This window comes from Roseateles sp. DB2 (assembly GCF_051857535.1).
Taxonomy (GTDB): Bacteria; Pseudomonadota; Gammaproteobacteria; order Burkholderiales; family Burkholderiaceae_C; genus Roseateles_B.
In genome coordinates this window covers 57672-114140 of record NZ_JBPZGY010000007.1, presented here as the reverse complement: position 1 = coordinate 114140, position 56469 = coordinate 57672, and the positions used below count along the sequence as shown (strand labels likewise).

Sequence of the window (56469 nt, the reverse complement as noted above, 5' to 3'; positions counted from 1 at the left end):
TTGCGTCTTCAGGCCGAGCATGCGCCGCTGGCCGGTGTGCGCGGTGTGCTGGGCTGGCAGCTGGAGCAGAGCCGCTTCGAGGTGCAGGGCGAAGAGGCCCTGATGCCCAGCAACCGGAACCGGACTCAGGGGCTCTTCATCCTGGAGCAGTGGAGTGACGGACCTTGGCAGTTGGGCCTGGGTGCTCGGCGGGACCAGGTGCGGGTGCGCTCCGATGGTGATGCTGCGGACGCTGCAGACGCCCGCTTCGGTCCCGCTGCCGAGAGACGCTTCTCGCCGGCCAGCGCTTCGGCCAGTCTCAGCTGGCATCCGGTGCCGGCGGTGGGACTGAGCCTCAATATCAACCATTCTGAGCGTGCGCCGTCGGCGGGGGAGCTTTTTGCCAGCGGCGTGCATGTGGCCACAGGTGCCTTCGAACAGGGCGACTCGACGCTGGGACTAGAACATGCCAGCGGCCTGGACCTGGGCTTGCATTGGAAGCATGGCAACGGCAGCGTGGAGATCAATGCTTACCGGACCCGCTTCAAGGACTACATCGCGCTTCGTGCAACTGGCGCCAGCGTGGCTGCTGAGTCCGGTGAAGTACTGCCTGTTTACGCCTATCAGGCCGTGGGCGCCCGGCTGCAGGGCGTGGAGTTGAGCCTGCAGCAGGACCTGCAGGCGGCTTGGCTGCCCGGCGCGCTGGCCGGCTGGCGCTGGCAAGCGGGGCTGCAGCTCGACTGGGTGCAGGGCAATGACCTCAGCCATGCGGAGCCCTTGCCGCGCATCGCGCCTCGGCGCACCACGCTGAGTCTGGAAGGACAGGGCGGCGCCTGGGGCCTCAGGCTGGAAATTCAGCAGGCGGCGGCCCAGGGCCGGGTGCCGCAGGTCGACCGAGCCACGCCTGGCTATACGCTGGCTCGGCTGTCGCTGAACCGCCAGTTCCGCTGGGACCAGGCCGACGCGTTGTGGTATCTCAAGCTGGACAATCTGGGCAACGCCCTGGGTTATCGAGCCGCGAGCATGTCCACCATCCGCGACTGGGCGCCACTGCCTGGCCGCAGCGTGTCGACGGGCGTTCAAGTGCGCTTCTGACGCGAGCCGGGGCAGCGTCAGGGCGCGAGGCGCTCCTTGACCCAGCCCTGGCCTTCGAGCCGATAGCTGATCCGGTCATGCAGACGGGACCTGCGGCCCTGCCAGAACTCCCAACGTTCGGGCACCAGGCGGAATCCCCCCCAATGCGGGGGGCGGCTGGGACTCAGCCCGTGCTGGGCGGCGGCCCTGGCAGCATTGGCCACCAGCACGGCGCGGGAGCTGATCACCTGGCTTTGCGGCGAGGCCCAGGCGCCCAGGCGCGAGTCCAGGGGGCGCGAGTGGAAGTAGGCGTCCGATTCTTCGGCGCTGACCTTCTCGACACGGCCCTCTATGCGCACCACGCGCTCCAGCTCCACCCAATGGAACTGCAGCGCGGCGAAAGGATGGAGGGCCAGTTCGCGGCCCTTGCGGCTGTCGTAGTTGGTGTACCAGACGATGCCTCGTGCGTCGAAGCCTTTGATCAGCACGATGCGGGTGGAGGGGCGGCCGTCCTCGCCCACGGTGGCCAGAGTCATGGCATTGGGCTCGGGCAGTTCCGCTTTGAGGGCTTCGTCGAGCCACTGGCGGAACTGGATCATGGGCTCGCCCGATGCCTGGGATTCGTCCAGCTCGGCCAGCTCGTAGCTCTTGCGCAGATCGGAAAGCTTGTTCATACCGGGAGTATCACTCAGGCGGGAACTCCTTAAGTGAAGCTCCCTATGGGGCGCCCCAGGGGCAGCAGGCATGCTGCGGGGCAACAGCCGCTAAACAGGCGGCGACATGAAAAGGTGATTCGAATGAATGAACGACGGCCTGTTGTCGTCGTGCTGGCCGCTGGCCAGGGCTGCCGTTTCAAAGGCCCCGGCCACAAGCTCCATCAGGAGCTGAAGGCCGGGGAGACGGTGCTGCAGCGTACCGTCGCCCAGGTGCAGGCAACGGGCCTGCCATGGGTGATTGTCACGACGCAAGCCATGCAGGACCAGGTGCAGAGCCTGGTGCTGCGGCTTGATCAACTGGTGGTGCTGCCTGAGCGTGGCATGCAGGGTCAGGTCTTGCCTTTCGGCATGGGACACAGCATCGCTGCCGGGGTGTCGGCCACTGGCGATGCGCCTGGTTGGGTGCTGATGCCCGGCGACATGCCCAGCGTCAGCCCCGATACCCTGCGTGCCGTCGCCCAAGGGCTTGGCGAGCAGGCGGTGGCCTTTGCCCAGCACAAAGGCCGCAGCGGCCATCCACTGGCTTTCTCGGCCGAACTCTACTCGGACCTGGTTGGGCTGCAGGGCGACGAAGGCGCGCGGCGGCTGGTGGCGCGTTATCCGGCGGTGGGCATCGAGGTGCCTGACCCCGGCGTGCTGGAGAGCGTGGACACCGTGGAAGACCTGCAGCGCCTGCGGGAGCGTGAGCATGTCGGCGTGCCCGGTCCCGTCAACCAGGCCAGTCAGTCCACTGTCATGGGAAGTACCTGGACGTGAAAAAGGCGCCCCGATGACCCATCGCGGGCGCCCTTGCGCTGGCTGGCGGCGGGGGCCGCCAGGGTGTGATCACAGCGGCGCGTCGTCGCTGCTCTTGTCGGTCTTCTTGATGCGTACAGGGCCGCGCTTGCGCTCAGCCGGAACGGCCGCAACCTTCCTGGCTACTTCGGCGCTGGCGTCGGCCGCTGGCTTGGCGGCATCCTCGTCCAGTTCTTCCTGCTTGATCACGCGGGTGTAGGGCGCCAGGATCTGGACCAATTGACCGTAGATGCGCGGATTGCCCGCAACGATCTCACGCTGGTGCAGGAAGTCGGCCTCGCCAGTGAAATTGCCCACCAGGCCACCGGCCTCGGCAATGATCAGCGAACCGGCGGCCACGTCCCAGGGGTTCAGTCCGGTCTCGAAGAAGGCGTCGTAGTAGCCGGCTGCCACATAGCAGAGGTCCAGGGCAGCAGCGCCCGGGCGGCGAAGGCCGGCGCATTCCTGCATCACGGCCTCGAACATCTTCAGGTAGCGCTTGAAGTTGTCCCCGCGGCGGAAAGGGAAGCCGGTGCCGATCAGGGCATCGCTCAGGCGGGTACGACGCGAGACGCGCAGGCGGCGATCGTTCAGGTAGGCGCCGCGGCCCTTGGTGGCGTAGAAGAGGTCGTTGCGGGTCGGGTCGTAAACCACGGCTTGCTGGACCACGCCGCGGTGGGCCAGGGCGATGGACACCGCATAGACAGGAAAGCCGTGGATGAAGTTGGTGGTGCCGTCGAGCGGATCGATGATCCACTGGAATTCGGACGTCTTGTTGCCGTGTTCGCGACCCGACTCTTCGGCCAAGATGCCGTGCTCGGGATAGGCCTGCAGCAGGGTCTCGATGATGAGCTGCTCGGCAGCCTGGTCCACCTCGGTCACGAAGTCATTGGGCGACTTGCTGTTGATCTTGAGGATGTCGAGGTCCAGGGAGGCGCGGTTGATGATGGATCCCGCTGCACGGGCCGCCTTGATGGCGACGTTGAGCATGGGATGGAGTGAAGCTTGCGTCATGCGTGAACCTGCAAACGAAGGAGGTGGACTGGCGAAGGAAAAGAGCGTGGCGCTGTGCGGCCAAGCAGCGGATCTCGAAGGATCTGCGGGCGGCATCCACGGCGCGGATAATCCAGCATTTTAGCCGAGAAGCCCATGTCCGCCAGCGTGGAATCCACACGATTTGTCTTGATTCAGACCAGCCACCCCGGCAATGTGGGCGCTGCCGCCCGCGCCATGAAGGTCATGGGCTTCTCCGAGCTGGTGCTGGTGCGCCCACGCTTCGCCGACGTGCTGAGCCAGGAAGACACCATCGCCATGGCCAGCGGTGCGGCCGACATCCTGGCCCGTGCTCGCATCGTGGACACGCTGGAAGAGGCGCTGGACGGCGTGACCTTCGCCTGTGCCACCGCCATGACCCCGCGCGACTTCGGCCCGCCCACCTCTGCGCCGCGGCCTCTGTTCGCGCAGTTGGCGGCTTCGGGGCACAAGCTGGGCCTGGTCTTCGGCTCCGAACGCTATGGCATGAGCAATGAGGATGTGTACCGCTGCCACGCGGTGCTCTCCATTCCGACCCATCCGGACTACGGCTCGCTGAATCTGTCGCAGGCCGTGCAACTGCTGGCATATGAATGGCGACAGGCACTGGGTGGATTCGAGGTGGCGGCACGCACGGCCGATCCACAGCTCGCCGATGGCCGCGCGGTGCAGGGGCTTCTGAGCCATCTCCAGGAGGCCCTGGAGCACATCGGCTATCTGGATCCGGCGGCGCCCAAGAAGCTGATGCCGCGGCTGAACCAGCTGTTCAATCGAGCCCAACTGACTCAGGAGGAAGTGCACATCCTGCGCGGCATGGCCCGCAGCATGCTGCGCCTGCAGCAGCCGGCCTCGCACAAGGGCGAAGCCACCGAGGACTGAGCAATTTCCCCACGGGCACCAGCGCCGGCCCCCACCGCTACACTGACGCTCCCTTGTTCACGACCCCCTCGGCATCGCCACCATGTTCAAGCGCCTGCGTGAAGACATCCAGCTGATTCTTGAGCGCGATCCCGCGGCTCGCAGCAGCTGGGAGGTGCTGACCTGTTATCCCGGCCTGCATGCCCTGGTGCTCCACCGCCGAGCCAGTTGGTGCTGGCGGCACGGGTTCAAGTGGCTGGGGCGCTTCATCTCGCATCTGTCGCGCTTTCTGACCGGCATCGAAATCCATCCCGGTGCCACGATCGCCCGCCGCGTCTTCATCGACCACGGCATGGGCATCGTGATCGGTGAGATGGCCGAAATCGGCGAGGGCTGCACCATCTACCAGGGCGTGACGCTGGGCGGTACGTCTCTGGTGAAGGGCGCCAAGCGCCACCCGACCCTGGAGCCTGGTGTCATCGTGGGCGCCAATGCCTGTGTGCTGGGCGGCTTCACCGTGGGCGCTGGCGCGCGTATCGGTTCCGGCGCGGTGGTGACCAAGCCGGTGCCTGCGGGTGCGACGGCCGTGGGCAATCCGGCCCGCATCATCGAGGCTCAGGCGGAGGCACAGCGCGAAGCGGCGGCTGCCCGCATGGGCTTCTCGGCCTATGGCGTGACCCAGGGCGACGACCCGGTAGCCCTGGCGATGAAGGGCCTGATCGACAACGCCGCCGGCCACGAGCATCAGATCGCACTGCTGTGGCAGGCCATCGCCAAGCTGTCAGAGACCCAGCGCAGCGACTGCGTGCCGCAGGACGCGCAGCAGGATGAATGCTTTGATGCTGCCTCGCTGAGCCGACTGGTCAAGTAAGGCAGGTCACAGTGGCGTCGCTCAGGCCTGGGGCCTGGCTCGTACCGCATTCTTGGGGCGGAAAGCCTTGATGCGTTCTTCGCGGGTTTCGAGGTAGGGGCCGCCGATCAGGTCGATGCAATAGGGCACTGCGGCAAAGATGCCGCTGACCTGCATCTCACCCGTGGGTGACTTCAGGCCCTCCAGGGTCTCGGCAATGCTCTTGGGCTGGCCGGGCAGGTTCAGGATCAGGGCCTTGCCGCGGATGACGGCCGTCTGGCGCGAGAGGATGGCCGTGGGCACGAAACGCAGGGAGATCTGGCGCATCTGCTCGCCAAAGCCGGGCATCTCGCGGTCGGCCACGTCCAGGGTGGCTTCGGGCGTCACGTCGCGCGGAGCAGGGCCGGTGCCGCCGGTGGTCAGCACCAGGTCGCAGCGGGCCTCGTCGACCAGCTCGCGCAATGTGGCGGCGATCAGCGGGCGTTCGTCGGGGATCAGGCGGGCTTCGAAGTGCAGGGGGTTGTGCAGGGCCTGGCCCAGCCAGTCCTTCAGTGCGGGCAAGCCCTTGTCCTCGTAGACGCCGGTAGAGGCGCGGTCCGAGATGGAGACGATACCGATGCGCACCGGCTCGAAATCAGCCGATCCCGGCATATCACTCATCGCCGTCACCCTCCAGCCTCTCGGCGGATTGATCCTGGGTCATGCGCTTGGCCTCGGCCTTGATGAACTGGAACAGCTCGCGGAACGCGCGCCCGCTGCGCTGCTCGGGGGCCGCCGCAGCGTCCTTGCGCGCAGCGCGAAGGAGACTGCGCAGCTGTTGGACGTCCACGCCCGGATGATCGGCGATGAAGTCTTGCAGCGCCTCGTCCTGGGCCAGCAGGCGCTCGCGCCAGGCCTCGCTTTCATGCAAGGTGAGGCTGTCCTGGGCGCGCCCCAGCTTGAAGTCGGCCACGGCCTGGCGCACGGGTTCGGCATCGATCTTGCGCATCAGCTTGCCGATGTACTGCATCTGCCGCCGACGGCCCTCGAAATTGCTGATCTTCTTGGCGGCCTTTATGGCGTCCAGCAGGATTTCGGGCAGGTTCAGCGGCTCAAGGCGGCTGGCAGGCAGGGTCAGCAGGTCTTCGCCCAGGGACTGCAGGTCGTGCATGTCGCGCTTGAGCTGGCTCTTGCTGGGGCGGCTGAACTCGTCGTCAGCGCCGGTGTCGTCGTAGGAATGGTGCATGGGTGCTCGATACGGCAGGGGCGTTCCACGGTGCCAGCGCTGTGCGGGCGGCGGGGCGCCAAGGCTCGTATGATAGTCGCCCACCCCGGCCATCCGCCGGTCAGACCCTATTCCAGCACATGACCAAGACCACCGAGAACCCCGCTTCGAGCGCTCATGCCGTCCACGGCTTTGCCTACAGCCAGGACCAGTTCCGCCAGTTGGTGGAAGATGCCTTGAACGAGGCGCGCCGCCTGGGTGCCAGCGATGCCGGCGCTGAGGTCTCCGAGGGCTGCGGCCTGTCCGTCTCCGTGCGCCGTGGCGAGCTGGAGAACGTGGAGCGCAACCGCGACAAGACCCTGGGCATCTCCGTCTACCTCGGCCAGCGCCGCGGCAATGCCAGCACCTCTGATTTCTCGCCGCAGGCCCTCAAGGACACGGTGCGTGCGGCCTTCGACATCGCCCGCTTCACCGCCGAGGATGCCTTCGCCGGCCTGCCCGACGAGCAAGACCTGGCCCTCGATCCGAGCCAGCGTCCGGAACTGGATCTCTTCCATCCCTGGGACCTGGACGCCGAAGCCGCCGCCCAGTTGGCCCTGCGGTGTGAAGCGGCCTGCTTTGCGACCGACCCGCGCATCGCCAATTCCGAAGGCGCGGCCGTGTCCGCCCAGCAGTCGCACTTCATCGCCGGCAATACCCGTGGCTTCATGGGCGGCTATGCGAGCTCTCGGCATACGCTGTCAGTGGCGCCCATTGCGGGCCGAGGGGCCGGAATGCAGCGCGATGCCTGGTACAGCTCCATGCGCGCGGCCGAAGACCTGGCTTCGCCCGAGGCCATCGGCCGCTATGCCGCCGAGCGGGCTTTGTCCCGCCTGAAGGCCCGGCGCGTCAAGACGGCCGAGGTGCCGGTGCTGTTCGAATCGACCGTGGCGGCCGGCCTGCTGGGCGCCCTGGTTCAGGCCACCAGCGGCGGTGCGCTGTACCGCAAGGCCAGCTTCCTGCTGGACAGCCTGGGCAAGCCGGTGCTCGCGCCTCACATCGATGTGCAGGAAGACCCGCACCAGCCCAAGGGCAAGGGCAGCACGCCCTTCGACGACGAGGGTGTCATCACTCGGCCGCGCACCGTGGTCGAGGCCGGTGTCCTGCAGGGCTACTTCCTGTCCACCTATTCCGCCCGCAAGCTGGGCCTGCGCACCACGGGCCATGCGGGCGGTTCGCACAACCTGCGCATGAGCAGCCGCAACACCGCACCAGGGGACGATCTGACGACCATGCTGCGCCGCCTGGGCCGCGGCCTTTTCGTGACCGAGCTGATGGGGCAGGGCGTCAACTACGTCACCGGCGACTATTCCCGCGGCGCCAGCGGCTACTGGGTGGAGAACGGCGAGATTGCCTTCCCCGTCCATGAGGTGACCATCGCAGGCAATATGCGCCAGATGTTCCAGGACATCGTTGGCATCGGCAACGATGTCTACACCCTGGGCAGCAAGTCGGTGGGCTCGCTGCTGCTCTCGCGCATGAAGCTCGCTGGAGCCTGAGCAGCGGCCGGACGCCGGCTGCACGACTGAGGGCCCGCTTCATGCGGGCCTTTTTCTTGCCGCAGCCTGGTCCGAGGGGGCAGCAATCAGCTTCGTGAAAGCCTCGTTTCAGCCTGTTTTCAGACAACAGGGGCGATGCACAAAATCGTGCCCCAATCCTGCCCCATTTCACGGGTTTGTACCTGTCAGCACCTAGGAGGGGCACTCCTAGAATCATTTTCAACCTGGGATTCCCCCCGCGTTTGACCACTTTTCTAGGAGTCGTGTATGGAACGTCGTTCCTTCGTGAAGCAGGCCGGCCTGGCAGGTGTTCTGGCTGCTGCTTCGGCACCGGCCATCGTGCATGCGCAAGCGAATATCCGCTGGCGCCTGGCATCCAGTTTCCCCAAGTCCCTGGACACCATTTTTGGCGCTGCCGATGTCTTCGCGAAGAAGGTTTCGGAGATGACCGGCGGCAAGTTCCAGATCTCCGTGCATGCCGGTGGCGAACTGATGCCCCCGTTCGGCGTGGTGGACGGCGTGCAGAACGGCACGGTGGAAATGGCGCATACCGCGCCTTACTATTTCTTCGGCAAGGATGAAACCTTCGCCCTGGGGTGTGCCATTCCCTTCGGCCTCAACAGCCGGCAGATGTCGGCCTGGATGGTGGAAGGCAACGGCCTGAAGCTGATGCGCGAGTTCTATCGCAACTACAACATCATCAACTTCCTGGGCGGCAATACCGGTGCGCAGATGGGCGGCTGGTATCGCAAGGAAATCAAGTCCGTGGCCGACATCAAGGGCATGAAGATGCGCATCGGCGGCTTTGCTGGCCGTGTGCTGGAGCGCATGGGCGGCGTGCCTCAGAACATCCCTGGTGGCGAAATCTACTCGGCCTTGGAAAAGGGCACCATCGACGCCGCCGAGTGGGTCGGTCCCTATGACGACCAGAAGCTGGGCTTCAACAAGGTCGCCCCGAACTACTACTACCCCGGTTGGTGGGAAGGCGGCCCGCAACTGGACTTCTACATCAACACCAAGGCCTATGACGGCCTGAGTGCGGAGTACAAGGCCATTGTGGAGTGCGCTGCTGCGCAGGCCCACATTGACATGCAGGCCAAGTACGACGCCAAGAACCCGCAGGCCCTCAAGAGTCTGGTGGGCTCGGGCACCAAGCTCTTCAAGTTCCCGCGTGATGTGCTGGACCTGGCCTTCAAGGAGTCCATGGCCATCTACAGCGAGCTGTCGGCCAAGAACCCGAACTGGAAGAAGGTCTACGAGGACCTGGCCGCCTTCCGCCGTGACCAGAACCTGTGGTTCCGCTTCGCCGAAGCCGGCTTCGACGACTTCATGCAGGCCCAGAAGCTTTGATGAGACCACTGGCCGGCGCGCCTGGCCGCCCTCAGCAGCCCCCACGCCCTCCGGCCTGGGGGCTTTTTATCGCCAAGGCCTTGCTGTGTGCGAAGCGTGCACTGTTGCCGCGCCGGACGGATATTTGTCATGCCGCTTTCGTCAGCTTCATGCAAGGCGGTGCAGACTTGCCTATCATCCGCGCCGCCTGTCAACGGCTTGCTCAAGCCCTGTCCTCCGTACACCATGCGCGCTCTCGTCCTTGCCCTGACCCTTTGTAGCCTCTGCTGCGCGCCGCAGGCATCGGCGCAAGGGCCGGCCTCGACGGCGAACGAGCCTTTGCGCTTGCTCACCGAGGACTTCCCGCCGGTCAATTTCCAGCAGGATGGGGTGGTCAAGGGGCTCTCCGTAGAGATCGTCCAGGAGATCGAGCGCCGCCTGGGCCTCAAGGACGAAATCACCCTCATGCCCTGGTCCCGCGCCCTGCGTGAGGTGCAGGGGCCTGGACGCGTGGCGCTCTTCGCGATGGCACGCACGCCCGCGCGCGAGAAGCTGTTCAAGTGGGTCGGCCCCATCGTCACCTTCTACAGCTCGCTGTATGCGCCGGCCCGTGGCGGCCTGCGCCTGCGCTCCATGGAAGATGCCAAGCGCGCGGAGTCCGTGCTGGTCGTGAGGGACTGGTACACCTCGGAGCAACTGGCCGCCATGGGCTTCAAGAACCTGGTGCCGGTGGCGGATCCGGTGACGGGCATCCGCATGCTGTTGGCCGGGCGGGCCACGCTGTTTGCCACGGAACGGCTTTCCATGCCCCAGACCATGGCGCAGGCCGGCATCCCTGAGGAGAGCCTGGAGATCGTCTACAGCTACGCCAGCTCCGAAGGCTATATCGCCTTCTCGCATGAGACGCCCGACAGCCTGGTCCAGCTCTGGAACGACAAGCTGCGCGAGATGAAGCGCGACGGCAGCTTCCGCGCCATCTACAAGCGCTGGCTGCCCAACGACGCACCGCCGCAGTGAGCGGCGGGCGAGGGACTGTCTAGTCCAGGGCCAGGGCCATACCGCGCAGGGCAGGCGACTCCTGAGCCGTGATCAGGTAGACCGGCATGGTCTCCAGCAGCGGGCGCATGCGCCCCTTGGCCAGAAAGCGCTCCATGAAGCAGGACTGCTGCAGGGCGTCGGCCATGCGCGGCAGCACGCCGCCGCCCAGGTAAACCCCGCCGCGCGCCCCCAGGGTCAGGGCCAGATTGCCGGCCACGGCGCCCAGGAAGCCGAAGAACAGGGCCAGGGCTTCGCCGGCCTGTGCATCGGCCTGTTCCAGGGCGGCATCGGCCAGCTCGGGCGGCTGCGTGTAGCGCACCGGGCAGCCGTCCAGGGCGCACAGGGCCTCGTAGGTCCAGACCAGGCCGGGGCCAGAGAGCACGCGCTCGGCCGAGGCGTGGCCGAAGCGCTGCTGCAGTTGCACCAGCACCTGCCACTCGCGCTCGGTGCTGGCACACAGGGTGGCATGCCCGCCCTCGCTCTCCAGCGCCCGCCAGCCGCCGCCAGGCTGGGGCAACAGGCCGGACACCCCCAGGCCGGTGCCAGGCCCGATCAGCGCCCGTGCCGCGTCAGGCAAGGCCGGACCACCGCCCAGGTGCAGCCGCTCGTCCTCGCGCAGGCAGGGCAGGGCCAGGGCCAGGGCGGAGAAGTCGTTGTAGATGGCGAGCTTCTGCAGACCCAGTGCCTGGCGCAGCGCCTGGATGGAGAAGGCCCAGTGGTTGTTGGTCATCTGGATCCAGTCGCCGGTGACCGGATTGGCAAGCCCTAGCGCGGCCTGCTGCGGGTGTGGTCGGGCGATGCGGCCCAGGTAATCTTCCACAGCCTGTTGCAGCTGCGGGTAGTCCTGACAGGGCAGGGTCTCCACGCACTCCAGTGGTGCTTGGGCATGGGCCTGCCAGGCGAAGCGGGCATTGGTGCCGCCGATGTCGCCCACCAGCCGGGGCAGGGCCTGAAGCGGATCCCTGGTCATGCGATGCGCCTTTCATCCTGGCCCTGGAACAGATGGACGGCCTGCGGCGCCCATTGCAGATGGACCGTGTCCCCCACCTGGGCATGCAGCGCGCCCGGCACGCGGCTGGTCAGGCGGCCCACCGGCGTCTCGACGGTGGCATAGGTGTCAGGCCCCGTGGGCTCGATCATGTGCAAGCGGCCGGCCAGGCCCTCACCCGCGAGTCGAACGTCCTCCGGCCGCAGGCCGTACAGCAGTTCCTGGCCGGCCAGTGGCTGCAGAGCGAGGCGCTGCGCCTCTGACAGCGGCAGGACCTGCCCCGCGGCCTGCGCGTTGCTGCCATCGAAGCGGGCGCCGACGAAGTTCATGGTCGGCGAGCCGATGAACTCGGCCACGAAGCGGTTGGCCGGGCGGCTGTAGATGTCTTCCGGCGAGCCGAACTGCTGGACCTGGCCATCCTTCATCACCGCGATGCGGTCCCCCAGCGTCATGGCCTCGACCTGGTCATGGGTGACGTAGACCGTGGTGGTGCGGGTGCGCTGGTGCAGCAGCTTGATCTCGGCGCGCATCTCCACGCGCAGCTTGGCGTCGAGGTTGGACAACGGCTCGTCGAAAAGGAAGAGCTTGGGATCACGGGCCAGCGCCCGCCCCATGGCCACGCGCTGGCGCTGGCCGCCGGAGAGCTGCCCGGGCTTGCGCTGCAGCAGGTGCTCGATCTGCAACATCTTGGCCACACGGGCCACGGCCACATCCCGCTCGGCGCGCTTCATGCCGCGCATCTCCAGCGCGAAGGCGATGTTCTGGGCCACGTTCATGTTCGGGTAGAGCGCGTAGCTCTGGAAGACCATGGCGATGTCGCGGTCCTTGGAGGGCAGGTCCGTGACGTCGCGGTCCCCGATGTGGATGCGACCGCTGCTGGGCTGCTCCAGGCCGGCAATCATGGCCAGCAGCGTGGACTTGCCGCAGCCCGAGGGGCCTACGAGGATGAGGAACTCGCCCGCCTCGATCTCCAGGTCTATGCCCTTGAGGATCTCGACGCTGCCGTAGCCCTTGCGAATCTGCTGGAGGTTCAGTGCACCCATGGTGTCATCCTTTCACCGCGCCGGCCGTGAGGCCGCGCACGAAGTACTTGCCCGCCAGCACATAGACCAGCAGGGTCGGCGCGGCGGCAATCAGTGCCGCGGCCATGTCCACGTTGTATTCCTTGACCGAACTGGAGGTGTTGGCCAGGTTGTTGAGGCCCACGGTGATGGGCTTGGCATCGGCGCCGGAGAACACGACGCCGTAGAGGAAGTCGTTCCAGATGGCGGTGAACTGCCAGATCAGCGTCACCACCAGGATGGGGCCGGACAGCGGCAGCACGATGCGCCAGAAGATCTGCCAGAAGCCCGCGCCATCAAGCATGGCGGCCTTCACCAGCTCATCCGGCAGACCCGCGTAGTAGTTGCGGAAGAACAGCGTGGTCGAGGGCAGCCCCGCGAGCACGTGCACCAGCACGAGACCCGCCAGCGAGTTGGCGATGCCCAGCTGGCCCAGCACCTGGCTCATGGGCAGCAGCACTACCTGCATGGGCATGAAGACGCCGAAGAGCATCAGGGCAAAGACCAGCTCGCTGCCCCGGAAGCGCCACTTCGTCAGCACATAGCCGTTGATGGCGCCCAGGGCCGTGGAGATGATCACCGCCGGCACCACCATGGCCACCGAGTTCATGAAGAAGGGCTTGAGGCCGTTGCAGTCCGTGCCGGTGCAGGCGCTGGACCAGGCCTTGGCCCAGGCGCCCAGCTCGGGGGCCGTGGGCAGGGACAGCAGGCTGCCTTGGCGCAGCTCCTCCATGCTCTTGAGTGAGGTGCTCACCATCACGTAGAGCGGGGTCAGGTAGAACAGGGCCAGCAGGCCGAGGGCGGCGAAGAGGGCCAGGCGGCCCAGGCTCAGGCGGGGCGCGGCGGTCAGGGAGCGGCTCATGCGTGCCTCCCGCGTTGACGGAGTTCGGAGTAGAGGTAGGGCACGACGATGGCCGCGATGGTGGCCAGCATCACCGTGGCGCTGGCGGCCCCGAGGCCGATCTGGCCGCGGCTGAAGGCCATGGTGTACATGAACGTGGCCGGTAGGTCGGTCGCGTAGCCGGGGCCGCCGGCGGTGAGCGCCATCACCAGGTCGAAGCTCTTGATGGCCAGGTGGCTCACCACCATCAGCGTTGAGAAGAAGACCGGTCGCAGGCTGGGGATGAGGATGCGCCAGTAGATGCGCGGCAGGCTGGCGCCGTCCACCTGCGCGGCCTTGATGATGCTGTCGTCGATGCCGCGCAGGCCCGCGAGGAACAGGGCCATCACGAAGCCCGAGCTTTGCCAGATGGCGGCGATGACCACGCAGTAGATCGCCATGTCGGCGTCCACCAGCCAGTCGAAGCGCGCGTTCTCGAAGCCCCACTGCTGCAGCAGGTGCTCCAGCCCGAGGCCGGGGTTGAGGATCCATTTCCAGGCCGTGCCCGTCACGATGAAGGACAGCGCCATGGGGTAGAGGTAGACCGTGCGCAGCACGCCTTCGGCGCGAATGCGCTGGTCCAGCAGGATGGCCAGCAGCAGACCCATCACCGTGGCGCCGCCCACGAACAGCGTGCCGAAGACCGCGAGGTTGCGCAGGGCCAGGGTCCAGCGCTCGGACTCGAAGAGCTGCGCATACTGCGCCAGGCCCACGAACTCGTAGTTGGGCAGCAGGCGCGAGGCGGTAAGCGAGAGCACACCGTTCCAGGCCATCAGGCCGTAGATGAAGAACAGCGCCAGCAGGAAGGAGGGCGCCAGGACCAGCTTGGGCAGCCAGGGGCTGCGGGGAGGGGCATTCATGGCAGGCCTTTGGAAGGCGTCGAAGGAATTGGGAGCCGGAGCGGGAGCGGGCTCAAAAAGACCTGCACGCCCGGGCCGCTGCGGCCTGAAAGTGCACCTGCAGACAGGCGCAGGCGTGCAGGCAAGGGGCCACGCAGGGCACCCGAGCTACAAGAGATCCTTGAAGAAGAAGGGGCAGGCGCTCGTCATGACGAACGCGCCTGCCCGCGCGCTCAGCGCTGCTTGGCCGCGGCGATGAGGCGGTCCATGGCCTGGGCCGTGCTCATCTTGTCGCTGTTCCAGAACTGGCTGACCACGTCCTTGATCGCACCTTCGGCGGCCGAGGGTACGGCCATGCCGTGGGCGATGGACGGCACCAGGGTGGCGGCCTTGGCGCTGTCGGCGAAGTCCTTGGACGATGCGCGCGCGCAGTCGTCGAACTTGTCCATCTTCATGTTCATCCGGACGGGGATGGAGCCCTTGTTGAGGTTGAACAGTTCCTGAAAGTCCGGAGACATGACGGCCGAGGCCAGGTCGCGCTGCGCCTTCTGGTTGGCCTCGTTCTTCAGCTTGAAGAAGGCGAAGGAGTCGATGTTGAAGGTGAAGGCCTTGGCCGTGCCCGGGGCGGGCAGGCACAGGAAGTCCTTGCCCGCGGTCTTGCCTGCGGCCACGAACTCGCCCTTGGCCCAGTCCCCCATGATCTGCATGCCGGCCTCGCCCTTGATGACCATGGCCGTGGCCAGGTTCCAGTCGCGGCCGGGGGCGTTCTTGTCGGTGTAGTCCTTGAGGCGGCGGAAGGTGCTCAGGACCTTCTCCATCGTGGGGCTCTTCAGCGTGGCCGGGTCCAGCTGGACCAGGGCCTTGCGGTAGAAGTCCACGCCGCCCAGGCCCAGGGCAACGGCCTCGAAGCTGGTGAAGTCCTGCCAGTTCTGGCCGCCGTGGGCCAGGGGCACGATGCCGGCCTTCTTCAGCGCGTCGGCGGCCACGAAGAACTCGTCCCAGGTGGTCGGCGCCTTGACGCCGGCCTTCTTGAGCGCTTCCGGGTTGACCCACAGCCAGTTCACTCGGTGCACATTGACCGGGGCGGCGATGTAGTGGCCCTGGTACTTCATGATGTCGCTGACGACCTTGGGCAGGCTCTCATCCCACTTCTCGGTCTTGGCGAGCTCGTCCATATTGGCCAGCACGCCCTCCTGCGCCCATTCCTGCAGCGAGGGGCCCTTGATCTGCGCGGCGGCCGGGGCATTGCCCGAGACCACGCGGGACTTCAGCACCGTCATGGCGGAATCGCCGCCGCCACCGGCCACGGCGAAGTCCTTCCAGCTGTGGCCCTTGGCCTGCAGCGTGCCCTTGAGGGCGACGGCGGCCTTGGCCTCGCCACCGCTGGTCCACCAGTGCAGGACCTCCACCTCACCGGCCTGCGCCGCGAAGGCCATGAGGGAGGCGGCCATCGCGACGGCCAGGGGGCGCAGTGCCTTGATGCTTGCGTTGTTCATGTATGTCTCCAGATTCTTGTGTGCACGGGTCGCCAGGCGGGCTGGTGCGATTGTGCGTTCATCTGCGTTCATCGGTCGTTCATCAGCAGCGGCTTGCCGCTCAGAACCACCACTCCACCTGGGCGCCCGCGCTGGTGCCCGAGCTCTTGTCCGCGAAAGCGGCCTGACCGGTAACGTTGCCGGCGGCATCGTTCCAGCGGGCATGCGTCAGGTAGAGGCGGAACTCCGGTCGGCTCCAGAAGTCGTTGGCGATGGACAGCGTCGGGGCAATCGTGAACTTCGTCAAACGCGCGGTGGTGCCGCCATCGGGCTTGTACTGCGAGACGCCAATTTCGCTCACCAGCTTGAAGTGGCGGCTCATGCCATAGGACGCGCGACCGCCGATGGACAGCGACTTGGTGCTCTTGCCGGCTGCGTCCGTCTCCTTGGCCAGGAGCAGCATGGCCTGGCCGCCAAAGACGCCGTCCTGCCAGCCGATGGACTCGACCAGGCGATAGCTCTTGGCTGACGATCCTGCGCCCAAGTCGCCGAAGTTGGAATTCAGCCCGGCCGAACCCTGGGCGTACTGCAGCCACAGAGTGTTGGACAGGCCGGTGCCGAAGAGCTTGGCCTGGTCATGGCGCAGGGCTACGCCGAGGCCCGAGGTGCCGCCGTCGAAGCTGCCCTTGGTGGCCGTGAGGAAGATGTTCAGCTTGCCTTCATCATTGGCGGCGATGTCCACCCATTCCACATTGGCGCGGTGGCCCGGCTTCACGGCGCTGGTCTCGGTCTTGTAGAAGGCCACGCCCAGCTTGCCGGGGCCGCCGTCCAGACCCTTGACGCCTGCGCCCACGCCGGCCATCTCGGTGAAGTAGGTGTCGACGATGTGCACATCACCGCGGCGGCCGCGCTCCTTGCCGATCCAGAAGGTGGCGTTGGGGGCGATGTCGAAGCCCTTGGCCTCGGCGAACATCTGCTCGATGGCCAGGCCCTTGCCATTGGTGTCGGTGGCGCCCGTCCAGTGGTTGGTCATCAGCGTGACGCGGTAGTCGACGCCGTCCTTCTGGAAACCCTGGCTCAGCTGGAACTCGCCGTAAAAGTCGCACTCGTTGCCCAGGCGGTACTTCATGCCGGAGCTGCCGCCGTTCAGGGCGTAGCAGGCGCGAGAGGCGTTGTTGGAGGTGAGGCCGGGGCCGGCCCGGAAGTAGCCGGTCCAGTCCAGGGCCTGTGCGCTGGCGGCACCCAGGCCCAGGCTCAGCAGGAGGGTCAGGCGCGTCAGCGCTTGTGGGGGGAACTTCATCTGCATTGTCTCCGTCGTGGGGCTCCATGGCGCCAGCGTCCGGCCGCCGGCGTTCATGAAGTGTTTATGTTTTGTGCATGCGTTGTTAATGTTAATGATTCATTCATGTACGTTTATAGGTGCTTACCATTAGGGTGCAGGCAGCCCCATGCCGGTGCTCGGGGCACAGGTGTGGGGGCGTGCAGGGGGGGGCGGCAGGGCGGGCCGCGCTGCCGGGGGCCCGCGGGGCTCAGGGGGCCAGCGGGAGGATGAGGTCCAGCTGCAGCCCTTGCGGCTGCACGGGGGAGGCGCTGACGCGGCCTCCATGGCGTTCGACGATCTCCTTGACGATGGCCAGGCCCAGGCCACAGCCATTGCCGCCCAGCGTGGCACGGTAGAAGCGTTCGAACAGCCGGGCCTCGCTGCCGGCTGGCACGCCGGGCCCGTTGTCCCGGATGCTCAGACAGGCGTGATTGCCGTCCGAGCCGGCCTGCACGGTGACCGAGGCGCTGCGGCCTGCGTAGCGCAGGGCGTTATCGATCACGTTGACCAGGGCCTCCCGCAGCAGCAGGGGCACGCCCTGCACCCACAGCGGCGTGGCGTCATCGGCGCCTTCGAAGCCCAGGTCCACGCCGGCCTGCAGCGCGCGGGGCACCAGCTCGGCCGTGACCTCTCGCGCCAGGCGGGCGAGGTCCAGGCGCAGGCGCGATTGCGCGCCCTGCGACTCGGGCTCCGTGCGCGCCAGTGTCAGCAACTGGTTGACCAGGTGGGCGCTGCGGCTGGCGCTCTCGTGCACCCGCTGCAGGCGCTCCTGCAGCGCGGGTTCGCCGGGCAGCTCGGCGGCCTCCTTCAGCGCCAGCTCGGTCTGGCTCTTGAGCCCGGCCAGGGGCGTGCGCAGCTGGTGGGCGGCATCGCTGATGAAGCGGCGCTGGGCCTGCACATTGCTCTGCACGGCCTCCAGCAGCTCGTTGATGGCATGGGCCAGGCTGCGCAGCTCCTGCGGCGCCACATGCAGCTCGATGGGCCGCAGGTCATTGGGCTTGCGGCCCTCGACCAGGCTGCGCAGGCGCGCGATGGGCGCCAGGCCTGCACGGATGCCCGCGGCCACGATCATGGTCATCAGCACCATCAGCAGGGACAGGGGCAGGACCATGTCGGTCAACAGCCGCCGCGCGAGCTCCTCGCGGTTGGCGCTGGAGCGTGCCACCTGGACCAGCATGGTGCGGCCCTTGTCGTCCCCATCGGCCTCGCCGTAGCGCAGGTACAGCGCGGCCACGCGCAGGCGGTCCGTGCCCTGGGTCGTGGCATTGGGTACCTGGCTGTCGTAGTAGTAGGGCTCGCCCAGGCGCGGGTGCTCGGGCACCGCCTGGGGCAGGGGCAGTTGGCGATTGCCGAGGATGAACTCGCCAGGCGGCGAGCTGACGGTGTAGAGCAGCTTGTCAGCCGGGTCGGCCTCCAGGACGTCCTGGGCGGCACGGGGGAAGTCGATCAGCAGGCCCGTGCCCATGGGCTTGACCTGCCGTGCCAGCGCCCGGCTGGCCTGGGACAGGCTGGCGTCCACCGCCTGGTTGGCGTAGCGCTCGGCGAGCTTGAAGGTGAAGAGTGCACCGCCCAGCCACAGCACCAACTGGGGTAGCAGAAGCCACAAGAGCAGCTGACGCCGTAGCGAGGTGCCGGCGCCGAACCAGCGCAGGAAGCGGTGCAGCATGCCGAGGGTTGGGCGTCAGGCGGGGGCCCCGGCGGCCGTCTCGGCCTCCAGGAGATAGCCCAGCCCGCGCACCGTGCGGATGGCCACGCCCGCGCCCTCAAGCTTGCGGCGCAGCCGGTGGATGTAGACCTCCACTGCATTGGTGGCACTGCCCTGGGGATCGTTGCTGCCGCCATCGGCGGAGGCCCAGGTCTGGTTGATCTGCTCCTTGGTGACGACGCGGTCGCGGTGGGCCATCAGCAGGTCCAGCAGCATCCACTCCCGCGGGCTGAGGTCGATGGGCTCGCCGTGGATCAGGGCGCGGCGGGCGTCCTGGTCCAGGCTCAGGCCGGCCACCTCGGCGCGCTGGGGCTGGACGCCCGTGCGGCTGCGGCGCAGCAGGGCGCGCAGGCGGGCTTCCAGCTCGGGGAAGTCGAAGGGCTTGGTGAGGTAGTCGTCCGCTCCGGCGTTGAGGCCGGCCACGCGGTCTTCCAGGCTGTCCAGCGCCGTGAGGATCAGCACAGGCAGGGCCGGCTTGGCCACGCGAACATGCTTGAGCACGGTGAGGCCATCCACCATGGGCAGGCCCAAATCCAGCACCGCGACGTCAAAGGGCTGCTTGACCAGCAGGTACTCGGCCACCGCGCCATTGGGCGCATGCTCCACGGCGAAGCCGCTGCGGCGCATCTGGGCGCACAGGGCGTCGGCGAGCAGGGGATCGTCTTCGGCGAGCAGCAGGTTCATGAACGGCAGCTTAACAGCCGTTCAGGCTTGAGACGACAGGAGTTTCCTGCAGTTTCGGGAGGGTTGCTCCCGCGGGTGGAGCGCTGAGGGCCTACTCGACATCGGCTCGCGGGACAAGCTCATAGCGTCAGTAGCTGCCAGCGGCCCGGGCCTGGTCGACCATCCTGACGCCCGGTCCGTCGAGCGGGCATTGGGTCGATGAAACCATGGAGGAACTGAACATGAGATCAACAGCCATCGCTTTACTGGGGGCGGTGCTGCTTCTTTCGGGAAGCGGTTCGCGCGCAGCACCGGTCCGGTCTACCACTGTTCCCATCCCCATCGAGGAGGAGTTCGTGGTCGCGCAGCAGCTGCACGTGGACTCCAGCCTGGATGCCATCGTCACGCAGCTCCTGGGGGCGGGGCTCTTCGAATCCGGTGCCAAGCTCCACTACGAAGGCCGCTACCGGGTTGTCGAAACCTCGCCGGGCATCTTCTCGGGCAGCTATGGTGGCGTCCTGACCGGCAGCTACCTCGGGGAGGGCTGGTCCTTCGAGTATGCGGCGGCCATGGACACCGATGCCTTGCTGAACAAGGTATGGAAGCTGGACAGCAAGGGGACGTGGAAGAAGGGGCCCTACGCCGGGAAGAACTTCAAGGACAAGGGCCAGATCGTCGAGAAGACCGACCACACGGCCGATCTTGACATCGAGATCGAAACCGACGGCGTCACGCCCAAGATCAAGACTACGGCCGCCGGCCTCAAGAAGGACAAGGGCGGTGGGAAGCTGAAGGTGTCCGGTGATTTCGAGGTGGTCGATGACGCCGGGAAGACGCACAAGGAAAAGGTGGGCATAGAGCTGGACCAGGCCACCAAGACCTTCACTTCCAAGGTCACCAGTGCCTTCGCGGGCTACGGGTTTGTGGTCCTGGAGAACAAAGGCTCCTTTACCTCCTCCGGGTGCGTGGCTGACTGCCCCGTGGGGGAGACCTCCTTCGACATCACGATCACGCAGGTGCCAGAGCCGGCCACGCCGCTGCTGCTCAGCGCCGGGTTCATCGGCATGCTGGGCCTGCGTCGGCGCAAGCCTTGCTGAGGGCTTTCGAAACGGGTGTGCCTCAGGGGCGGGCATCCTGAACAGAGACGGGGGCAGGTCTTGCCCCCGCCAGCCTCAGCACTCGACGATGTTCACCGCCAGGCCACCGCGGGCCGTTTCCTTGTACTTGGTCATCATGTCGGCACCAGTGTCGCGCATGGTCTTGATGACCTTGTCCAGGCTGACGAAATGCGTGCCGTCGCCGCGCAGCGCCATGCGGGCGGCATTGATGGCCTTGACCGAGGCGATGGCATTGCGCTCGATGCAGGGGATCTGCACCAGGCCACCCACCGGGTCGCAGGTCAGGCCCAGGTGGTGCTCCATGCCGATCTCGGCGGCGTTCTCCACCTGCTCGGGCGTGCCGCCCATCACCTGGCACAGCGCACCAGCGGCCATGGAGCAGGCCACGCCCACCTCACCCTGGCAGCCGACTTCGGCGCCGGAGATGGAGGCGTTCTCCTTGTAGAGGATGCCGATGGCGGCGGCCGTGAGCAGGAAGTCCACCACGCCGTCTTCGCTGGCGCCGTGCACAAAACGGCTGTAGTAGTGAAGCACGGCAGGCACGATGCCGGCTGCACCATTGGTGGGGGCTGTCACCACGCGGCCACCCGCGGCGTTCTCCTCGTTCACCGCCAGGGCGTAGAGGTTGACCCAGTCCATCACCTGCAGCGGGTCGCGCAGGGCGGCCTCGGGGTTGGCGGTGAGGTCGCGGTAGAGCTGCGCGGCGCGGCGCTTGACCTTGAAGCCGCCGGGCAGGATGCCCTCGGTGCGCAGGCCGCGGCTGACGCAGTCCTGCATCACCTGCCAGATGCGCAGCAGGCCGGCGCGGGTGTCCTCGTCACTGCGCCAGTGGCGCTCGTTGCGCCGCATCACCTCGGCGATGCTGATGCCATGGGCCTTGGTCAGGGCCAGCAGTTCGTCGCCAGTCTTGAAGGGGTAGGGCAGCACCGTGGCATCGGGCGCGATGACCTTCTGCTTGCTGCCGTCCGCCGCGACTTCCTCGCTGACGACGAAGCCGCCGCCCACGGAGTAATAGGTCTTCTCGGACAGCAGCGCGCCCTCCGCATCGAAGGCGCTGAAGCGCATGCCGTTGGCGTGGAAGGGCAGGCTCTGGCGGCGGAAGAAGACCAGGTCTTTGGCCTCGTTGAAATCCACCCAGTGCTCTCCCAGCAGCTGCATGCGGCTGCCCTGGCGGATCTCGTCCAGGTACTGCGGCACACGCTCCACATCGACTGTGTCCGGCTCATGGCCGGCCAGGCCCAGCAGCACGGCGGTGTCGCTGCCGTGGCCCTTGCCGGTAGCGCCCAGGGAGCCGTAGAGCTGCGACAGCACCCGCGCCGTGCGCGGCAGCAGGCCTTCGCTGCGCAGGCGCGAAGCAAAGAGGCGGGCGGCGCGCATGGGGCCCACCGTGTGGGAGCTGGAGGGGCCGATGCCAATCTTGAACAGGTCGAAAACGGAAACGGCCATGGTGCTCTCTCAGGTGTCGGCAGTCTCGGCGAGGCTGCGCAGGCAGACGTTGTAGAGCCCGCCGCGCGCAGGCAGCGGACCCAGCTTGGGGAAGATGGGGCGGACATTGCCGAGCTTCCAGGCAAACATGCCCGGCGTGCCCGGCCAAGGCTCCACCGACAGTACATCGACCAGGGCGACCCCGGCCGCCTCAGGGTCTAGCTGATCTTCAGCGGCCACCTGGCGGCGGCTTTCGATGATCAGCAGGTCAAGCAGCGGCACCTGGGGCGGGCACCAGGAGCGCAGCTCCAGCCGGTGCCGCCCTTGGGCAATCAGCTTGCCCGCGGGGCTCAGCACGGCAAGAGCGGTGAAGCTTTGGTCCAGTTGAGAATCACTCGGGCTGTCCATGCGGGCTCCTGCCGTGGGCTGCGGGTGGCGCTTCAGGCCTGTTCGAACTCGCTCATCGGGATGCAGGAGCAGAACAGGTTGCGGTCACCGTAGACGTTGTCCACGCGACCCACCGGCGACCAGTACTTCTGGCGGCGCAGCGTGGCCACCGGGTAGGCCGCTTCCTCGCGGGTGTAGCCGTGGCTCCATTCGGTGGCCAGCAGCACCTCGGCGGTGTGCGGGGCGTTCACGAGCGGGTTGTCCTCGCGGGCCCACTGGCCGGCCTCGACCTTGGCGATCTCGGCGCGGATGGCCAGCATGGCGTCGCAGAAGCGGTCCAGCTCGGCCTTGGACTCTGACTCCGTCGGCTCGACCATCAGCGTGCCGGCCACCGGGAAGGACAGGGTGGGGGCGTGGAAGCCGTAGTCGATCAGGCGCTTGGCCACGTCCTCGGCGGATACGCCGGAGCTGTCCTTCAGGGGGCGCAGGTCCAGGATGCACTCGTGCGCCACGCCGCCACCCTTCACGCCGGCGATGTTGCCGCTGAAGTGGATGTCGTAGGCGCCGGCCAGGCGGGCGGCCACGTAGTTGGCCGACAGGATGGCGACCTCGGTAGCGGCCTGCAGGCCGTCGGCGCCCATCATGCGGACGTACATCCAGCTGATCGGCAGCACGGCGGCATTGCCCAGCGGGGCGGCCGAGACGGCACCCACATTGGTGGCGGCGCCCACGCCAGCGCTGCGGTGCGCGGGCAGGAAGGGCACGAGGTCGGCGACCACGCAGACCGGGCCAACGCCCGGGCCGCCACCGCCGTGGGGGATGCAGAAGGTCTTGTGCAGGTTCAGGTGGGACACGTCACCGCCGAACTCGCCGGGCGCGGCCACGCCGACCAGGGCGTTCATATTGGCGCCGTCCACGTAGACACGGCCGCCATGGCTCTTCACCAGGGCGCAGATTTCCTTGACCTGGGTGTCGAACACGCCATACGTCGAGGGGTAGGTGATCATGATGGCGGCCAGCTTGGCGCTGTGCTGCTCGCACTTGGCCTTGAGGTCGACCAGGTCGATATTGCCTTCCTTGTCGCACTTGGTGACCACCACCTGCATGCCCACCATCTGGGCGGAGGCGGGGTTGGTGCCGTGGGCGGACTCGGGGATCAGGCAGATCTTGCGATGGCCTTCGCCGCGCGACTCATGCCAGGCCTTGATGGCCAGCAGGCCGGCGTACTCGCCCTGCGAGCCGGCATTGGGCTGCAGGCTGATGCCGGCATAGCCCGTGGCCTGGCACAGCCAGGCGGTCAGCTGCTCGTTCAGCAGCTCGTAGCCGGCCAGCTGATCGCGCGGGGCGAAGGGGTGCACATGGGCGAACTCGGGCCAGGTGATGGGGATCATCTCGCTGGTCGCGTTCAGCTTCATGGTGCAGGAGCCCAGCGGGATCATGCTGCGGTCCAGGGCCAGGTCCTTGTCGGACAGGGCGCGCAGGTAGCGCAGCATCTCGGTTTCGCTGTGGTGGGTGTTGAACACCGGGTGCGTCAGGTAGCTGCTGGTGCGCACCAGCTCCGCCGGGATCATGGCGGCGATGCCCTTCTCGAAGGCGGCGAAACCGGGCAGGGCCTTGCCTTCGGCGAAGACGGCCAGCACGGCGCTCAGGTCTTCACGCGTGGTGGTCTCGTCCAGCGAGAGGCTCAGCGACTGGGCCGAGGCGCGGCGGAAATTCATGCCGGCCTTGACGCCAGCGGCCAGCAGGGCCTCGGTCTTGGCGCCGGTCTGCACGTGCAGGGTGTCGAAGGCGGCGGCATTGCTGATGCCGAAGCCCAGGCCCTTCAGGCCTTCAGCCAGGATGGCGGTGTAGGCCGCCACGCGCTGGGCGATGCGCTTCAGGCCCTTGGGACCGTGGTAGACGGCGTACATGCTGGCCACGACGGCCGGCAGCACCTGGGCGGTACAGATGTTGGACGTGGCCTTCTCGCGGCGGATGTGCTGCTCGCGGGTCTGCAGGGCCAGGCGATAGGCCTTGTTGCCGTGCGCGTCCACCGAGACACCGACCAGGCGGCCCGGCAGGTTGCGCTTGAACTCGTCCTTGCAGGCCATGTAGGCGGCGTGCGGGCCGCCATTGCCCATGGGCATGCCGAATCGCTGGGTGGTGCCCACGGCGATGTCGGCGCCTTGCTCGCCCGGTGCCTTCAGCAGGGTCAGGGCCAGCAGGTCGGCGGCGGCGATCAGCAGGCCGTTCTGGGCGTGCACGGTGTCGGCGATGGCCTGCAGGCCGCGCACATCACCATTGACGCCGGGGTACTGCACCAGCGCGGCGAAGCACTCGCTCTTGCCGGCCTCGGCGGCAGGGCCAACGACCACGGTGATGCCCAGGGGCTCGGCGCGGGTGCGGACCACTTCCAGGGTCTGGGGCAGCACGTCGTCCGCCACGAAGAAGGTCTGGCTCTTGCTCTTGCCCACGCGGGCGGCCAGGGTCATGGCCTCGGCGGCGGCGGTGGCCTCGTCCAGCATGGAGGCATTGGCAATGGCCATGCCGGTGAGGTCGGTCACCATGGTCTGGAAGTTGACCAGGGCTTCCATGCGGCCTTGCGAAATCTCGGCCTGGTAGGGCGTGTAGGCGGTGTACCAGGCGGGGTTCTCGAGGATGTTGCGCAGGATGACGCCGGGGGTCAGGGTGCCGTAGTAGCCCTGGCCGATGTAGCTCTTGAGCACCTGGTTCTTGCTGGCGACGGCCTTCAGCTCGGCCAGCGCGGCGGCCTCGGTGGCGGCGGGCGGCAGCTGCATGCCGGCCGAGCGCTTGATGCTGGCGGGCACGATGGCTTCGATCAGGGCACGGCGCGAGGCCTGGCCGATCACGGACAGCATCGCGGCTTCATCGGCGGCATCGGGGCCGATGTGGCGGGCGTGGAATTCGGCGGCGTTCTCGAGTTCGCCCAGGGGCTTCAGAGCAGACATCAACATGGCAATTCCTTCATCGGGGGCCGGCGCAGGCTCATGGCCATGCGGGGCAGTCCGGGCCGGGCGGTGGCAGGATGCGGGGCACGACGGACCCGCGCGGCACACCCCCCGGCAGATACAGAAACGGGCACGGACAGGACTGTCGGTGCCCGTTGTTCACCTCACGGCGATCAGCTGTTCTTGACCAGCTCGTCGTAGGCGGTGGCGTCCAGCAGGGCGTCCAGCTCGGCCGGCTTGGACAGCTTGACCTTGAAGAACCAGCCCGAGGCCAGCGGGTCGCTATTGGCCAGGGAGGGATCGGCGCGCAGGGCCTCGTTCACCTCGGTGATCTCGCCGCTGACGGGCATGTAGACGTCGGCAGCAGCCTTGACCGACTCGACCACGCCAGCGACTTCCTTCTCGGCGAAGCTCTTGCCGACGTCCGGCAGGTCCACGAACACCACGTCGCCCAGCGCGTCTTGCGCATGGACGGTGATGCCCACGGTGGCGGTACCGTCAGCGTTGATCTGGATCCACTCGTGGTCGGCGGTGTACTTGATGCTCATGGTGTGCTCCGAATGTCGGGAGAAAAGACCAGGGAAAGAACTGGAATCGAAAGGGAAGGCGAGGGGCCAGTATCGGCCCCCATGCCCGGACATCAGCCGCGGAAGTAGCGGTGCGGCGCGAAGGGGGTGGCGGCCACGGTCATGGCCACGCGCTTGTCGCGGACCAGAGCGAAGACCTCGGTGCCCTGCGCGGCATGGGCCGTCTGCACATAGGCCAGGGCTACCGGCTGGTTGACCGTGGGGCCCAGGGAGCCGCTGGTCACGACGCCGATCTCGGCGCCGTCGGCGTTCACCAGCTTGGCGCCTTCACGCACGGGCATGCGCTCGGTGGAGATGAGGCCCACGCGCTTGCGCTGCACGCCGTTGGCGAGCTGTTCGTTGATGATGTCGGCACCGGGATAGCCGCCGGCACGGGCGCCACCGGCGCGACGCACCTTCTGGATGGCCCAGGTCAGGGCACCTTCCACGGGGGTGGTGGTGGTGTCGATGTCATGACCGTAGAGGCACAGGCCGGCTTCCAGGCGCAGGGTGTCGCGGGCACCGAGGCCGATGGGTTGCACTTCCGGCTGGGCCAGCAGCTTGCGGGCCAGCTCGACGGCCTGGTCGTTGTGCACCGAGATCTCGAAGCCGTCCTCGCCGGTGTAGCCCGAGCGGGTCAGGAAGGTCTCGATGCCGTCCAGATTGAAGAAGCCGCCGGTCATGAAGGTCAGCTTGGCGACTTCAGGGTTCAGACGGGCCAGGGCGGTCACGGCCTGCGGGCCTTGCAGCGCCAGCAGGGCGCGCTCGGGCGTGGGGATGACTTCGCAGCGGCTGCCGATCTTGGCCTGCAGATGGGCCGTGTCCTGCTCCTTGCAGGCGGCGTTCACCACCACGAAGATGTCGTCGGGGCGGCGGCAGACCATCAGGTCGTCCAGGATGCCGCCCTGCTCATTCGTGAAGAGGGCGTAGCGCTGCTTGTAGACGGGCAGGTCGATGATGTCCACCGGCACGATGGATTCCAGCGCGGCGCCGGCATCGGCACCCACGAGGCGCAGCTGGCCCATGTGGGAGACGTCGAAGAGGCCGGCGGCCGTGCGGGTGTGCTTGTGCTCGGCCAGGATGCCAGCCTTGTACTGCACGGGCATGTCATAGCCGCCGAAGGGCACCATCTTGGCACCGAGTTCGATGTGCAGGGCGTGCAGGGGGGTCTTCTTGAGATCGGCGGAAGGGGCGGCGGACATGGTGCATTCCTACGAGGGCATTCTTGGACCCCGCCTGGGATGAACCCAGGTCTGGGGAGCTGCCCTCGCTGTCCGCTTTACCTGAGAGATTGGCCACCGGCGTATCGCCCGCAGCTTGCCCCTTCGGTGGACGGGCTCGAGACCCGTCTCTCTCCAGTGAGGAACGTTCCGATCGGAACGTTTTGTCAGTCCTTTTGCCTGAGCGTTCGAAGCGTGGGATCACCAGTGCCTCTGCGCCTTCGGCGGCCCCCGCTAGGGAGCTCTCTCCTGACCGGGCGCATTGTAGCCACGGAATCAGCCCGCCCGGCAAGAGATTAAGGGGCTGCTAAGGCCAGGGGCTTTCTTCCGTGGAGAATTCTGCTTTTCCACCCCGACGTGCCCCGAGCCCCCATGAGACTGCTGCTGGTCGAAGACGACCTGATGATCGGTGAGCCCCTGCTGGACCTGCTGCGGGCCGAGGGCTATGCCGTGGACTGGGTCCGGGACGGCGAGATGGCGGACACCGCCCTGCTGAGCCAGAACTACGACCTCCTCATCCTGGACCTGGGCCTGCCCAAGGCCGACGGCATGACGGTGCTCAAGCAGCTGCGCGGCCGTAAGCAGAGCCTGCCGGTGCTGATCGCCACCGCGCGGGACGCCCTGGAGCAGCGCATCGCCGGCCTGGACGCCGGGGCGGACGACTACGTGCTCAAGCCCTACGAGTTCCACGAGCTGCTGGCCCGCATCCGCGCCTTGCTGCGCCGCGCGCAAGGCCGGGCCGAGCCGGTCTACGAGCACAAGGGCGTGGCCATCAATCCCGCCACCCGCGAGGTGAGCAAGGACGGCCGCGAGGTGGTGCTCTCAGCCCGCGAATGGGCGGTGCTGGAGCCCCTGCTGGCGCGGCCGGGCATCGTGCTGTCGCGCCAGCAGCTGGAGGAGAAGCTCTATGGCTGGAAGGACGAGATCTCCAGCAACGCCGTCGAGGTCTACATCCACGGCCTGCGCAAGAAGCTGGGCGCCGAGCTGATCCAGAACGTGCGCGGCGTGGGTTACCGCGTGCCCAAGGAATGAAGGGCGCCGCGCTGCTGACGGGCCTGCGGCGCTGGCTGATGCCGCGCTCGCTGCGCCAGCGCCTCCTGATGTTTCTGCTGGCCGCCGTCTCGCTGGCCGCCTTCCTGCAAGCCTATAGCGCCTACCGCACGGCCCTGGCTGAGGCCGACCAGCTCTTCGACTACCAGATGCAGCAGATGGCCTTCTCCCTGCGCGGCAGCGTGGCCGGGCCGGGTAGCGGCACCATCTCCCTGCCGCTGGGCGAGCAGCAGAGCTTCGACTTCCATGTGCAGGTCTGGAGCCTGGACGGCGCTTCCATGTTTCGCTCCCCCGGCCCCTGGCTGCTGCCGCAGCGCGCGGTGCTGGGCTTTTCCGACGTCACGGACCGCGGGCGCACCTTCCGCGTGTTCTCGGTGCAGACGCCGCTGCAGGTGATCCAGGTGGCGCAGGACCTCTCCGTGCGCCAGCGCATGGCCTCGCAGCTGGCCTGGCGCACGGCCATGCCCACCTTGCTGATGCTGCCGCTGCTGGGCCTGGTGGTGTGGCTGGTGATCAGCCGCTCCCTGGACCCGGTGGAGCGTGTGCGCGCCCAGTTGGCGGACCGCTCGCCGGGTGACCTGGCCCCGGTACCGGCGGGCGACCTGCCCAGCGAGCTGCGCCCCATGGTGCAGGAGTTCAACGCCCTGCTGGGCCGGGTGCGCAGCGCTTTCGAGGACCAGCAGCATTTCGTGGCCGACGCCGCCCACGAGCTGCGCACGCCGCTGGCCGCGCTCAAGCTGCAGCTGCAGGCCCTGCAGCAGGGGGGGGCTGCAGGCGAGCCGGGCCTGAAGCGGCTGGAGCAGGGCATCGAGCGTGCCTCCCACCTGATCGAGCAGCTGCTGTCCCTGGCCCGCCAGGAGGGGGCGGCCGCACAGCGGGCGCTGGAGCCCCTGGCCCTGGACGCGCTGTGCCGCCAGGCTGTGGCCGATGCCAGCGAGCTGGGCAGCCTGCGCGGCGTTGACGTCGGCCTGCAGGACTGCGATCCAGCCTGGGTCATGGGCCAGCCCGAGGGCCTGCGCGTGCTGCTGCGCAATCTGCTGGACAACGCCATCAAGTACAGCCCCGCGGGTGGCCAGGTCGACCTGAGCCTGCATGCCACGCCGGGGGAGGGTCAGGTCTTGCTGCTGGTGGAAGACAGTGGGCCTGGCATCCCCGCCGGTGAACGCCAGCGCGTGTTTGACCGCTTCTACCGCAGCAGCGCCTCGGCCTCGCAGGCCCCGGGCAGCGGCCTGGGCCTGGCCATCGTCAAGGCCATTGCCGATCGGCACGGCGCCCAGCTGCGGCTGAGCCAGTCCGGTCGTCTGGGCGGCCTGCAGGTGGAGCTGCGCCTGCCGGCCTGTGAGCCGGGGGCGCTGGCCTCAGACCAGGCTCAGCTTCATTAAGCGGCCTCTAAGCGTGGCGTTCGAAAGTGACTGCCATCGCGACCGTTCAGGTTGCAGCAGCCAAGGAGAACGCCATGAATGACCACAGCCCCACTCGCATGATCCCGGCCCGCCGCCTGGTCTGGGCCCTCGTCGCCGCCGGCGTGCTCGGTGCCGCCGGAGGTGCCGGCGCCATGCACGCCAGCAACACCCTCAAGACCAGCAGCACCGCAGTGGCGTCCACCGCGCCTGCCGAAGCCGCCACCACCAGCCCGGTGCTGGCCAGCGCCGTCCCTGCGACGGGCTCGGCCGCGGCGGCAGTCGCCAGCCCCGCCACGCTGCCCGACTTCGCCGCCATCGCCGCCCGCCAGGGGCCGGCCGTGGTCAACATCAGCGTCACCGGCACGGTGAAGACCCAGGCACAGCGCCGCGGCCAGATGCCCGATCTGGATCCGGACGATCCCTTCTACGAATTCTTCCGCCGCTTCCAGCCCCAGCTCCCGCGCGGGGGCGAGATGCCCACCCGCGGCCAGGGCTCGGGCTTCATCGTCTCGGAAGACGGCACCATCCTGACCAATGCCCACGTGGTGCGCGACGCCTCCGAGGTGACCGTCAAGCTGACCGACCGTCGCGAATTCAAGGCCAAGGTGCTGGGCTCCGACCCCAAGACCGACGTGGCCGTGCTGAAGATCGAGGCCCGCGGCCTGCCGACCGTCACCCTGGGCAATACCCGGGACCTGCGCGTGGGGGAATGGGTGCTGGCCATCGGCTCGCCCTTCGGCTTCGAGAACAGCGTCTCGGCCGGCGTGGTCAGCGCCAAGGGCCGGGCCCTGCCGCAGGAGAGCTTCGTGCCCTTCCTGCAGACCGATGTCGCCATCAACCCCGGCAATTCCGGTGGCCCGCTGTTCAATGCGCGCGGCGAGGTGGTGGGCATCAACTCGCAGATCTACAGCCAGAGCGGCGGCTACCAGGGCCTGTCCTTCGCGATTCCGGTGGAGGTGGCTCAGCGCGTGCGCCAGCAGATCGAGAAGGGCGGCAAGGTGCAGCACGCCCGCCTGGGCATCACCATCCAGGACGTGAACCAAGGCTTTGCCGATTCCTTCAAGCTGCCCAGGCCCGAGGGTGCGCTGGTGGCCGCCATCGAGGACGGCAGTGCCGGCGCCAAGGCCGGTCTGAAGTCGGGCGACGTGATCCTGAAGTTCAACGGCCAGCCCATCGTGGCCAGCAGCGACCTGCCCGCCCTCGTCGGCCAGGCCATGCCCGGCGAGACCGCGACCCTGGAGGTCTGGCGCCACGGCAAGCTCGAAACGCTCAAGGCCAAGTTGGGCGACGACGGTGACAGGAAGAGCCGTGTGGCCAGGTCCGATGACGAGGGCGCTCCCCAGCAAGGCAAGCTGGGCCTGGCCCTGCGTCCGCTGGATCCCCAGGAGCGGCGCGACGGCGTGAAGGAGGGCCTGGTGATCGAGGACGTCAGCGGCCCCTCGGCCCAGGCCGGGGTGCGCCCGGGTGACGTGCTGCTGGCCGTCAACGGCACGCCAGTGAGCTCGGTGGAGCAGGTGCGCAGCGTGGTGGCCGGTGCGGAGAAGTCCGTGGCTCTGTTGGTGCAGCGCGGCAAGGACCGCATCTTCGTGCCGGTGAAGCTGGGCTGAGCCGTGCCTCGATGATGAAGGGCGTCCCGCGCGCCCTTCATCCTTCCTGCAGCAGCCTGAGGGCTTGGGCGGGGACTTGAAATCCCCTGCCGTTCCCTCAATGCCCGTGGTGCCCGTGCCCCTCGCTCAGGGCGTCGGCATCCAGCGGCGTGCCTGCCGCATCGCCCTCGAAGAAGAAAGGCTTGCGGGCCTTCTGCCGTGGCGCGACCTCGTTCATGCTGGGTACGGCATAGAGGCGGCCACCCACCATCACCTGGCTGATGCGGTCACTCTGGCGGATGTCCTTGAGCACGTCGCCGTCGATGACCACCAGGTCAGCCAGCTTGCCCTTCTCCAGCGAGCCGATGTCCTTGTCCAGTCCCAGGTAGCGGGCCGGATTGAGGGTGGCGCTGCGCAGGGCCTCCAGCGAGCTCATGCCGCCCAGGCCGAACATCCACATCTCCCAGTGCGCGCCAAGGCCCTCGCGCTGGCCGTGCGCCCCGATATTGGTGCGGGTGCCGGCACGTTCCAGCTCGGTGGCTGTTTTCGCGACCTGGATGACGTTGAAGTCCTCATCGGGTGCCGTCTCGCGGCGCACGCTGCGCGGCTCCAGCACCGAGCGCGGCACGAATTTCGACAGGATGGGGTGCTTCCAGACGTCCGTGCGGGCGTACCAGTAGTGCTCGCCGTCCAGGCCGCCGTAGGCCACGTTGAGCGTGGGCGTATAGCCTACCGCCGTCTGCGGCCACAGCTGCTTGACGTCCTCGTAGACCTTGGCCACGGGCAGGGCGTGCTCGACGCCGGTGTGGCCGTCCACCACCATGCTCATATTGGTCTGGAACAGCGAGCCGCCCTCGGGCACGACCATCATGCCGGTCTCGCGCGCGGCGGCCAGCACCTGCTGGCGCTGCTCGCGGCGCGGCTGGTTGTAGCTCTTGACGCTGATGGCTCCTGCGGCCTTCATGCGCTTGAGGTGGGTGAGGGCGTCTTCGTAGCTGTTGATCAGTGCGCTGACGTCGGCCTTGGCGCCGTAGAGGATGGTGCCTGTCGAGAAGATGCGCGGGCCCACCACGCGGCCGGCGCGCTGCATCTCGGACTGCGTGAAGATCTCGGCCGTGGCGTTGCTCGGGTCGTGGATGGTGGTCAGGCCAAAGGCCAGCGAGGCGTAGTTGACCCAGCTCTGCTGCGGGATCAGGCGCGATTCGGCCATGCCGCCATGCCAGTGGGCATCGATGAGGCCGGGGATCAGGGTCTTGCCGCTGACGTCCACGCGGCGCGCGTCGGCCGGCAGGGCGATGGCGGCCGACGGGCCCACGGCCACGATGCGGTCGCCCTCGACCAGCAGGGTGCCGTTCTCGATGACCTCGTCACCCTTCATGGTCACGATGCGGCCGCCGGTGAAGGCGATGCGGCCCTGCGGCTTGTCGGCCTTCTGCCGGAAGCCGATGGCGCGGCCCTGCTCGGCCGGCTTGTAGGCCTGACCTTCGCTCTTGGCAAAGACCTGCTCCAGGGGCACGCTGAAGAGCTGGTCGGCCAGGGCGTAGTGCAGGGTCTTGCTGTCACCGGACCACTGCAGGTACTCGCCCGCATTGATGTCCAGCTGCTTGACCGGAACGGCGTCCATCTTGGGTGCCAGGGACAGGCTCTTGCCCGTGGCCGGCAGCGGCACGACATAGGCATGGAAACGCTCGACGAAGCCCAGCCAGCGGCCATCCGGCGAGAGGCTGAACTCACTGGCGAACTCGCTCTTGGCGACCTCCAGTTCGCTGCGGTCCCTGAGGTTCAGGCGCACCAGCTTGTGCACGCTGTCGACCTCGCTGGCATGGGCGCTGCGGGTGAAGTAGACCGCCTCGTTGTCCCGTCCCCATTGCGGCGCCGTGCCGTCCCTGCTGAGCAGCTGGGGCTCGCCCTGGCCGTCGGCACGTGCGAGGTAGAGGCCGGTCTCCAGGCCATGCACCGGCGAGGTCAGGTAGCCGCCCTTGGACTTCTGGTAGACCACCCACTTGCCGTCCGGCGAGAGGCGCGGTGCGAGGTACTTGCCCGGGGCCTGCGTGAGGCGGGTCTCGCGGCCTGAGGCCAGGTCCAGCTTCCAGATGCTGCCAAGCGCCGCGTCGTCCCAGCGCACGTAGACCAGCTCGCGGCCGTCGCGGGAGAAGCTGGGGTAGTAGGCAAAGCCTCCTTCCTCCTTGCCCAGGGGCCGTGCCGGGGCCTGGCCCTTCAGGTCCTTCACGTAGAGCCGGCCGAGAGCCGAGTAGACGACCTGACCGCCATCGGGCGAGACCGTCACCCAGCGCAGCTGCTTGACGTCAAACTCGGCCGGCGCCACCTCATGCGCGAAGCGCAGGGCGGGGCGGATCTCCCTGGTGTCCTTCACATGGAAGGGAATCTCGGTGGCGCTGCCCTTGAAGGGGTCGACGCGCCAGAGCTTGCCCTGGGCCCAGAGAACGATGGCCTTGGCATCGGGCGTCCAGGCGAAGGCGGGGTAGACGCCATGCACGGACCAGCTCTCCTGCAGGTCGCGCTCCAGTTGGCCCCAGGCGGCGAACTCGCGGCCGCTGCGCAGGTCCTTGAGGAACAGGGTCGACTGCGGGCCGGCGGCACCGCGCACGCGGCGCACGAAGGCCAGGTACTTGCCATCCGGCGAGGGCGTGGGGCGGACAGCGCCGCCGGGGCCGGTCACGAAGGGCTCGGTCGTTCCATCCTGCAGGTCCTGGCGGTAGATGCGGAAGATCTCGCCGTTGCCGTCCTTGTTGTACTGGAAGCTGCTGCCGGGCGTGCTGTCCTGCGAGTAGTAGAGGAAGCGGCCGTCGGGCGAGAGGGCGGGCTCGCCGCGGTCCTTCTGCCAACTGGGCTTCTCGTTGAGCTGCACGCCCTTGCCGCCGTCCAGGTGGTACATCCAGATCTCGCCCGAGCCCAGCGAGCGGGTGCCGGTGAAGTGCTTGCGCGCCAGCACGTACTGGCCTTTGGGATGCCAGACGGGGTTGTTCATCAGGCGGTAATCTTCCGTCGTGAGCGCACGGGCGCCTGTGCCGTCGGCGTTCATCACCCAGATGTTGTCGCCGCCGCCAGCGTCAGACATGTAGACGATCTGCTTGCCGTCCGGTGAGAAGCGCGCCTGCATGTCCCAGGCCAGGCCGCGGGTCAGGGCCCGGGCCTCGCCACCGGCCATGGGCAGGGTGTAGAGGTCACCGAGCAGGTCGAAGACCAGGGTCTGGCCGTCTGGGCTCACGTCCACGCTCATCCAGGTGCCGCTGCGCACGTCGATGGACACCGTCTGTGCCTCGCCGGGCGGACGGTTGACGTCCCAGGCAGGCTTCTTGGCGGAGGGGGCGGGCGAGGCCGGCGCGTCGGCGGCCAGGGCCAGGCCGCTGCAGAGCAGGGCGCTGGCCAGGGTCAGCAGGGAGGGGGTGGAAGGTCGGAGTGCGGACTTTTTCATGGCGCGCGAGCATAGTCCGCGCCTTCGTTGCCGCCATTGGGGCCACCATGAACGGCGGTTTTCGGGGGATGAACGCCGGTCCCACAGGCACGGTGCGGGCTCAGACCGCCTCGTCCTGCGCCTCCAACTCTCCGGTCGGCAGGCGCAGCAGCCCCGTGTGGAAGTCGTACTCGAAAACCTCGCCATGCCGCGCCCAGGAAATGGCCGTGTTCATCACGACCTCGGCCTCGCTGGAAGCCAGGTGCTCGCTGAGCAGGCGCAGGAAGGGCTGCTCGGGCAGTTGGCCGCTGCTCTCCCGTTCCAGGCTGTGGCGGATGTGGGCGACCAGGGGGACGCGGTCCAGCAGCTGCTGCCCGAAAAGCTCCTGGCGCAGGGCATGGCCGCCGTCCACATAGTGCCGCCCCAGGGCGCTCAGCTGCAGGTCGCCGTCCTCCAGCAGGGCCAGGCCCAGCAGGGCCAGGGCGTGGGCCACGGGCAGCATCTGGGCGTCGCTCAGCTCGGAGGCCCGGGCCAGTTGCGGCAGGTCGGCGCGGCCCGCGAAGGACGGTGCCGCCAGCAGCTCCAGCAGGCCGTCCATGCGTGCCACGTCGGCCTCCGGCAGGCGCTCGGCAAGGGGCGTGGCCTCGCTGGCTGCTTCGGACCCGGTGCGCACCGGGCGCCCGGCGCCGGCCGTCATCAGGGCGTAGACCTCGTCGATCAGCGCTCGTACCTCTGCGCTGTCCGGATTGCGTGGCCGTGGCAACTGGATGGCCAGTTGGCAGCGGATGCGGCCCGGGTCACTGGCGAAGACCAGCACGCGGTCCGCCATCAGCACGGCCTCCTCGATGTTGTGTGAGACCACCAGCATGGCCTGGGTGGGCATGCCGCCGCCTTGCCAAAGCTCCAGGATGTCCTCGCGCAGGCGCTCGCCGGTCAGCACGTCCAGGGCGGAGAAGGCCTCGTCCATCAGCAGCACCTCGGGCTCAGTCACCAGGGCGCGCGCGATGCCCACGCGCTGGCGCATGCCGCCGGAGAGCTCTCGCGGCAGCGCCCCCTCGTAGCCGGCCAGGCCGATGAGCTCGATCGCCGCCTCGGCCTTGGCCGCGCGCTCGGCCTGGCCGACGCCCCGCGCCTCCAGCCCCAGCTCCACGTTCTGCTGCACGGTCAGCCAGGGAAAGAGGGCGAAGGACTGGAAGACCATGCTGATGGCCCGCGCCGGGCCGTAGAGCGGCTGGCCGCGGTAGCGCACCTCGCCGCGGTCAGCCTCTATGAGCCCGGCCATGATGCGCAGCAGGGTGCTCTTGCCTGAGCCGGACTGGCCCAGCAGCGCGACGATCTCGCCCTCGCGCAGGGTGAAGTCCACGCCGTCCAGCACCGGGCGGACGTGGCCGTCAGCCGAGCGGAAAGTCTTGCCCACGCCCTTCAGTTCGATGATGGCTTGTGTCATGGGGATCCCTCGAGTTCCGTTCAGAAGTGCATGCGCTCGCCGCCCAGCCGGTAGAGGCGGCGCCAGACGAAATGGTTGAGCCCCATGACGAAGACGCACATGACGCCGATGCCCAGGGCGATGCGCGGGAAGTCTCCTCGGGCCGTCATCTCGGCGATGTAGCTGCCCAGGCCCTGGGCGCGCAGGGTGGTGTCGCCCCAGCTGACGTACTCGGCCACGATGCTGGCGTTCCAGGAGCCGCCGCTGGCGGTGATGGCGCCGGTAACGAAGCTGGGAAAGACCGCCGGCAGCAGGTAACGCCGCCACTTGAGCCAGCCCTTCAGCCCCAGGTTCTGCGCCGCGAAGCGCAGCTCGCCCGGAATACCGGACGCGCCAGCGATGACGTTGAAGAGGATGTACCACTGGGTGCCGAAGACCATCAGCGGTGACAGCCACCAGTCCGGGTCAAGCTTCCAGTGCACGATGCCCAGCACCACCAGCGGGAACAGCAGGTTGGCCGGGAAGGCCGCCAGGAACTGGGCCACGGCCTGCAGCCGTCCGGCCCAGCGTGGATGCAGGCCTATCCACACGCCGATGGGAACCCACAGCAGCGCTGCCAGTGCGATCAGCACCAGCACCCGCAGCAGCGTGTAGCCACCCAGCAGGAACACATGCCCCACCTCGGCCCAGCCCACCTCCGCATGGACGAAGCTCAGCAGGCGCCAGACCGCGAACACCACGGCGGCTGCCAGCACGGCGTCCCAGAGCCGCCGGCCCAGGGGCGAGGGCAGGGCGGGCCGCGCGCGAGCCGAGGTGCCATCGTGGCGGAGCCGGAAGAGCGTGAGGCTGCGCTGCAGCTGCCGCCCGGCCCACCTGGCGAGGGCCTGCACGCCCTGGGTGCGGCGCAGCCAGCTCAGCAGCCAGGACCGCGGCGCCTGCTCGCTGGCGTTTTCCTCGAAGCGGAACTTGTCCGCCCAGGCCACCAGTGGGCGGAAGAAGAGCTGGTCATAGAGCAGGATGCCGATCAGCATGGCGACGATGGCCCAGGCGATGGCCGCCAGGTCGCGTGCCTCGATGGCCAGGGCGATGTAGGAGCCCACGCCGGGCAGCTTGATGCTCTGGTTCGAGACGGTGATGGCTTCGGAAGCCACCACGAAGAACCAGCCGCCGGACATGGACATCATCATGTTCCACAGCAGGCCCGGCATGGCGAAGGGCAGCTCCAGGCGCCAGAAGCGCTGCCAGCCGGAGAGCTGGAACACGCGCGCCGCCTCCTGCAGCTCCGACGGCAGGGTGCGCAGGGACTGGTACAGGCTGAAGGCCATGTTCCAGGCCTGCGAGGTGAAGATGGCGAAGATGGCCGCGCACTCCACCCCGAAGAGATTGCCCGGGAAGAGGGCGATGAAGCCCGTCACCGTGATCGAGAGAAAGCCCAGGATGGGAATGGACTGCAGGATGTCCAGCAGTGGCACCAGCACCCGCTCGGCCGACCGGTACTTGGCCGCCAGCACCGCGAACACGCAGCTGAAGACCAGGGCGGCCGCCAGGGCGATGAACATGCGCAGCGTGGTGCGCAGCAGGTAGTAGGGGAGCTGGGTCGGGTCCAGGCTCAGGGGCAGCACATCGCCCAGCTCGAAGGGCCGTGCCATCTGGGCGGCGCCGTAGCCCATCAGGACGAGGGTGGCCAGCACCAGGGGCAGCAAGGCCCAGTCCCAGCGGTTGATGCCGGCCTCGACGGCCGGGCGGGCAAAGAATTCGCGCGTGTTCTTGCTCATGGGCGGGAAGCTCAGGCAAAGCGCCGCGGCCGATCGGGCGCAGGGGTGGCGACCTCGGGCATGGCGATGCACGGGGAGCGCCGCAGGTCGTCCGGCAGCTGGCGAAAGAAAGCATGCGGAGCGAAGCGGTCCGCCGGAAGTGAGGTCCAGGCAAGGCCTGTTCCGGGGCGGGGGTGGCAGCGGCAGGACACCGGGCCACCCATCAACGGGGGCTCAGTGCGTCAGCGCTGCGAGGGCCTGGCGGCAGGCTTCGCAAGAAGGGCGTTGAGGACTGGGACTGTCCACGAGGGGACTCCGTTGTTGGGACGGGCGCGATTGTTGCATCGCACAAAACAGGCCGTCAATCGCTGTCAGGGCCTGGCGTGCGGGTTCAGGCGCAACTTCACGCAACTTCATCGAGCCAGGCCGCGGCCCGGGCGCTGCAGGCTTCGCACTTCTTGACCGGGCAGACATGCAGGCGCCGGGCCAGCCGCGCTGCAATGGCGAGAGGCGGCCAAAGAGGCCGAGCCGATCAAGGACAATGCCAAGCATCGTGCCGACGGCGCTTTGCCAAGAGATGTTCCCATGACCCAAGTCTCCAAACTCCTGCCCCAGGGCCAAGGCCTGGCCGCCGTGCTGCTCAAGCGCGCCAGCCAGGTCAGCCTGGACGCCAGCCAGACCGCCGCCGCCCGTTTCCAGGCCAGCGACAGCCTGGGCCGCCTGCTGACGGTGCAACTGCCCGAGGGTACGCAACTGCATGACGGCGACGTGCTGGTGGGCGAGGACGGCTCGCTGATCCGCGTCCTGGCACCCCATGCACCGGCACCGCATGTGCACGGACCGGGCTGTGGCCACGAGCACCACAATCACGATCATGGCCATGTGCACGGCCCCGGTTGCGGGCATGACCACGGGCATGACCACGGACACGACCACAGACACCCGGCCGCCCAGGGCGGCAAGCCGGTCGGCGTGGCGGTGAAGGCCGAGGCCCACGTGCATGGTCCCGGCTGTGGCCACGATCACCACGATCACACGCACCCCCATCCCCACAAGACCTGAGCCCGGCCGAGGCACGGGCAGCAAAGAGGAGACCCGCGCATGATGCTGCCGAGGAGCGCTCGCCGCACGACGCTTGTTGCCGGCCTGATCGCCTTGATGCTGGCGGGCGCCGTCCTTGTGGCCGAGGCCCAGCAGGGCAGCGTGCGTGAGCGCATCCGCGAACGCCTGGCTGAGCGCCGCGAAGGGCGCAAGGTGGATCCGGCGGGCGATGGATCGCTGGCCCGTCCTGGCACTCACCAGGGCCGCATCGAAGTCATGGGCAGGGAGCGGCTCTTCCTGGTCCACGTGCCGCCCGGCTACCGCCCGGGCCAGCCCATGCCCATGGTGCTGGCCTTCCATGGCGGAGGCGGCAGCATGAAGCTGCAGGCCGATGACAGCCGCTACGGCCTCATCAGCAAGGCCGACAGCGCGGGCTTCATCGCCGTCTTTCCCAACGGCCACAGCGGACTGCCCGGCCACCATCTCGCCACCTGGAATGCCGGCGGCTGCTGCGGCTCTGCGCGCGACAGCGGCAGCGAGGACGTGGCCTTCATCCGCGCCCTGATCGAGTACCTCAAGCAGCAGCTGACCGTGGATGCGCGCCGGGTCTACGCCACCGGCATGTCCAACGGCGGCATGATGAGCCACCGCCTGGCCTGCGAGCTGAGCGACCAGCTGGCCGGCATCGCCGCCGTGGCCGGCACGGACGCCTCCCTCAGCTGCCAGCCACGAAGGCCCGTCCCGGTGCTGATGATCCATGCCCTGGACGACGACCACGTGCTCTACCAGGGCGGCGCCGGCCCCGAGGCCTTCCGCGACAACAGCAAGGTGATGGACTTCGTCTCCGTGCCTGAAACCACGCAGCGCTGGGTGCAGCGCAACCATTGCGGCGCCACGCCGCAGAAGGTGCTGCAGAAGCCCGGCGCCTGGTGCGAGCGCTACAGCGGCTGCGACGAGGGCGTGCAGGTGCAGCTGTGCACCACCGAGACCGGTGGCCACAGCTGGCCGGGGGGAGGGCGCAGCCGCCCGGGCAAGGGTCAGCCCTCGCAGGCCCTGAACGCCAACGACACCCTCTGGGACTTCTTTCAGGCCCAGCCAAGGCGCTGATCCCCAGCCCAGAGGCTGGGCGCCAAAGGAAAAGCGCCCTGCATCGCGAGACACAGGGCGCCGGCAAGGGTCAGGTCTTGCGGTCGACGATGCATCGCCGACCGCAGAAGCCCCGAGGCTTTACTTCGGCAGGGTGTAGTTCAGCGTGAAGGTGCCGCTGCCGGCGTAGGAGTAGACCTCGATGTAGTAGTAGCCCGCCGTGCCGGTGTAGTTGATGGCCTCGGTGGAGGTCGAACCTTCCGAACGCGCGACCACGGACCAGGAGCTGCCGTTCCACTTGTACAGGTACAGGTCGAAGTCAGCGCTGGAGGGGCCGGTCAGGTTCATCTTGAAGGCGCCACCGCCAGCGCTGTAGTGGTAGCCCGGGCTGCCGCTGGGGTAGGTGGCTGAGCCGCCGCTGCTCAGGGTGCCGGTCACCGTGGTGCCGCCGGTGCCGCCGCCATTGACGGTCAGCGTGGCGTTGCCGCTGGTGGTGCTGCCGTTGGCATTGGTGACGACCACGCTGAAGAGCGCACCATTGTCAGCCGTGGTGGTGGCCGGCGTGGTGTAGCTGGCCGAGGTGGCACCGCTGATGGCGCTGCCGTTCTTGCGCCACTGGTAGCTCATGGCGCTGCCGCTGGTGGCGGTGACCGAGAAGGTCGCCGGGCTGCCTGCGTTGACGGTCACGCTGGCGGGCTGGCTGGTGATCACCGGCAGGGTGGTGTCGCTGCTCTTGACGGTCAGCGTGGCGTTGGCGCTGGTCACGCTGCCCTTGGCATTGGTCACCACGACGCTGTAGAGCGCGCCGTTGTCAGCCGTGGTGGTGGCCGGCGTGGTGTAGCTGGCCGAGGTGGCGCCGCTGATGGCGCTGCCGTTCTTGCGCCACTGGTAGCTCAGGGCCGTGTCGCTGGTGGCCGTCACGCTGAAAGTGGCGGTGGAGCCCACCGTCACCGTCGCGCTGGCCGGCTGGCTGCTGATGGCGGGCAGGCCGTCGGAGGGCGGATTCGGGCAGGTGACACCGACCACATTGAACGCGCTGATGACGTCGGCAACAGAGTAGCCGCGGCTCTGAGCAGCCTTCATCACGCCGCAGGAACCGTTGTTGAAGGTCTCGTTCTGCGTCCAGTACAGCCGGTTCGCATCGGTGAAGATCTCGAAGGACTTGCGAGTGTTCCAGCCCGACTTGGTGGAGAGCGTGTAGAAGGCCTTGTTGTAGACGCCGGAGGTGTGGTGCACGTCCATCGAGTCCGTGTAGCGCGAGGCGTGATTGATGGAGCGGCCATCCTTGGTGGGATCATCCATGTAGCGCAGGGCGCCCGAGCCCTTGAAGATGTCCGCACCCACCAGCCAGTCATTGCTGCCGCGGTCGTAGTACTCGGCGGCCTCGCCGGCCATATCGGAGAAGGCCTCGTTCATGCCGCCGGACTGCCTGGAATAGACCAGGCCGGAATTCTGCTCGGTGAAGCCGTGGCTGACTTCGTGCGCCGTCACGTCCAGCGACACCAGCGGATAGAAGGTGGAGCCGCCGTCCCCGAAGTGCATGGCCGTGCCGTCCCAGAAGGCGTTCTCGTAGTTGCTGCCGTAGTGGATGCGCATTTGCAGCTTCTGGCTGAGCGGACGCAGATTCAGCCAGTCGCGGTACATGCGGAAGACCACATTGCCGAAGTGATGACCGTCGTTGAGCGGCGAGTAGGCGCCATTGATCTGCTTCACGGTATTGCGGGGGCAGGTGAAGCTGTGAGCGGTGCTGCCCGAGGTGCCGCCGTTCAGGTTGACGGTGACGACGTCAGCATTCTCCAGCTTGCAGGTGCTGCCGCTCTGGAGCACATCCAGGTAGGGACGGCCATTGCTGCCGTACTCGTATGTGCCCGTCTTCTGGTTGCCGCCGGGGCCGGTGCCGTTGGCATGGTTCAGGCCATCCCAGCGGTCGATCACGGTGCCGGTGTTGGCGTCGATCAGGAAGAAGGGGCGGCTCAGGGACTTGTTCTGGCCGGACAGCAGGGACACCTGGTAGACCAACTGAGCCTTGTTCTTCTCGTCCAGGCGAACGAACAGCTGGACCTGCTCGTTGCGGGCGTCGATGGCGCGAGCCAGGCCGCGTGCCTGGGCCAGCACATCTGCATGGCTCAGGGTCGGGCGTGCGCTGGCCAGGTCTTGCTCGATCTTGTTGACCATCACGCCGGAGAACTGGGAGTTCGCGGCAGCAATGCCCTTGGCGCCGCTGCGGTGCTCGACAATGCTGTGGCCCCAGACGGGAACGCCCTGGAACAGCTGCTGGTGGCGGGTGACCACCAGGCCGCTGGCATAGGTCTGGCTGCGCGTCGCGCGCAGGTCCTCGGCCCGCAGGCCCAGGGCCGCGGCGCCTTGGGCGCCGGGCACCAGGGACTGGGTGCCCGAAGCGTTCTTGCCGTGACCCAGCTCGACGCGCTCAGCAGCCAACACTTGCGTGGCCGAGGCCACCGCAGCCAGTGCGAACAGGGTCCGCAGGGTCTTGTTTGATCTCTTGTTCATTGCTTGTCTCTCTTGCTCTAAGGATGGAAGTGCTGCCCATCTTTCGACGGACAGGGAGGTACTTCTTTCAAACGCCGGATTGCCGTCAGGCACCGTGGAGGCCCTGTCTGGCCGGGCTCCCGAACAGCGGAGTCCCGGCGGGTCCACGTTGAACCCGGTTCCTGCAAATGCAACGCGTCGCTGGCGCGTATCCCTCGTTGGCCTTTACCTCTTCTTCACCACCTGGCCCCGCGGCCCCGGGTGGCCCTGCACTGATGCCTTGGGCTCAGTCCTTTTTATCTGCGCGGACTATTTCGCCAATCGCCCGCATTCACTTGTACGAATAGGGGGGGATGGTGGCAAAAACGTACAAGCGGGGCGGCAGGGCAGGGATACCACGCCCCCCCGGATTACCCGGATCACCACGGGTTTCTCCGGGCAAAAAAAGAGCGCCGATGGGCATCGGCGCTCAAAGAGAGAGCAAGCCAGGACTTGGGCGCTTCATCGCTTGGCGGCGGCTTCACGGCGCTGAGTCTGGCTGCCGTGATCTTGCACTGCCCGGATGAGCATGGCTTGTATGCAAGTCAGGGCAGGGGCCGAATGCCGCACAAATAAAGCGTTAATGTTGATCCAGGTTCAGGCTTGATCACTGTATTTTCAAGGATACAGCGAGTATTTCAGGGTGTAGCTTCCGCTGCCCGAGTAGGACTTGAGCTGCAGGTAGTAGTAGCCGGCCTCGCCCACATAGCTGATGGCTTCGGTCGACGTGGGACCTTCGGACTTGGCAACGACCGTCCAGCTTCCGTTCACGTACTTGTAGAGGTAGAGATCGAAGTCGGCGGTGCTCGGCCCCGTCAGGTTGAAGCGGAAGTTGTAGCGGCTGGAGACCTGCCACCAGCCGGGACTGCCGCCCGGCAGGCGCGCGGAGCCTCCGGCGCTGAGCGTGCCGGTGACGGTGGTGCCGGAGTCCGTCGGGCCATTGACCGTGATGGTGGCCTGCGCGCTGCGGTTGGGATCGGCCAGGCTGGTGGCCTTGACGTGATAGGTGCCCAGCTTGGCCGGCGCCGTGTAGAGGCCGCTGCTGCTGATGCTGCCGCCGCCGGCCTCCACCACCGACCATGTGACGGCCGTGTTGTTGCTGCCGGTGACCACGGCCGAGAAGGCCTGCGTGGCGCCCATGTTGAGCGTGACGTTGGCCGGGCTGAGGCTCACTTGCACCGCCGCCGGATTGACCGTGAGGCTGGCCGCGCTGCTGGCGACCGAGCCCAGGCTGTTGCTGACCACCACGTTGTAGCTACCGGCATCGGCCGCCTGGGCGCTGGCGATGCTGTAGGTGGCGGCATTGCCGTTGGCCGGCACATTGCTGCCGTTCTTGCGCCACTGGTAGCTCAGGCCGCCGCCACTGGCGACAACGCTGAAGCTGGCGCTCTGGCCGGCCGTCACCACCGTGTTCTGCGGCTGGCTGCTGATCACGGGCGCGGTGTTGTTCTCAGACCCCATGCAGTGGTCGCTGATGCGGGTGGGGAGCTTATAGCCGCTGAAGTCTTCCAGGATGGCCAGGTTCTCCGGCGCATAGACCCGCTTGATCAGGGCAGGGACCTTGCTGCTGCCGAGCTTGGCGGCGTAGGCATCGGACTGGGTGATGAAGTAGGCCGTGCGCAGGAACTGCACCAGCACGTACTTGCGCCAGGTGGCGTCGCTCTTGAGCTTGGCGTAGTAGCCTGCGTGGCTGGACTTGGCCACGCGCAGGTAGAGCTGCAGGTAGCTGAGGTTGGTGAGCGCGATGTCGCGGGCATTGCTCGCGCCTATGCCGTCGATGAACTCGGCCACGGCCAGCGAGGCGGGCAGGCCCATCAGGCCGGCATTGAGCTCGGCCGTCACGCCCTGCAGGTGGTACTCGCCCTGGGCGCTGTCCTTGAGGTAGAGATTGTCCATGTCCGAGGACGCGTCGTCCTTGATCAGGGCGAGGATCTCCTTGCGGGGGAAGCCGCCGTCCGCGTCATAGAGCGGGAACTTGAGGAACTGCGTCGTGTCGTCGATCCAGGAGGAGGTGAAGCTGTTCCACTGGGTGCGGCTGCCGTCGAGGTCCCACATATGGGTCTCCTCGTGGATGGCCACCATGAGGGACTCGGCCAGCTTGTTGAAGCTGCTGGTGTCCACGAAGCCCTTGAAGTACTGGTCATTGGCCTGCGCCTGGGCAAGGGCCTTGCCGCTGGGCCAGCGCCGGCCGTAGACGCCGGTGATGGTCGAGAGCCAGTTGCTGGCGGTGAACGCCGCCTTGATGTCGCTGACATCGGCGCGCAGGTTCAGGGGTTCGCTGTAGCAGAAGGTTCCCTTGTCGATGTCACCGAGCGCAATGCTGGTGGGGCCGGCGTGGCCGGGCTGGGGGCAAAGAAGGGCGCCGGCCAGCAGGCCGGCGCCAAGGAGTCGGGCAAACATGAAAGCAGTCTCCATGGAGGTCAGAGAGGACATCGCAGCACCGGGTCGCGGTGCTGCACGGGGGATCCCCTCTCTGGCGGTTCCGACCAAGGAGGGCCGCTTTGGCGGAGGGCCTGCATGGGGCCCACGTTCTGTGCCGCGGATGATGCCGCCGGGCTCCCGCCAAGGCTTGTACGCATTTGGGCGCCAGGCAGCCAGCCCGCACAAGAGTGACTCGGCACGCTTCTTGCGCCGTGTGTCGGCATGGAAAGTCATGGAAGCACAGGGCAGGCCGGCATGCGCGGCATACGCGTGCTGCTGATCGAGGACGGCGTGGCCAGCCCGCAGCTGCTGCGTCAGGAGCTGCAGCAGCTGGGCTGCGAGGTGCTGGGCACCGTGGACAACGCCGCCCTGATCCACGACTGCGTGCAGCGCCTGCAGCCTGATGTGGTGATCGTCAACGCTGAGTCGCCCACGCGCGACACCCTGGAGAACCTCGCCGCCCTCAACGACGCCCTGCCGCGCCCGGTGGTCGTCTTTGCCGAAGACCCGGCGGATGCGCCCATGCGGCGGGCCCTGCAGGCGGGCGTCAGCGCCTATGTGGTTGCGGGCCTGCAGCCACAGCGCCTGGCGCCGGTGCTGCAGGTGGCCATCGCCCGCTTCGAGCAAGACCTGGCCCTGCGCCAGGAGCTGGACCGCGCCCAGGCCCAGCTGGCCGCGCGCAAGACCATCGAGCGGGCCAAGGGCATCCTGATGCAGGAGGCCGGCCTGGATGAGGAGGCCGCCTACCAGCGCCTGCGCAAGCTGGCCATGGACCGCAAGCTGCCCATGGCCGAGCTGGCGGCGCGCATCATTGAGGCGCAGTCCCTCCTGCGTCCCACCTGAGGTGCCCCACCTGAGGTGCCCCACCTGAGGCGCCCCACATGAGGCGCCCCACATGAGGCGCCCCACATGAGGCCCCGCCGCACCAAGGCGATGCACGAAGGGTGTGTTGCGGTGCATCTGGGCCCCACACCTGGCGGCATGAGGCCGTGAATACGGTGGATCTGCCCTGGCACGCTTCCTGCTGAATGCTTCATGAAGGCCACAAAGGCGTGGCCCTCGACGAGCCGCCGAGTGCATCGGCCTCACGTTCCCGGACAAAGGCGTCCGACCCCTGAGCCGCGCAGCCTTGCGCGTGGCCAGCAGGTCGCGACGCCTTTTTTGTTTTTCAGCCATCAGGAGTACACGCATGTCCCGCAGTCACAAGGAGGGTTTGATGAGCCAGGAGAGACGCCAGATGCTGGGAGCCGCCGTCGGCACCGCCGCCAGCCTCAGCCTGCCCCAGGCCTGGGCCGCAGGCTCGGACAAGCCCGAGAAGGAGGAGGTCCGCATCGGCTTCATCCCGCTGACCGATTGCGCCTCCGTCGTGATGGCCTCGGTGCTGGGTTTTGACCGCAAGTACGGCATCCGCATCGTCCCGAGCAAGGAGGCCTCCTGGGCCGGCGTCCGGGACAAGCTCGTCAACGGCGACCTCGACATGGCCCATGTGCTCTACGGCCTGGTCTACGGCCTGCACCTGGGCGTGTCCGGCCCCAAGAAGGACATGGCCGTGCTGATGACCCTCAACCGCAACGGGCAGGCCATCACGCTGTCGAAGAAGCTGGCCGACAAGGGTGCGGTGGACGGTGCCTCGCTGGCCAAGCTGATGGCCACCGACAAGCGCGAGTACAGCTTCGCCCACACCTTTCCCACGGGCACGCACGCCATGTGGCTCTACTACTGGCTGGCCACGCATGGCGTGCACCCCTGGGGCGGCGCCAAGGTCATCACCGTGCCGCCGCCGCAGATGGTGGCGAACATGCGCGTGGGCAATATGGACGGCTACTGCGTGGGCGAGCCCTGGAACCACCGCGCCATCATGGACGGCATCGGCATCACCGCAGCCACCAGCCAGGAGATCTGGCCCGACCATCCCGAGAAGGTGCTGGGCGCCAGCGGGGACTTCGTCAGGAAGTACCCCAACACCGCGCGCGCCGTGATCATGGCCGTGCTGGAGGCCGGCCGCTGGATAGACGCCGGCCTGCAGAACAAGCTGAAGATGGCCGACACCATTGCCGACAAGAGCTACGTCAACACAAACGTCGACGCCATCAACCAGCGCATCCTGGGCCGCTACCAGAACGGCCTGGGCAAGACCTGGGACGACCCCAGGCACATGAAGTTCTTCGACGACGGCGCGGTGAACTTCCCCTACCTCTCCGATGGCATGTGGTTCCTCACCCAGCACAAGCGCTGGGGCCTGATCAAGGAGCACCCGGACTACCTGGCGGTGGCGAAGCAGATCAACCAGGTCGATCTCTACCGCGAGGCCGCCTCGCAGCTCAAGGTGAGCGTGCCCAAGGACCCGATGCGCAGCAGCAAGCTCATCGACGGCACGGTCTGGGACGGCAAGGAGCCCGCGCGCTACGCCGACGGCTTCAAGCTCAAGGCCTGAGCCCTTCACACGCTCCGATCGACTTCAAGGAGTTCCCATGGTGTCTGCCGTCTTCCATTCCCCGGGCGAGGCCTCTGCGAATGCCACCCCCGCTGCGCCGCTGGCCAAGCCGCTGCCGCAGCGTCCCAGGGCCCCGCGCGAGCCCCTGGACCTCTCGGCACTGCTGGCCCGCATGCTGCCCCCGGTGCTGGGCCTGGCCCTGCTCATCGGCCTGTGGGCGCTGCTGACCTTCAAGGGCGGCCCCATTCCCACGCCGGCCGCGACCTGGGACTCGGCCGTGCAGCTGTTCAGCGATCCCTTCTACCGCAAGGGGCCCAACGACGTGGGCATAGGCTGGAACGTGCTGAACTCGCTGCAGCGCGTGGCCCTGGGCTTCGGCCTGGCGGCGGCGGTGGGCATCCCGCTGGGCTTCGTGATCGGGCGCTTCGAGTTCGCCAGCCGCATGGTCTCGCCCCTGATCAGCCTGCTCAAGCCGGTCTCGCCCCTGGCCTGGCTGCCCATCGGCCTGCTGGTCTTCAAGAGCGCGGACCCGGCCGCCATCTGGACCATCTTCATCTGCTCGATCTGGCCCATGGTGGTCAACACGGCGGTGGGCGTGCAGCGCGTGCCGCAGGACTACCTGAACGTGGCCCGCGTGCTGAAGCTCTCGGAGTGGAAACTGCTGACGCGCATCCTCTTTCCCTCGGTCCTGCCCTACATGCTGACGGGCGTGCGCCTCTCGGTGGGCACGGCCTGGCTGGTGATCGTGGCGGCCGAGATGCTGACCGGCGGCGTGGGCATCGGCTTCTGGGTCTGGGACGAGTGGAACAACCTGAACGTGCAGCACATCATCGTGGCCATCTTCGTGATCGGCATCGTGGGGCTGCTGCTGGAAACCGCCTTGGTCACCCTGGCCAAGCGTTTCACTTTCGAGGATTGACCACCCCGTACCGGCTTCGCCGGCCACCTCAAGGGGGCTCGCCCGGTGGCCTGGCAGAGCCAGTTCCACGGGCTCTGCTGGACGTGTCGGGCCCGATGGGGCCCTCTGCAAGGAGGACGCAATGGCGCCGTTCATTCAAGTGCAACAAGTAGACATGGTCTACAAGACCCGCAAAGGCCCGTTCAAGGCCCTGGAAGGCATCAACCTGGACATCCGACGCGGCGAGTTCATCAGCCTGATCGGCCACTCCGGCTGTGGCAAGAGCACGCTGCTGAACCTGGTGGCCGGCCTGCTCAAGCCCAGCCAGGGCGCGCTGCTGTGCGACCAGCGCGAGATCGCCGGGCCCGGGCCCGAGCGCGCGGTGGTCTTCCAGAACCATTCCCTGCTGCCCTGGCTCAGCTGCCTGGACAACGTGCTGCTGGCCGTGGAGACCGTCTTCGCCGCGAAAGAGGCCCGGCCGCGCCTGGTGGCCCGTGCCCAGGCCGCGCTGGAGTTGGTGGGCATGGCGCATGCGGCCTACAAGCGACCGCATGAAATCTCCGGCGGCATGAAGCAGCGCGTGGGCATCGCCCGCGCCCTGGCCATGGAGCCCAAGGTGCTGCTGATGGACGAACCCTTCGGCGCCCTCGATGCGCTGACTCGCGCCCATCTGCAGGACGAGCTGCTCAAGATCGTGGCCACCACCCGCAGCACGGTGCTGATGGTGACCCATGACGTGGACGAGGCCGTGCTGCTGTCGGACCGCATCGTGATGATGAGCCCGCCCAAGCCGGAGGGCCGCGCCGCGACGCTGGCCAGCATCCAGCCCGTGCCGCTGCCTCGTCCGCGCGATCGGGTGCAGTTGGCCGAGGACCCGGTCTACCTGCAGTGCCGCAAGGCGGTGATCGACTTCCTCTACGCCGGCCATGTCAAGGCTGGTGCAGACGCCGCCATCGAAGCCTGAGACCTGATTCAAAGACCTGCATGCCTGCATTCGCCGCGGGCAGGGTCAGGTCTTGCCTGGAGCACGCATGAACAAGATGAAACTGGTGATGGTGGGCAACGGCATGGCCGGTGTCCGCACTCTTGAAGAGTTGCTGAAGATCGCGCCGGATCTGTACGAGATCACCGTCTTCGGCGCCGAGCCGCACCCCAACTACAACCGCATCCTGCTCTCGCCCGTGCTGGCGGGCGAGCAGACCCTGGATGAGATCGTGCTCAACCCCCTGAGCTGGTACGAGGAGCACGGCATCACCCTGCACCTGGGCAAAACGGTCACCGAGATCGACCGCCGCCGCCGCGTGGTGCGCGCCGCCGATGGCACCGAAGCCGCCTATGACCGCCTGCTCATCGCCACGGGTTCCACGCCCTTCATCCTGCCGGTGCCCGGCAAGGACCTGGACGGCGTGATCGCCTACCGCGACATCGCCGATACGCAAGCCATGATCGAGGCCGCCACCCGCTACCGTCACGCCGTGGTCATCGGCGGCGGCCTGCTGGGCCTGGAGGCGGCCAACGGCCTGATGCTGCGTGGCATGGACGTTACCGTGGTCCACCTGGGCGACTGGCTGCTGGAGCGCCAGCTGGACGAGCAGGCGGGCAGCCTGCTGCGCGAGTCCCTGGTGCAGCGCGGCCTCAAGTTCCGCCTGGGCACGCAGACCGAGGCCCTGATCGGCGATGAGCATGGCCGCGTCAGCCAGGTGCGCTTCAAGGACGGCAGCGCCATCCCGGCCCAGCTGGTGGTGATGGCCGCGGGCATCCGCCCCAACACCGCCCTGGCCGAGTCCGCCGGCCTGTTGTGCCAGCGCGGCGTGGTGGTCAGCGACACCCTGCAGACCGTCACCGATCCGCGCATCTACGCCGTGGGTGAATGCGCGGCCCACCGCGGCATCGCTTACGGGCTCGTGGCCCCGCTGTTCGAGCAGGGCAAGGTCTGCGCCACGCATCTCGCGCAGTTCGGCATCGGCCGCTATCAGGGCAGCCAGACCAGCACCAAGCTCAAGGTCACCGGCATCGACCTCTTCTCCGCCGGGGACTTCATGGGCGGGCAGGGCAGTGAGGAGATCCTGATGAGCGATCCCCACGCCGGGGTCTACAAGAAGCTGGTCATCAAGGACGACAAGCTGGTCGGCGCCTGCCTCTACGGCGACACCGTCGACGGCAGCTGGTACTTCAAGCTGCTGCGCGAGGGCCGCAGCATCGCCGACATCCGCGAGCGCCTGATGTTCGGCGAGTCCAATATCGGCGACGTCGGCCACGAGGGCCACAGCAAGGCCGCCGCCATGGCCGACGGCGACGAGGTCTGCGGCTGCAATGGCGTCAGCAAGGGTGCCATCTGCAAGGCCATCAAGGACAAGGGGCTCTTCACGCTGGAGGAGGTCCGCAAGCACACCAAGGCCAGCGCCTCCTGCGGCTCCTGCACCGGCCTGGTCGAGCAGCTGATCATGTTCACCGCGGGCGGGGATTACTCGGCCACGCCGCGCAAGAAAGCGATGTGCGGCTGTACCGCCTTCAGCCACCAGGAGGTGCGCGAGGCCATCCGCGACCGCCACCTGACGAGCCGCGCCTCGGTCATGCAGACCCTGGAGTGGAGCAGCCCCGACGGCTGCCCGAGCTGCCGCCCCGCGATCAACTACTACCTGATCAGCAGCTGGCCGCACGAGGCCGCGGACGATCCGCAGTCCCGCCTGATCAACGAGCGCAGCCACGCCAATATCCAGAAGGACGGCAGCTACAGCGTGATTCCCCGCATGTGGGGCGGTGAGACCACGGCCGCCGACCTGCGCCGCATTGCCGACGTGGTGGACAAGTACGCCATCCCCACCGTCAAGGTCACCGGCGGCCAGCGCATCGACCTGCTGGGCGTGAAGAAGGAGGACCTGCCCGCCGTCTGGCAGGACTTGGGGATGCCCTGCGGCCATGCCTATGCCAAGGCCCTGCGCACGGTGAAGACCTGCGTGGGCAGCGAGTGGTGCCGCTTCGGCACCCAGGATTCCACGCAGATGGGCAAGGACCTGGAGCGCGCGCTGTGGCGCATGTACGCGCCGCACAAGGTCAAGATCGCCGTCAGCGGCTGCCCGCGCAACTGCGCCGAGGCCGGCATCAAGGACGTGGGCGTCATCGGCGTGGACTCCGGCTGGGAGATCTATATCGCGGGCAACGGTGGCATCAAGACCGAGGTGGCCGCCTTCCTGTGCAAGCTGCGCACGGCCGAGGAGGTGCTGGAGTACAGCGGCGCCTTCCTGCAGCTCTACCGTCTGGAGGGCTGGTACCTGGAGCGCACCGTGCACTACGTGGCCCGCGTTGGCATGGACCACATCCGCCGCCGCATCCTGGAGGACGCCCCGGGGCGCCAGGCCCTGTGGGCCGAGCTGCAGGCCGCGCTGGCGAACGAACCCGATCCCTGGTTCGAGCACGACAAGGCGCGCGTGGACCTGCGCCAGTTCGAAACCCTCTGAGGAGCCACCATGCACACGATCCCGAACGACGGCTGGATCGCCGTCTGCCGCCTGGACGACATCCCGCCCCTGGGCTCGCGCCGCATCCAGCGCCCCGCGCTGCCGGACGCCGCCCCCGTGGCCCTGTTCCGCACCTCGGACGACGAGGTCCACGCCCTGCTGGACCGCTGCCCGCACCAGGGCGGCCCGCTGAGCCAGGGCCTGGTCTTCGGCAAAGCCGTGGCCTGCCCGCTTCACCACTGGACTATCGAGCTGCGCACCGGCTGCGCCCGCGAGCCGGACGAAGGCCGCACGCCGCGCTTCGAGGTGAGGCTGGTCGAGGGTCAGGTCTTGCTGCTGGCCAGCGAGCTGGCCAGCCTGGGCACCGAGCCCATCGCTCCCAGCGCCTGCGGCCGCCGCTGCTGAAGCCATGATGGAGACGCGAAGCACCTGTGCCTACTGCGGCGTGGGCTGTGGCCTCATCATCGCGAGCGAGGGTCGCCACATCACCGGCGTGCGCGGCGACCCGGAGCATCCGGCCAACTTCGGCCGGCTCTGCAGCAAAGGCGCCAGCCTGCACCTGACGGCGACCCCAGAGGTGCTGTCCAGCCGCCGTCTGCTGGCGCCGCGCTGGCGCGAGGATCGTGCGCAGGCCTGGCAGGAACCGGGCTGGGAGGGCGTCCAGCGGCGCCTGGTCGAGCGCCTGCTGGCCTTGCGCGCGGCTCACGGCCCCGAGGCCCTGGGCTTCTACATCTCCGGCCAGCTGCTCACCGAGGACTATCACGCCTTCAACAAGCTGGCCCGCGGCCTCTGGGGCACGCCGCACATCGACAGCAACTCGCGCCTGTGCATGAGCTCGGCCGTGGCCGGCTACAAGAAGGCCCTGGGCGCCGACGCGCCTCCCTGCAGCTACGAGGACATCGAGCAGGCCGGCTGCCTCTTCATCGCCGGCTCCAACACTGCCTGGGCGCATCCCATCCTGTTCCGGCGCATCGAGGCGGCCAAGGCCGCCAATCCGGCCCTGCGCATCGTCGTCGTCGACCCGCGCCGCACAGAGACCGCCGAGTTCGCCGACCTGCACCTGGCCCTGCGCCCGGGCAGCGACGTCGCCCTGTTCCAGGCCATGCTGCACCAGATGATCTGGCAGGGCTGGATACGCCAGGACTTCATCGCCGCGCACACCGAGGGCTTCGAGACCGTTCGCGCGCAGGTGCAGGCCATGACGCCGGCCCGCGCCGCCCAGCTCTGCGACCTGCCGGAGGCGCAGATCATCGAGGCGGCGCGGCTCTTCGCGCAGAGCCCGGCCACGCTCTCGCTCTACTGCATGGGCTTGAACCAGAGCAGCGCCGGCACCGACAAGAACCAGGCCCTGATCCAGCTGCACCTGGCCAGCGCTCAGATCGGCCGGCCGGGCTGCGGGCCCTTCTCGCTGACCGGCCAGCCCAATGCCATGGGCGGGCGCGAGGCGGGCGGCATGGCCACGCTGCTGCCCGGCCACCGTGACCCCGCCTCCGCCAGCGACCGCGCCGAAGTGGCTGCGCTGTGGGGCGTCGAAGGCATCCCCGCCGGCCCCGGCAAGACCGCCGTCGAGATGTTCGAGGCCGCAGCGGCCGGCGAGATCAAGGCCTTGTGGATCGCCTGCACCGACCCGGCCCAGTCCCTGCCGCACCAGTCCTTGGTGCGCGCCGCCCTGCAGCGCTGCGAGCTGGTGGTGCTCCAGGATGCCTTCACCGGCAGCGCCACCGCCGAGTTCGCCCACGTGCTGCTACCGGCCGCGACCTGGGGCGAGAAAGAGGGCACCGTGACCAACAGCGAGCGTCGCATCAGCCGCGTGCGGGCGGCCGTGCCCCCGCCGGGCGAGGCCCGTAGCGACTGGCAGATCGTGCGCGACCTGGCCCGGCGCCTGGAGCCCGCGCTGCGGCCGGGCCGGTCCAGCCTCTTTGCCTGGGACAGCCCCGAGCAGGCCTGGCTGGAGCACCGGGAGGCGACCCGGGGCCGTGATCTGGACATCGGCGGGCTCAGCTACGAGCGGCTGGAGCTGGCGCCGCAGCAGTGGCCCTGTCCGGAGGGTGCGAGCGAAGGGCAGGCCCGGCTCTACCTCGATCGGCGCTTCGCGACGCCCTCGGGCCGGGCCCGCTTCCAGCCCATCAGCTGGCGCCCGCCGGTCGAGTGGCCCAGCGTCGAGCGGCCGCTGCAGCTCTCCACCGGGCGACTGCGAGACCAGTGGCACAGCCTCAGCCGCAGCGGCACGGTGCCGTCCCTGTTCGCGAGTGCCCCGGAGCCCCGACTGGGCCTGCACCCCGATGAACTGGCGCGCCTTGGGTTTGCCGAGGGTGAGCTGGCCGCGGTGGACTCGGCCCGCGGCCGCCTGCATGTGAAGCTGGCGGCCGATGCGCAACTGGGCCGGCGCCAGGCCTGGCTGCCCATGCACTGGGGCAGCGAATACCTGCTGGGTCGTGATGCGCACGGGGCGGCCCTGGCGGGCGTCAATGCCCTGAGTCAGTCCGCCACCTGCCCGGACGCAGGCCAGCCGGAGCTGAAGTACGCCACCGTTGGTCTGCAGCGCCTGGCCTTGCCCTGGCGTGTGCTCGGAGCGGCCTACGTGCCCGATGCGCAAGCGGAGGCCCTGCACCAGGCCTTGCTGGCCCTGGGGCGCGAGGCCGGCTATGCCTGCTGCGTGCCGGTGGCCGGCACCGTGCGTGGCCAGACAGGCTGGCTGCTGGAAGCGGCCTTCGCCCAGGCACCGGCCGATGCCTGGATCCAGGGCCTGAGCCGTTCCCTGGACCTTCACGCGCCCGGCGCCCTTCGCTATGCCGACGGCCGCCGCGGCCATCTGCGACTGCTGCGCCTGCAGGGCGAGGGCACCGAGGCGCGCCTGCAGTCCTGGCTGCGCGTCGGCGAGACCCGCGCAGGTCAGGGCGACGGCGATGGCGCCTGGCTCGATGCCTGGTGGCGCGAAGGCCGCCCCGTGGCAGGCCTGGGACGCCAGCTGCTGGCTCCGCAGTCCGGCGTTGCCAGCGCCCCCGCCAGCCCGGTGGTCTGCCACTGCCTGGGCGTGCGCGAGGCGCAGATCCAAGCGCGGCTGGGGCAGTGTCAAGACCTGACCCCAGGCGCCCGTCTGGAGGACTTGCAGTCCGCCCTGCGCTGCGGCACCCAGTGCGGCTCCTGCCTTCCGCAGCTGCGCCGCCTGGTGCAGGCAGCCCCTTCTTCACTGGAGACTTCGCCATGAACCCACAGTCCCGGCCCACAGGCCGCGTCAGCCTGGTGGGCGCCGGCCCGGGCGACCCCGAGCTGATGACGCGCAAGGCCTGGGCCCGGCTGATGCAGGCCGAACTGGTGCTGGTGGACGAGCTGGTGGACCGCCGCATCCTGGCTGAGCTGCCCGCTCATACCCGGGTGCTCCAGGTGGGCAAGCGCGGCGGCTGCGCGTCCACGGAGCAAGGCTTCATCCATGGCCTGATGATCCGCTCGGCACGCCAGGGCCTGCGCGTGGTGCGGCTCAAGGGCGGCGACCCCTTCATCTTCGGCCGCGGCGGCGAGGAAATGGATGCGCTGCAGGCGGCAGGCATCGAGGTCGAGGTGATCAACGGCCTCAGCGCGGGCCTGGCCGGCCCGAGCAGCGTGGGCATCGCCGTGACGGACCGCCGCTGCGCGCCGGGGGTGGCCCTGGTGACGGGGCACAACGGCGAGGGCGGCCGTGCGCCGGACTGGGCCGCCCTGGCCCGATCAGGCCTCACCCTGGTCATCTACATGGGCGTGAGCCGCTGCGCCGAGATCGTGGCGGCCCTGATGGCTGGCGGCCTGGGCGCCGACACGCCGGCCGCGGTGGTCTGCGCAGCGCACACGCCGCAGCAGCGCCAGGCCTGGTCGTCCCTCGCGGCGCTGCCCTCGCTGCTGGCCGCGCAGGGGCTGGGCTCGCCGGCCGTGCTGGTCATCGGGGAGGTGGCGGGCATGGCGGCCGCTCGCCAGCTGCTGACCGGGGCCAGGGATGGCCGCGAGGATCGCGCCAAGGACCCTGCCGAACAGGAGCTGCGTCGCCGCGCTCAAGCGCCCTGCGGCCGCTAGGCTGCCTGCCGCGGGGGCTGTAGCGCGCTCCTGAGGGGGCTGTCGGGTACAAGGGCGACATGGGCGACATGGGCGACCTGGGCGAGCCGGGGCGACCTGGGCGAGCCGTGGCTGGGTCTGCGGAGCAGGTGCTGCTCAGTTGTCGCCGCGGCTGCGGGGCGATGCGGTGGGGCGCCCGACGCGCTGCTGTCCGTGATGCGGACCCAGGCCGCGCAGCGAGTGCGGCCACTGCGCGGGGTCCAGTGCCCGCAGCTGCGCCCAGGACCACAGCTCACCCCCCTGGGCCGCCTGCAGCCTGCGGGCCTGCGCCGCATCAGCAAAGGCGGGCAGGGCGCCACGGCGCATGGGGCTGCCGGCAGAGCCGGGCCCGGCGCTGTCCAGCAGCAGGGTGGCGTCTTGCGCGGCGATCCAGGGGCTGTCGGCACTGCCGGCATCGCGCAGGTACAGCCGTGCGATGTCCTGAGGTCCATAGCCAGGGGCATGGCGGCCGGGATGCTGGAGGTAGAGCAGCAGGTCCAGGGCCGCGTCAAAGAAATGCGCAGCGCCGTCGCGGTAGATCAGCTGGCAGGCCCAGCGCGGCTGGCGGGCGGGGTACATGCCGCAGACGGGGCAGCGGGCATCCGGCGGCGGCAGGCGCGCGGCCAGCGGATCCTGGCCCAGGGCGGGGGACCAGGTCTGCAAAGGCGCGACGCGGCAGACGTCATCCTGAGGCAAGACCTGACCCCAGCGGCCTTCCCTGCTGCCGCAGGCGGCATAGCTGGCGGCCAGGGCCAGGCCTCCCAGCAGCGCGAAAACGCCGCCGCGGCGGCCGTGGCAGATCGACGGGGGGCCGGCGCTCATGGCGGGCTCACATGCGGCTGTCCTGCTGGGCGCCGCCGCTGAGATCCACCATGTCTGGCTTTAGCGCGGCGAAGGCCAGCACCTTGCCGCCGAAGT

The 56469-nt window shown here is 68.1% G+C and carries 45 protein-coding genes and 2 riboswitches (2 of these 47 running past the window's edge); of the genes, 21 read left to right on the top strand and 24 right to left on the bottom strand.

Annotated features, from left to right (window positions below):
* Positions 1-1074: the 3' portion of a TonB-dependent receptor gene (locus tag ACS5PK_RS12935; protein WP_439440660.1), read on the top strand. 972 nt of this gene lie to the left of the window's left edge; 1074 of the gene's 2046 nt are visible here — the last part of the coding sequence; its start codon lies beyond the left edge, outside the window; the stop codon is at positions 1072-1074.
* A 17-nt stretch (positions 1075-1091) separates the two neighbouring features.
* Here ACS5PK_RS12935 and pdxH read toward each other — a convergent pair whose 3' ends face one another.
* Positions 1092-1727 (bottom strand): pyridoxamine 5'-phosphate oxidase, encoded by a 636-nt coding sequence (pdxH, locus tag ACS5PK_RS12930; protein ID WP_439440659.1) that lies wholly within the window; start codon positions 1725-1727, stop codon positions 1092-1094.
* A gap of 123 nt (positions 1728-1850) precedes the next feature.
* Here pdxH and ACS5PK_RS12925 point away from each other — a divergent pair, with 123 nt between their 5' ends.
* Positions 1851-2525 carry a nucleotidyltransferase family protein gene (locus tag ACS5PK_RS12925; protein WP_439440658.1) on the top strand — a complete coding sequence of 225 codons (675 nt, stop codon included), beginning with the start codon at positions 1851-1853 and terminating at the stop codon, positions 2523-2525.
* 69 nt (positions 2526-2594) lie between these two features.
* Here ACS5PK_RS12925 and ACS5PK_RS12920 read toward each other — a convergent pair whose 3' ends face one another.
* Positions 2595-3557 (bottom strand): inositol monophosphatase family protein, encoded by a 963-nt coding sequence (locus ACS5PK_RS12920; protein ID WP_439440657.1) that lies wholly within the window; start codon positions 3555-3557, stop codon positions 2595-2597.
* Between the two features lie 135 nt (positions 3558-3692).
* On the opposite strand from ACS5PK_RS12920, the gene ACS5PK_RS12915 reads away from it, so the two are divergent.
* Together ACS5PK_RS12915 and cysE are read left to right on the top strand one after the other, a co-directional pair.
* Positions 3693-4454, top strand: a complete 762-nt coding sequence (locus tag ACS5PK_RS12915; RefSeq protein ID WP_439440656.1) for an RNA methyltransferase — start codon at positions 3693-3695, stop codon at positions 4452-4454.
* Between the two features lie 82 nt (positions 4455-4536).
* Entirely contained in the window at positions 4537-5304 is a 768-nt protein-coding gene (gene cysE, locus ACS5PK_RS12910; RefSeq protein ID WP_439440655.1) for a serine O-acetyltransferase, read from the top strand.
* Between the two features lie 21 nt (positions 5305-5325).
* Here cysE and mog read toward each other — a convergent pair whose 3' ends face one another.
* Entirely contained in the window at positions 5326-5943 is a 618-nt protein-coding gene (gene mog / locus ACS5PK_RS12905; RefSeq protein ID WP_439440654.1) for a molybdopterin adenylyltransferase, read from the bottom strand.
* Positions 5936-6508 (bottom strand): ribosome biogenesis factor YjgA, encoded by a 573-nt coding sequence (yjgA, locus tag ACS5PK_RS12900; RefSeq protein ID WP_439440653.1) that lies wholly within the window; start codon positions 6506-6508, stop codon positions 5936-5938. The genes mog and yjgA overlap by 8 nt, the downstream gene beginning before the upstream one ends.
* A gap of 119 nt (positions 6509-6627) precedes the next feature.
* On the opposite strand from yjgA, the gene pmbA reads away from it, so the two are divergent.
* From pmbA to ACS5PK_RS12885, 3 genes are all read left to right on the top strand, one after another.
* Positions 6628-8025 (top strand): metalloprotease PmbA, encoded by a 1398-nt coding sequence (gene pmbA, locus ACS5PK_RS12895; protein WP_439440652.1) that lies wholly within the window; start codon positions 6628-6630, stop codon positions 8023-8025.
* Positions 8026-8292: 267 nt separating this feature from the next.
* Positions 8293-9375, top strand: a complete 1083-nt coding sequence (locus ACS5PK_RS12890) for a TRAP transporter substrate-binding protein (protein ID WP_439440651.1) — start codon at positions 8293-8295, stop codon at positions 9373-9375.
* 324 nt (positions 9376-9699) lie between these two features.
* A complete protein-coding gene (locus ACS5PK_RS12885; protein WP_439440650.1) occupies positions 9700-10371 on the top strand; it encodes a substrate-binding periplasmic protein in 672 nt (223 codons plus the stop codon).
* A 19-nt stretch (positions 10372-10390) separates the two neighbouring features.
* Here ACS5PK_RS12885 and glk read toward each other — a convergent pair whose 3' ends face one another.
* From glk to ACS5PK_RS12845, 8 genes are all read right to left on the bottom strand, one after another.
* Positions 10391-11362 carry a glucokinase gene (gene glk / locus ACS5PK_RS12880; RefSeq protein ID WP_439440649.1) on the bottom strand — a complete coding sequence of 324 codons (972 nt, stop codon included), beginning with the start codon at positions 11360-11362 and terminating at the stop codon, positions 10391-10393.
* Complete coding sequence (locus tag ACS5PK_RS12875; protein WP_439440648.1) at positions 11359-12423, bottom strand: ABC transporter ATP-binding protein; 1065 nt, start codon at positions 12421-12423, stop codon at positions 11359-11361. Before ACS5PK_RS12875 ends, glk begins: the two co-directional genes overlap by 4 nt.
* Before the next feature lie 4 nt (positions 12424-12427).
* Positions 12428-13303, bottom strand: coding sequence for a carbohydrate ABC transporter permease (locus ACS5PK_RS12870; protein ID WP_439440647.1), 876 nt, complete (start codon positions 13301-13303; stop codon positions 12428-12430).
* The gene (locus ACS5PK_RS12865; RefSeq protein WP_347610683.1) at positions 13300-14181 is read right to left on the bottom strand and encodes a carbohydrate ABC transporter permease; all 882 of its coding nucleotides are present in this window, start codon (positions 14179-14181) and stop codon (positions 13300-13302) included. The genes ACS5PK_RS12870 and ACS5PK_RS12865 overlap by 4 nt, the downstream gene beginning before the upstream one ends.
* Positions 14182-14393: 212 nt before the next feature.
* On the bottom strand, positions 14394-15656 hold the full coding sequence (locus tag ACS5PK_RS12860) for an ABC transporter substrate-binding protein (protein ID WP_439440646.1): 1263 nt from the start codon (positions 15654-15656) through the stop codon (positions 14394-14396).
* 100 nt (positions 15657-15756) lie between these two features.
* Positions 15757-16935 (bottom strand): maltoporin, encoded by a 1179-nt coding sequence (locus tag ACS5PK_RS12855; RefSeq protein WP_439440645.1) that lies wholly within the window; start codon positions 16933-16935, stop codon positions 15757-15759.
* A gap of 229 nt (positions 16936-17164) precedes the next feature.
* A complete protein-coding gene (locus ACS5PK_RS12850; protein WP_439440644.1) occupies positions 17165-18622 on the bottom strand; it encodes a sensor histidine kinase N-terminal domain-containing protein in 1458 nt (485 codons plus the stop codon).
* 15 nt (positions 18623-18637) lie between these two features.
* Positions 18638-19345 carry a response regulator transcription factor gene (locus ACS5PK_RS12845; RefSeq protein ID WP_439440643.1) on the bottom strand — a complete coding sequence of 236 codons (708 nt, stop codon included), beginning with the start codon at positions 19343-19345 and terminating at the stop codon, positions 18638-18640.
* A gap of 221 nt (positions 19346-19566) precedes the next feature.
* Here ACS5PK_RS12845 and ACS5PK_RS12840 point away from each other — a divergent pair, with 221 nt between their 5' ends.
* Entirely contained in the window at positions 19567-20421 is an 855-nt protein-coding gene (locus ACS5PK_RS12840; protein WP_439440642.1) for a PEP-CTERM sorting domain-containing protein, read from the top strand.
* A 75-nt stretch (positions 20422-20496) separates the two neighbouring features.
* On the opposite strand, the gene ACS5PK_RS12835 is transcribed toward ACS5PK_RS12840, so the two are convergent.
* From ACS5PK_RS12835 to gcvT, 5 genes are all read right to left on the bottom strand, one after another.
* Positions 20497-21888 carry an L-serine ammonia-lyase gene (locus ACS5PK_RS12835; protein ID WP_439440641.1) on the bottom strand — a complete coding sequence of 464 codons (1392 nt, stop codon included), beginning with the start codon at positions 21886-21888 and terminating at the stop codon, positions 20497-20499.
* Between the two features lie 9 nt (positions 21889-21897).
* Complete coding sequence (locus tag ACS5PK_RS12830) at positions 21898-22275, bottom strand: hypothetical protein (RefSeq protein WP_439440640.1); 378 nt, start codon at positions 22273-22275, stop codon at positions 21898-21900.
* A 32-nt stretch (positions 22276-22307) separates the two neighbouring features.
* Positions 22308-25208, bottom strand: a complete 2901-nt coding sequence (gcvP, locus tag ACS5PK_RS12825; RefSeq protein WP_439440639.1) for an aminomethyl-transferring glycine dehydrogenase — start codon at positions 25206-25208, stop codon at positions 22308-22310.
* Positions 25209-25375: 167 nt separating this feature from the next.
* On the bottom strand, positions 25376-25750 hold the full coding sequence (gene gcvH / locus ACS5PK_RS12820) for a glycine cleavage system protein GcvH (RefSeq protein ID WP_439440638.1): 375 nt from the start codon (positions 25748-25750) through the stop codon (positions 25376-25378).
* Between the two features lie 92 nt (positions 25751-25842).
* Entirely contained in the window at positions 25843-26970 is a 1128-nt protein-coding gene (gene gcvT / locus ACS5PK_RS12815; protein ID WP_439440637.1) for a glycine cleavage system aminomethyltransferase GcvT, read from the bottom strand.
* A 58-nt stretch (positions 26971-27028) separates the two neighbouring features.
* A riboswitch (glycine riboswitch) is annotated at positions 27029-27137 on the bottom strand.
* 9 nt (positions 27138-27146) lie between these two features.
* Positions 27147-27250: riboswitch (glycine riboswitch) on the bottom strand.
* Between the two features lie 110 nt (positions 27251-27360).
* Here gcvT and ACS5PK_RS12810 point away from each other — a divergent pair.
* The 3 genes from ACS5PK_RS12810 to ACS5PK_RS12800 all read left to right on the top strand — a co-directional run bounded on the left by ACS5PK_RS12810 (position 27361) and on the right by ACS5PK_RS12800 (position 31048).
* Positions 27361-28020: a response regulator gene (locus ACS5PK_RS12810; protein ID WP_439440636.1), complete on the top strand. Its 660-nt coding sequence runs from the start codon at positions 27361-27363 to the stop codon at positions 28018-28020.
* Entirely contained in the window at positions 28017-29420 is a 1404-nt protein-coding gene (locus ACS5PK_RS12805) for an ATP-binding protein (RefSeq protein ID WP_439440635.1), read from the top strand. Before ACS5PK_RS12810 ends, ACS5PK_RS12805 begins: the two co-directional genes overlap by 4 nt.
* 74 nt (positions 29421-29494) lie before the next feature.
* Positions 29495-31048, top strand: coding sequence for a DegQ family serine endoprotease (locus ACS5PK_RS12800; protein WP_439440634.1), 1554 nt, complete (start codon positions 29495-29497; stop codon positions 31046-31048).
* Positions 31049-31145: 97 nt separating this feature from the next.
* Here the strand turns inward: ACS5PK_RS12800 and ACS5PK_RS12795 are convergent, their stop codons facing one another.
* From ACS5PK_RS12795 to ACS5PK_RS12785, 3 genes are all read right to left on the bottom strand, one after another.
* Complete coding sequence (locus tag ACS5PK_RS12795) at positions 31146-34463, bottom strand: amidohydrolase family protein (RefSeq protein WP_439440633.1); 3318 nt, start codon at positions 34461-34463, stop codon at positions 31146-31148.
* Between the two features lie 100 nt (positions 34464-34563).
* Positions 34564-35889 (bottom strand): ABC transporter ATP-binding protein, encoded by a 1326-nt coding sequence (locus ACS5PK_RS12790; protein ID WP_439440632.1) that lies wholly within the window; start codon positions 35887-35889, stop codon positions 34564-34566.
* A 20-nt stretch (positions 35890-35909) separates the two neighbouring features.
* Positions 35910-37643 carry an ABC transporter permease gene (locus ACS5PK_RS12785; RefSeq protein WP_439440631.1) on the bottom strand — a complete coding sequence of 578 codons (1734 nt, stop codon included), beginning with the start codon at positions 37641-37643 and terminating at the stop codon, positions 35910-35912.
* 564 nt (positions 37644-38207) lie between these two features.
* Here ACS5PK_RS12785 and ACS5PK_RS12780 point away from each other — a divergent pair.
* Positions 38208-38684 carry a hypothetical protein gene (locus ACS5PK_RS12780; RefSeq protein ID WP_439440630.1) on the top strand — a complete coding sequence of 159 codons (477 nt, stop codon included), beginning with the start codon at positions 38208-38210 and terminating at the stop codon, positions 38682-38684.
* A gap of 39 nt (positions 38685-38723) precedes the next feature.
* On the top strand, positions 38724-39770 hold the full coding sequence (locus ACS5PK_RS12775; RefSeq protein WP_439440629.1) for an extracellular catalytic domain type 1 short-chain-length polyhydroxyalkanoate depolymerase: 1047 nt from the start codon (positions 38724-38726) through the stop codon (positions 39768-39770).
* 120 nt (positions 39771-39890) lie between these two features.
* Here the strand turns inward: ACS5PK_RS12775 and ACS5PK_RS12770 are convergent, their stop codons facing one another.
* Positions 39891-42260 carry a M4 family metallopeptidase gene (locus ACS5PK_RS12770; protein ID WP_439440628.1) on the bottom strand — a complete coding sequence of 790 codons (2370 nt, stop codon included), beginning with the start codon at positions 42258-42260 and terminating at the stop codon, positions 39891-39893.
* A gap of 636 nt (positions 42261-42896) precedes the next feature.
* The gene (locus tag ACS5PK_RS12765; RefSeq protein WP_439440627.1) at positions 42897-44678 is read right to left on the bottom strand and encodes an immunoglobulin domain-containing protein; all 1782 of its coding nucleotides are present in this window, start codon (positions 44676-44678) and stop codon (positions 42897-42899) included.
* A gap of 276 nt (positions 44679-44954) precedes the next feature.
* Between ACS5PK_RS12765 and ACS5PK_RS12760 the strand changes: the two genes are divergently transcribed.
* The 8 genes from ACS5PK_RS12760 (at position 44955) to cobA (ending at position 55533) form a co-directional block, all read left to right on the top strand.
* Positions 44955-45542 carry an ANTAR domain-containing response regulator gene (locus ACS5PK_RS12760; RefSeq protein ID WP_439440626.1) on the top strand — a complete coding sequence of 196 codons (588 nt, stop codon included), beginning with the start codon at positions 44955-44957 and terminating at the stop codon, positions 45540-45542.
* Positions 45543-45936: 394 nt separating this feature from the next.
* Complete coding sequence (locus tag ACS5PK_RS12755) at positions 45937-47133, top strand: CmpA/NrtA family ABC transporter substrate-binding protein (protein WP_439440759.1); 1197 nt, start codon at positions 45937-45939, stop codon at positions 47131-47133.
* Positions 47134-47170: 37 nt separating this feature from the next.
* A complete protein-coding gene (gene ntrB / locus ACS5PK_RS12750; RefSeq protein WP_439440625.1) occupies positions 47171-48052 on the top strand; it encodes a nitrate ABC transporter permease in 882 nt (293 codons plus the stop codon).
* Between the two features lie 121 nt (positions 48053-48173).
* Complete coding sequence (locus tag ACS5PK_RS12745; protein WP_439440624.1) at positions 48174-48995, top strand: ABC transporter ATP-binding protein; 822 nt, start codon at positions 48174-48176, stop codon at positions 48993-48995.
* A gap of 67 nt (positions 48996-49062) precedes the next feature.
* Positions 49063-51489 carry a nitrite reductase large subunit NirB gene (gene nirB / locus ACS5PK_RS12740; protein ID WP_439440623.1) on the top strand — a complete coding sequence of 809 codons (2427 nt, stop codon included), beginning with the start codon at positions 49063-49065 and terminating at the stop codon, positions 51487-51489.
* A 9-nt stretch (positions 51490-51498) separates the two neighbouring features.
* Positions 51499-51894, top strand: a complete 396-nt coding sequence (nirD, locus tag ACS5PK_RS12735) for a nitrite reductase small subunit NirD (RefSeq protein ID WP_439440622.1) — start codon at positions 51499-51501, stop codon at positions 51892-51894.
* Positions 51895-51898: 4 nt separating this feature from the next.
* On the top strand, positions 51899-54697 hold the full coding sequence (locus ACS5PK_RS12730) for a nitrate reductase (RefSeq protein ID WP_439440621.1): 2799 nt from the start codon (positions 51899-51901) through the stop codon (positions 54695-54697).
* Positions 54694-55533, top strand: coding sequence for a uroporphyrinogen-III C-methyltransferase (gene cobA / locus ACS5PK_RS12725; RefSeq protein ID WP_439440620.1), 840 nt, complete (start codon positions 54694-54696; stop codon positions 55531-55533). The genes ACS5PK_RS12730 and cobA overlap by 4 nt, the downstream gene beginning before the upstream one ends.
* 135 nt (positions 55534-55668) lie before the next feature.
* On the opposite strand, the gene ACS5PK_RS12720 is transcribed toward cobA, so the two are convergent.
* The gene (locus ACS5PK_RS12720; protein WP_439440619.1) at positions 55669-56373 is read right to left on the bottom strand and encodes a nitrous oxide reductase accessory protein NosL; all 705 of its coding nucleotides are present in this window, start codon (positions 56371-56373) and stop codon (positions 55669-55671) included.
* A 7-nt stretch (positions 56374-56380) separates the two neighbouring features.
* Positions 56381-56469 carry the 3' portion of a nitrous oxide reductase accessory protein NosL gene (locus ACS5PK_RS12715; protein ID WP_439440618.1) on the bottom strand. The gene runs 469 nt beyond the window's last position, so 89 of the gene's 558 nt are visible here — the last part of the coding sequence; its start codon lies off the right edge, out of view; the stop codon is at positions 56381-56383.

What these genes read in the sequence shown, in the direction of transcription:
- ACS5PK_RS12840 (WP_439440642.1), top strand. Translation starts at nt 19,567, where the DNA reads ATGAGATCAACAGCCATCGCTTTACTGGGGGCGGTGCTGCTTCTTTCG.
- ACS5PK_RS12790 (WP_439440632.1), bottom strand. Translation starts at nt 35,889, where the DNA reads ATGACACAAGCCATCATCGAACTGAAGGGCGTGGGCAAGACTTTCCGC.
- ACS5PK_RS12795 (WP_439440633.1), bottom strand. Translation starts at nt 34,463, where the DNA reads ATGAAAAAGTCCGCACTCCGACCTTCCACCCCCTCCCTGCTGACCCTG.
- mog (WP_439440654.1), bottom strand. Translation starts at nt 5,943, where the DNA reads ATGAGTGATATGCCGGGATCGGCTGATTTCGAGCCGGTGCGCATCGGT.
- ACS5PK_RS12855 (WP_439440645.1), bottom strand. Translation starts at nt 16,935, where the DNA reads ATGAAGTTCCCCCCACAAGCGCTGACGCGCCTGACCCTCCTGCTGAGC.
- ACS5PK_RS12780 (WP_439440630.1), top strand. Translation starts at nt 38,208, where the DNA reads ATGACCCAAGTCTCCAAACTCCTGCCCCAGGGCCAAGGCCTGGCCGCC.
- ACS5PK_RS12800 (WP_439440634.1), top strand. Translation starts at nt 29,495, where the DNA reads ATGAATGACCACAGCCCCACTCGCATGATCCCGGCCCGCCGCCTGGTC.
- ACS5PK_RS12765 (WP_439440627.1), bottom strand. Translation starts at nt 44,678, where the DNA reads ATGTTTGCCCGACTCCTTGGCGCCGGCCTGCTGGCCGGCGCCCTTCTT.
- ACS5PK_RS12860 (WP_439440646.1), bottom strand. Translation starts at nt 15,656, where the DNA reads ATGAACAACGCAAGCATCAAGGCACTGCGCCCCCTGGCCGTCGCGATG.
- ACS5PK_RS12730 (WP_439440621.1), top strand. Translation starts at nt 51,899, where the DNA reads ATGATGGAGACGCGAAGCACCTGTGCCTACTGCGGCGTGGGCTGTGGC.
- ACS5PK_RS12835 (WP_439440641.1), bottom strand. Translation starts at nt 21,888, where the DNA reads ATGGCCGTTTCCGTTTTCGACCTGTTCAAGATTGGCATCGGCCCCTCC.
- nirB (WP_439440623.1), top strand. Translation starts at nt 49,063, where the DNA reads ATGAACAAGATGAAACTGGTGATGGTGGGCAACGGCATGGCCGGTGTC.
- ACS5PK_RS12755 (WP_439440759.1), top strand. Translation starts at nt 45,937, where the DNA reads ATGCTGGGAGCCGCCGTCGGCACCGCCGCCAGCCTCAGCCTGCCCCAG.
- ACS5PK_RS12745 (WP_439440624.1), top strand. Translation starts at nt 48,174, where the DNA reads ATGGCGCCGTTCATTCAAGTGCAACAAGTAGACATGGTCTACAAGACC.
- ACS5PK_RS12760 (WP_439440626.1), top strand. Translation starts at nt 44,955, where the DNA reads ATGCGCGGCATACGCGTGCTGCTGATCGAGGACGGCGTGGCCAGCCCG.
- ACS5PK_RS12870 (WP_439440647.1), bottom strand. Translation starts at nt 13,303, where the DNA reads ATGAGCCGCTCCCTGACCGCCGCGCCCCGCCTGAGCCTGGGCCGCCTG.
- ACS5PK_RS12805 (WP_439440635.1), top strand. Translation starts at nt 28,017, where the DNA reads ATGAAGGGCGCCGCGCTGCTGACGGGCCTGCGGCGCTGGCTGATGCCG.
- yjgA (WP_439440653.1), bottom strand. Translation starts at nt 6,508, where the DNA reads ATGCACCATTCCTACGACGACACCGGCGCTGACGACGAGTTCAGCCGC.
- ACS5PK_RS12925 (WP_439440658.1), top strand. Translation starts at nt 1,851, where the DNA reads ATGAATGAACGACGGCCTGTTGTCGTCGTGCTGGCCGCTGGCCAGGGC.
- gcvH (WP_439440638.1), bottom strand. Translation starts at nt 25,750, where the DNA reads ATGAGCATCAAGTACACCGCCGACCACGAGTGGATCCAGATCAACGCT.
- cobA (WP_439440620.1), top strand. Translation starts at nt 54,694, where the DNA reads ATGAACCCACAGTCCCGGCCCACAGGCCGCGTCAGCCTGGTGGGCGCC.
- glk (WP_439440649.1), bottom strand. Translation starts at nt 11,362, where the DNA reads ATGACCAGGGATCCGCTTCAGGCCCTGCCCCGGCTGGTGGGCGACATC.
- gcvP (WP_439440639.1), bottom strand. Translation starts at nt 25,208, where the DNA reads ATGTTGATGTCTGCTCTGAAGCCCCTGGGCGAACTCGAGAACGCCGCC.
- gcvT (WP_439440637.1), bottom strand. Translation starts at nt 26,970, where the DNA reads ATGTCCGCCGCCCCTTCCGCCGATCTCAAGAAGACCCCCCTGCACGCC.
- ACS5PK_RS12890 (WP_439440651.1), top strand. Translation starts at nt 8,293, where the DNA reads ATGGAACGTCGTTCCTTCGTGAAGCAGGCCGGCCTGGCAGGTGTTCTG.
- ACS5PK_RS12770 (WP_439440628.1), bottom strand. Translation starts at nt 42,260, where the DNA reads ATGAACAAGAGATCAAACAAGACCCTGCGGACCCTGTTCGCACTGGCT.
- ACS5PK_RS12875 (WP_439440648.1), bottom strand. Translation starts at nt 12,423, where the DNA reads ATGGGTGCACTGAACCTCCAGCAGATTCGCAAGGGCTACGGCAGCGTC.
- nirD (WP_439440622.1), top strand. Translation starts at nt 51,499, where the DNA reads ATGCACACGATCCCGAACGACGGCTGGATCGCCGTCTGCCGCCTGGAC.
- ACS5PK_RS12850 (WP_439440644.1), bottom strand. Translation starts at nt 18,622, where the DNA reads ATGCTGCACCGCTTCCTGCGCTGGTTCGGCGCCGGCACCTCGCTACGG.
- ACS5PK_RS12915 (WP_439440656.1), top strand. Translation starts at nt 3,693, where the DNA reads ATGTCCGCCAGCGTGGAATCCACACGATTTGTCTTGATTCAGACCAGC.
- ACS5PK_RS12830 (WP_439440640.1), bottom strand. Translation starts at nt 22,275, where the DNA reads ATGGACAGCCCGAGTGATTCTCAACTGGACCAAAGCTTCACCGCTCTT.
- ACS5PK_RS12810 (WP_439440636.1), top strand. Translation starts at nt 27,361, where the DNA reads ATGAGACTGCTGCTGGTCGAAGACGACCTGATGATCGGTGAGCCCCTG.
- ACS5PK_RS12865 (WP_347610683.1), bottom strand. Translation starts at nt 14,181, where the DNA reads ATGAATGCCCCTCCCCGCAGCCCCTGGCTGCCCAAGCTGGTCCTGGCG.
- ntrB (WP_439440625.1), top strand. Translation starts at nt 47,171, where the DNA reads ATGGTGTCTGCCGTCTTCCATTCCCCGGGCGAGGCCTCTGCGAATGCC.
- pmbA (WP_439440652.1), top strand. Translation starts at nt 6,628, where the DNA reads ATGACCAAGACCACCGAGAACCCCGCTTCGAGCGCTCATGCCGTCCAC.
- ACS5PK_RS12775 (WP_439440629.1), top strand. Translation starts at nt 38,724, where the DNA reads ATGATGCTGCCGAGGAGCGCTCGCCGCACGACGCTTGTTGCCGGCCTG.
- cysE (WP_439440655.1), top strand. Translation starts at nt 4,537, where the DNA reads ATGTTCAAGCGCCTGCGTGAAGACATCCAGCTGATTCTTGAGCGCGAT.
- pdxH (WP_439440659.1), bottom strand. Translation starts at nt 1,727, where the DNA reads ATGAACAAGCTTTCCGATCTGCGCAAGAGCTACGAGCTGGCCGAGCTG.
- ACS5PK_RS12845 (WP_439440643.1), bottom strand. Translation starts at nt 19,345, where the DNA reads ATGAACCTGCTGCTCGCCGAAGACGATCCCCTGCTCGCCGACGCCCTG.
- ACS5PK_RS12785 (WP_439440631.1), bottom strand. Translation starts at nt 37,643, where the DNA reads ATGAGCAAGAACACGCGCGAATTCTTTGCCCGCCCGGCCGTCGAGGCC.
- ACS5PK_RS12720 (WP_439440619.1), bottom strand. Translation starts at nt 56,373, where the DNA reads ATGAGCGCCGGCCCCCCGTCGATCTGCCACGGCCGCCGCGGCGGCGTT.
- ACS5PK_RS12920 (WP_439440657.1), bottom strand. Translation starts at nt 3,557, where the DNA reads ATGACGCAAGCTTCACTCCATCCCATGCTCAACGTCGCCATCAAGGCG.